This window comes from Pantoea sp. XAF26B01_ASV70 (genome assembly GCF_054512635.1).
Genome location: NZ_CM137251.1, coordinates 1 through 57337, shown reverse-complemented (window position 1 = coordinate 57337; position 57337 = coordinate 1). Strand labels below are relative to the sequence as shown.

The 57337-nt window shown below is 56.4% G+C and carries 54 protein-coding genes (1 of these 54 cut by a window edge); 38 read left to right on the top strand and 16 right to left on the bottom strand.

Annotated features, from left to right (window positions below; genetic code table 11):
* The 18 genes from rsmG to ACX8ZY_RS00185 form a co-directional block, all read left to right on the top strand.
* A protein-coding gene (gene rsmG / locus ACX8ZY_RS00270; RefSeq protein WP_010258859.1) for a 16S rRNA (guanine(527)-N(7))-methyltransferase RsmG crosses the window boundary here: on the top strand, nucleotides 1–403 show its 3' portion. 215 nt of this gene lie to the left of the window's left edge; the window shows 403 of its 618 coding nt (coding positions 216–618); the start codon falls outside the window, past its left edge; it ends in the stop codon at nucleotides 401–403.
* A 711-nt stretch (nucleotides 404–1114) separates the two neighbouring features.
* Nucleotides 1115–1495, top strand: coding sequence for a F0F1 ATP synthase subunit I (gene atpI / locus ACX8ZY_RS00265; RefSeq protein ID WP_010258861.1), 381 nt, complete (start codon nucleotides 1115–1117; stop codon nucleotides 1493–1495).
* Between the two features lie 8 nt (nucleotides 1496–1503).
* Nucleotides 1504–2322 (top strand): F0F1 ATP synthase subunit A, encoded by an 819-nt coding sequence (gene atpB, locus ACX8ZY_RS00260; protein ID WP_010258863.1) that lies wholly within the window; start codon nucleotides 1504–1506, stop codon nucleotides 2320–2322.
* Nucleotides 2323–2427: 105 nt separating this feature from the next.
* A complete protein-coding gene (atpE, locus tag ACX8ZY_RS00255) occupies nucleotides 2428–2667 on the top strand; it encodes a F0F1 ATP synthase subunit C (protein WP_003849523.1) in 240 nt (79 codons plus the stop codon).
* Nucleotides 2668–2772: 105 nt separating this feature from the next.
* A complete protein-coding gene (gene atpF / locus ACX8ZY_RS00250; RefSeq protein ID WP_003849528.1) occupies nucleotides 2773–3243 on the top strand; it encodes a F0F1 ATP synthase subunit B in 471 nt (156 codons plus the stop codon).
* A gap of 14 nt (nucleotides 3244–3257) precedes the next feature.
* On the top strand, nucleotides 3258–3791 hold the full coding sequence (gene atpH / locus ACX8ZY_RS00245) for a F0F1 ATP synthase subunit delta (RefSeq protein WP_003849530.1): 534 nt from the start codon (nucleotides 3258–3260) through the stop codon (nucleotides 3789–3791).
* Nucleotides 3792–3805: 14 nt separating this feature from the next.
* Nucleotides 3806–5347 (top strand): F0F1 ATP synthase subunit alpha, encoded by a 1542-nt coding sequence (gene atpA, locus ACX8ZY_RS00240; RefSeq protein ID WP_010258868.1) that lies wholly within the window; start codon nucleotides 3806–3808, stop codon nucleotides 5345–5347.
* A gap of 52 nt (nucleotides 5348–5399) precedes the next feature.
* The gene (gene atpG, locus ACX8ZY_RS00235; RefSeq protein ID WP_010258869.1) at nucleotides 5400–6266 is read left to right on the top strand and encodes a F0F1 ATP synthase subunit gamma; all 867 of its coding nucleotides are present in this window, start codon (nucleotides 5400–5402) and stop codon (nucleotides 6264–6266) included.
* A gap of 30 nt (nucleotides 6267–6296) precedes the next feature.
* A complete protein-coding gene (atpD, locus tag ACX8ZY_RS00230) occupies nucleotides 6297–7694 on the top strand; it encodes a F0F1 ATP synthase subunit beta (RefSeq protein ID WP_010258870.1) in 1398 nt (465 codons plus the stop codon).
* A gap of 24 nt (nucleotides 7695–7718) precedes the next feature.
* The gene (locus ACX8ZY_RS00225; protein WP_010258871.1) at nucleotides 7719–8138 is read left to right on the top strand and encodes a F0F1 ATP synthase subunit epsilon; all 420 of its coding nucleotides are present in this window, start codon (nucleotides 7719–7721) and stop codon (nucleotides 8136–8138) included.
* A gap of 160 nt (nucleotides 8139–8298) precedes the next feature.
* Nucleotides 8299–9669: a bifunctional UDP-N-acetylglucosamine diphosphorylase/glucosamine-1-phosphate N-acetyltransferase GlmU gene (gene glmU, locus ACX8ZY_RS00220; RefSeq protein ID WP_010258872.1), complete on the top strand. Its 1371-nt coding sequence runs from the start codon at nucleotides 8299–8301 to the stop codon at nucleotides 9667–9669.
* Between the two features lie 153 nt (nucleotides 9670–9822).
* Nucleotides 9823–11652 (top strand): glutamine--fructose-6-phosphate transaminase (isomerizing), encoded by a 1830-nt coding sequence (glmS, locus tag ACX8ZY_RS00215; RefSeq protein ID WP_010672188.1) that lies wholly within the window; start codon nucleotides 9823–9825, stop codon nucleotides 11650–11652.
* A 165-nt stretch (nucleotides 11653–11817) separates the two neighbouring features.
* Nucleotides 11818–12861 carry a phosphate ABC transporter substrate-binding protein PstS gene (pstS, locus tag ACX8ZY_RS00210; RefSeq protein ID WP_010258875.1) on the top strand — a complete coding sequence of 348 codons (1044 nt, stop codon included), beginning with the start codon at nucleotides 11818–11820 and terminating at the stop codon, nucleotides 12859–12861.
* An 87-nt stretch (nucleotides 12862–12948) separates the two neighbouring features.
* Nucleotides 12949–13911 carry a phosphate ABC transporter permease PstC gene (gene pstC, locus ACX8ZY_RS00205; protein WP_010258877.1) on the top strand — a complete coding sequence of 321 codons (963 nt, stop codon included), beginning with the start codon at nucleotides 12949–12951 and terminating at the stop codon, nucleotides 13909–13911.
* Entirely contained in the window at nucleotides 13908–14798 is an 891-nt protein-coding gene (gene pstA, locus ACX8ZY_RS00200; protein WP_010258878.1) for a phosphate ABC transporter permease PstA, read from the top strand. Before pstC ends, pstA begins: the two co-directional genes overlap by 4 nt.
* A 44-nt stretch (nucleotides 14799–14842) precedes the next feature.
* On the top strand, nucleotides 14843–15616 hold the full coding sequence (pstB, locus tag ACX8ZY_RS00195) for a phosphate ABC transporter ATP-binding protein PstB (RefSeq protein ID WP_010258879.1): 774 nt from the start codon (nucleotides 14843–14845) through the stop codon (nucleotides 15614–15616).
* Between the two features lie 17 nt (nucleotides 15617–15633).
* Nucleotides 15634–16368 carry a phosphate signaling complex protein PhoU gene (gene phoU, locus ACX8ZY_RS00190; protein ID WP_010258881.1) on the top strand — a complete coding sequence of 245 codons (735 nt, stop codon included), beginning with the start codon at nucleotides 15634–15636 and terminating at the stop codon, nucleotides 16366–16368.
* 107 nt (nucleotides 16369–16475) lie between these two features.
* A complete protein-coding gene (locus ACX8ZY_RS00185; RefSeq protein WP_421665164.1) occupies nucleotides 16476–17714 on the top strand; it encodes an MFS transporter in 1239 nt (412 codons plus the stop codon).
* Between the two features lie 166 nt (nucleotides 17715–17880).
* Here ACX8ZY_RS00185 and xylB read toward each other — a convergent pair whose 3' ends face one another.
* Both xylB and xylA read right to left on the bottom strand, forming a co-directional pair.
* Nucleotides 17881–19323 (bottom strand): xylulokinase, encoded by a 1443-nt coding sequence (xylB, locus tag ACX8ZY_RS00180; protein ID WP_459260596.1) that lies wholly within the window; start codon nucleotides 19321–19323, stop codon nucleotides 17881–17883.
* 17 nt (nucleotides 19324–19340) lie between these two features.
* Complete coding sequence (gene xylA, locus ACX8ZY_RS00175) at nucleotides 19341–20663, bottom strand: xylose isomerase (protein ID WP_010258886.1); 1323 nt, start codon at nucleotides 20661–20663, stop codon at nucleotides 19341–19343.
* Between the two features lie 344 nt (nucleotides 20664–21007).
* Between xylA and xylF the strand changes: the two genes are divergently transcribed.
* The 4 genes from xylF to xylR all read left to right on the top strand — a co-directional run bounded on the left by xylF (nucleotide 21008) and on the right by xylR (nucleotide 25998).
* Entirely contained in the window at nucleotides 21008–22000 is a 993-nt protein-coding gene (gene xylF / locus ACX8ZY_RS00170; protein WP_010258888.1) for a D-xylose ABC transporter substrate-binding protein, read from the top strand.
* A gap of 28 nt (nucleotides 22001–22028) precedes the next feature.
* Nucleotides 22029–23549: a xylose ABC transporter ATP-binding protein gene (locus tag ACX8ZY_RS00165; protein WP_010258889.1), complete on the top strand. Its 1521-nt coding sequence runs from the start codon at nucleotides 22029–22031 to the stop codon at nucleotides 23547–23549.
* Nucleotides 23542–24726: a xylose ABC transporter permease XylH gene (gene xylH, locus ACX8ZY_RS00160; protein WP_033768410.1), complete on the top strand. Its 1185-nt coding sequence runs from the start codon at nucleotides 23542–23544 to the stop codon at nucleotides 24724–24726. Before ACX8ZY_RS00165 ends, xylH begins: the two co-directional genes overlap by 8 nt.
* A 93-nt stretch (nucleotides 24727–24819) precedes the next feature.
* A complete protein-coding gene (gene xylR / locus ACX8ZY_RS00155) occupies nucleotides 24820–25998 on the top strand; it encodes a D-xylose utilization transcriptional activator XylR (RefSeq protein ID WP_010672192.1) in 1179 nt (392 codons plus the stop codon).
* A gap of 58 nt (nucleotides 25999–26056) precedes the next feature.
* On the opposite strand, the gene ACX8ZY_RS00150 is transcribed toward xylR, so the two are convergent.
* The 5 genes from ACX8ZY_RS00150 to ACX8ZY_RS00130 all read right to left on the bottom strand — a co-directional run bounded on the left by ACX8ZY_RS00150 (nucleotide 26057) and on the right by ACX8ZY_RS00130 (nucleotide 30326).
* The gene (locus ACX8ZY_RS00150) at nucleotides 26057–27190 is read right to left on the bottom strand and encodes an ROK family transcriptional regulator (protein WP_132499545.1); all 1134 of its coding nucleotides are present in this window, start codon (nucleotides 27188–27190) and stop codon (nucleotides 26057–26059) included.
* Nucleotides 27191–27495: 305 nt separating this feature from the next.
* Entirely contained in the window at nucleotides 27496–28236 is a 741-nt protein-coding gene (gene dnaC, locus ACX8ZY_RS00145; protein ID WP_010258898.1) for a DNA replication protein DnaC, read from the bottom strand.
* Nucleotides 28236–28772 (bottom strand): primosomal protein DnaT, encoded by a 537-nt coding sequence (dnaT, locus tag ACX8ZY_RS00140; RefSeq protein ID WP_033780812.1) that lies wholly within the window; start codon nucleotides 28770–28772, stop codon nucleotides 28236–28238. The genes dnaC and dnaT overlap by 1 nt, the downstream gene beginning before the upstream one ends.
* Nucleotides 28773–28883: 111 nt before the next feature.
* Nucleotides 28884–29564 (bottom strand): hypothetical protein, encoded by a 681-nt coding sequence (locus ACX8ZY_RS00135; RefSeq protein ID WP_010671597.1) that lies wholly within the window; start codon nucleotides 29562–29564, stop codon nucleotides 28884–28886.
* A gap of 75 nt (nucleotides 29565–29639) precedes the next feature.
* Nucleotides 29640–30326: an autotransporter gene (locus ACX8ZY_RS00130; RefSeq protein ID WP_010258902.1), complete on the bottom strand. Its 687-nt coding sequence runs from the start codon at nucleotides 30324–30326 to the stop codon at nucleotides 29640–29642.
* 153 nt (nucleotides 30327–30479) lie between these two features.
* Here ACX8ZY_RS00130 and ACX8ZY_RS00125 point away from each other — a divergent pair, with 153 nt between their 5' ends.
* The 9 genes from ACX8ZY_RS00125 to ACX8ZY_RS00085 all read left to right on the top strand — a co-directional run bounded on the left by ACX8ZY_RS00125 (nucleotide 30480) and on the right by ACX8ZY_RS00085 (nucleotide 39584).
* Entirely contained in the window at nucleotides 30480–31046 is a 567-nt protein-coding gene (locus ACX8ZY_RS00125; RefSeq protein ID WP_228312352.1) for a DNA-3-methyladenine glycosylase I, read from the top strand.
* 110 nt (nucleotides 31047–31156) lie between these two features.
* Nucleotides 31157–31819, top strand: coding sequence for an OmpA family lipoprotein (locus tag ACX8ZY_RS00120; RefSeq protein WP_010258904.1), 663 nt, complete (start codon nucleotides 31157–31159; stop codon nucleotides 31817–31819).
* 135 nt (nucleotides 31820–31954) lie between these two features.
* Entirely contained in the window at nucleotides 31955–32935 is a 981-nt protein-coding gene (locus tag ACX8ZY_RS00115; protein ID WP_061703506.1) for a LacI family DNA-binding transcriptional regulator, read from the top strand.
* A gap of 65 nt (nucleotides 32936–33000) precedes the next feature.
* Nucleotides 33001–34026, top strand: a complete 1026-nt coding sequence (locus ACX8ZY_RS00110; protein ID WP_061703507.1) for a LacI family DNA-binding transcriptional regulator — start codon at nucleotides 33001–33003, stop codon at nucleotides 34024–34026.
* A gap of 139 nt (nucleotides 34027–34165) precedes the next feature.
* On the top strand, nucleotides 34166–34915 hold the full coding sequence (locus ACX8ZY_RS00105; protein WP_033773196.1) for a hypothetical protein: 750 nt from the start codon (nucleotides 34166–34168) through the stop codon (nucleotides 34913–34915).
* A gap of 9 nt (nucleotides 34916–34924) precedes the next feature.
* The gene (locus ACX8ZY_RS00100; RefSeq protein ID WP_223566244.1) at nucleotides 34925–35890 is read left to right on the top strand and encodes a sugar kinase; all 966 of its coding nucleotides are present in this window, start codon (nucleotides 34925–34927) and stop codon (nucleotides 35888–35890) included.
* Nucleotides 35891–35922: 32 nt separating this feature from the next.
* Nucleotides 35923–37203: an MFS transporter gene (locus ACX8ZY_RS00095; protein WP_010258909.1), complete on the top strand. Its 1281-nt coding sequence runs from the start codon at nucleotides 35923–35925 to the stop codon at nucleotides 37201–37203.
* 74 nt (nucleotides 37204–37277) lie between these two features.
* Entirely contained in the window at nucleotides 37278–38252 is a 975-nt protein-coding gene (gene ghrB / locus ACX8ZY_RS00090) for a glyoxylate/hydroxypyruvate reductase GhrB (RefSeq protein WP_010258910.1), read from the top strand.
* Between the two features lie 81 nt (nucleotides 38253–38333).
* Nucleotides 38334–39584 carry a valine--pyruvate transaminase gene (locus tag ACX8ZY_RS00085; protein ID WP_010258911.1) on the top strand — a complete coding sequence of 417 codons (1251 nt, stop codon included), beginning with the start codon at nucleotides 38334–38336 and terminating at the stop codon, nucleotides 39582–39584.
* Here ACX8ZY_RS00085 and ACX8ZY_RS00080 read toward each other — a convergent pair.
* On the bottom strand, nucleotides 39581–41032 hold the full coding sequence (locus ACX8ZY_RS00080) for an aminotransferase-like domain-containing protein (protein WP_010258912.1): 1452 nt from the start codon (nucleotides 41030–41032) through the stop codon (nucleotides 39581–39583). The two genes, ACX8ZY_RS00085 and ACX8ZY_RS00080, sit on opposite strands and share 4 nt — an antisense overlap.
* A gap of 167 nt (nucleotides 41033–41199) precedes the next feature.
* Between ACX8ZY_RS00080 and ACX8ZY_RS00075 the strand changes: the two genes are divergently transcribed.
* From ACX8ZY_RS00075 to ACX8ZY_RS00050, 6 genes are read left to right on the top strand one after another with little or no spacing between them, the layout of a single operon-like run.
* On the top strand, nucleotides 41200–42666 hold the full coding sequence (locus ACX8ZY_RS00075) for a hypothetical protein (protein ID WP_421665163.1): 1467 nt from the start codon (nucleotides 41200–41202) through the stop codon (nucleotides 42664–42666).
* 17 nt (nucleotides 42667–42683) lie between these two features.
* On the top strand, nucleotides 42684–43958 hold the full coding sequence (locus tag ACX8ZY_RS00070) for an ATP-grasp domain-containing protein (RefSeq protein WP_167430507.1): 1275 nt from the start codon (nucleotides 42684–42686) through the stop codon (nucleotides 43956–43958).
* The gene (locus ACX8ZY_RS00065) at nucleotides 43946–44653 is read left to right on the top strand and encodes a class II glutamine amidotransferase (RefSeq protein ID WP_022624802.1); all 708 of its coding nucleotides are present in this window, start codon (nucleotides 43946–43948) and stop codon (nucleotides 44651–44653) included. The genes ACX8ZY_RS00070 and ACX8ZY_RS00065 overlap by 13 nt, the downstream gene beginning before the upstream one ends.
* A gap of 5 nt (nucleotides 44654–44658) precedes the next feature.
* The gene (locus ACX8ZY_RS00060) at nucleotides 44659–45459 is read left to right on the top strand and encodes a 2OG-Fe(II)-dependent halogenase WelO5 family protein (protein WP_421665162.1); all 801 of its coding nucleotides are present in this window, start codon (nucleotides 44659–44661) and stop codon (nucleotides 45457–45459) included.
* Between the two features lie 29 nt (nucleotides 45460–45488).
* Nucleotides 45489–45989, top strand: a complete 501-nt coding sequence (locus ACX8ZY_RS00055) for a YbaK/EbsC family protein (RefSeq protein WP_010258916.1) — start codon at nucleotides 45489–45491, stop codon at nucleotides 45987–45989.
* Between the two features lie 21 nt (nucleotides 45990–46010).
* Nucleotides 46011–46922: an EamA family transporter gene (locus tag ACX8ZY_RS00050; protein WP_033773205.1), complete on the top strand. Its 912-nt coding sequence runs from the start codon at nucleotides 46011–46013 to the stop codon at nucleotides 46920–46922.
* A gap of 61 nt (nucleotides 46923–46983) precedes the next feature.
* On the opposite strand, the gene ibpA is transcribed toward ACX8ZY_RS00050, so the two are convergent.
* The gene (gene ibpA, locus ACX8ZY_RS00045; RefSeq protein WP_010258920.1) at nucleotides 46984–47400 is read right to left on the bottom strand and encodes a small heat shock chaperone IbpA; all 417 of its coding nucleotides are present in this window, start codon (nucleotides 47398–47400) and stop codon (nucleotides 46984–46986) included.
* 290 nt (nucleotides 47401–47690) lie between these two features.
* Between ibpA and ACX8ZY_RS00040 the strand changes: the two genes are divergently transcribed.
* The gene (locus tag ACX8ZY_RS00040; RefSeq protein ID WP_223564587.1) at nucleotides 47691–48059 is read left to right on the top strand and encodes a YceK/YidQ family lipoprotein; all 369 of its coding nucleotides are present in this window, start codon (nucleotides 47691–47693) and stop codon (nucleotides 48057–48059) included.
* Here ACX8ZY_RS00040 and ACX8ZY_RS00035 read toward each other — a convergent pair.
* From ACX8ZY_RS00035 to dnaA, 7 genes are all read right to left on the bottom strand, one after another.
* Entirely contained in the window at nucleotides 48034–49293 is a 1260-nt protein-coding gene (locus tag ACX8ZY_RS00035; RefSeq protein WP_158148899.1) for a DUF3748 domain-containing protein, read from the bottom strand. The genes ACX8ZY_RS00040 and ACX8ZY_RS00035 overlap by 26 nt on opposite strands.
* A 115-nt stretch (nucleotides 49294–49408) precedes the next feature.
* Entirely contained in the window at nucleotides 49409–50218 is an 810-nt protein-coding gene (yidA, locus tag ACX8ZY_RS00030; RefSeq protein WP_010258924.1) for a sugar-phosphatase, read from the bottom strand.
* Between the two features lie 99 nt (nucleotides 50219–50317).
* Nucleotides 50318–50797, bottom strand: a complete 480-nt coding sequence (locus tag ACX8ZY_RS00025; RefSeq protein WP_421665161.1) for a YhcH/YjgK/YiaL family protein — start codon at nucleotides 50795–50797, stop codon at nucleotides 50318–50320.
* A 192-nt stretch (nucleotides 50798–50989) separates the two neighbouring features.
* A complete protein-coding gene (gene gyrB, locus ACX8ZY_RS00020; RefSeq protein ID WP_158148897.1) occupies nucleotides 50990–53398 on the bottom strand; it encodes a DNA topoisomerase (ATP-hydrolyzing) subunit B in 2409 nt (802 codons plus the stop codon).
* Between the two features lie 18 nt (nucleotides 53399–53416).
* A complete protein-coding gene (recF, locus tag ACX8ZY_RS00015; RefSeq protein ID WP_010258927.1) occupies nucleotides 53417–54502 on the bottom strand; it encodes a DNA replication/repair protein RecF in 1086 nt (361 codons plus the stop codon).
* Nucleotides 54503–54816: 314 nt separating this feature from the next.
* Nucleotides 54817–55917: a DNA polymerase III subunit beta gene (dnaN, locus tag ACX8ZY_RS00010; RefSeq protein ID WP_010258930.1), complete on the bottom strand. Its 1101-nt coding sequence runs from the start codon at nucleotides 55915–55917 to the stop codon at nucleotides 54817–54819.
* Nucleotides 55918–55921: 4 nt separating this feature from the next.
* Entirely contained in the window at nucleotides 55922–57337 is a 1416-nt protein-coding gene (dnaA, locus tag ACX8ZY_RS00005) for a chromosomal replication initiator protein DnaA (protein WP_010671615.1), read from the bottom strand.

The following is a 57337-nucleotide window of genomic DNA, read 5'->3' as shown; positions in this document are numbered from 1 at the left end:
TGGAACCGGACCAGGACTGCCTGGCATTCCGCTGGCTATCGTGATGCCTGATGCGCACTTTACGTTGCTCGACAGCCTGGGCAAGCGGGTGCGTTTCCTGCGTCAGGTTCAGCATGAGTTAGGACTCACTAACATTACTCCGGTGCAGAGCCGGGTTGAGGCGTTCCCGGCTGAGCCGCCCTTTGATGGCGTGATCAGTCGTGCATTTGCCTCGCTGACCGACATGGTGAACTGGTGTCATCATCTGCCGGGAAGAGAAGGGCGCTTCTTCGCGCTGAAAGGCGTGCGTCCGGACGATGAAATTGCGGAGTTACCGGCAGGCTACGTCTCTGATGCTGTGATTAAGTTGCAGGTACCGCAGCTGGAAGGTGATCGCCACCTGGTCATTCTTCGTCACCAATAGGCTTTCGACTGGCAGAGATTTAGCGTTTATCTGCCAGTGATTTTCGTCAGTTCCGGGATGAAAAAAGTGCAGATGATGCGCTATCAATAAAAGATTTTGATTAAGCCTTGGCTGACCGAAGGTTAAAACGCTGACGGAAATTATCCGAAAAGCTCTGTTACATTTAACGTTTAATTCACATTCAGTTATCAGAAATATCACTTGTATAGGCGGGTCGCTGAATGAAAGTAGTCACGGCAGAAAATATATCGCGGTAATAACTTTGCGTGCGTAATATCAATTACACGATTCTTAAGCACAGTTCGATGTCAATAGCGTGTTTTCTGTGAAAATAGTCTTGCAGATGCATTTTTATAATTTCAATGCTTTGATTTTATTGAGTTAATTTGTAATACAGATTGTTCTTAAATAGCGCGAAGATAAAACTCAGTGTAGTGAAAGTGCTTATTATGTGATCTAAAGCACGCTTTAAAAGCAAGTTGCGAGGGAATTTTCAGTCAGATTAGGGTGAATCTCTGCAGGGTAATCTTTGGAAAAATAGCCCTCCGGAAAGAAATTTAAATAATTGTTCACCTTTTCGCTACTTACCGATTGAAATCGCAGGTGCGGCCCGTATAATTTGCACGGCTTTTGCTGCTTGACTCAACTGCGCAAAGGCAGTCTTATACGACACGCGACATACCCCTAACGGGGCAGGAGAGTATCAGCGTCATGTCAGTGTCTCTTTACAGTGTAAAATACGCCCGAACGGTGCTGATGATTCAGCTGGTGACGATAGTCATCATCGGTGCACTCTTTGCTCTTAAAGATGTCATCTGGGGTCTCTCTGCTCTTGCTGGCGGTGCGGCAGCCTGGCTGCCAAACGTATTGTTTTTGTTTTTAGCCTGGCGCCTGCAGGGGCAAACCCCAGCTTCGGGGCGAGTCGCGTGGAGCTTCGCTTTGGGTGAAATAGCCAAAGTGTTTGCGACCATCATTTTGCTCATTGTGGCGTTGGGTCTATTCGGAGCGGTTTTCTGGCCGGTCGGAATAACCTGGTTATCGGTGCTGGTGGTACAAATGCTGGCACCGGCGGTAATTAACAACAAAGGGTAAGAGGCATCATGGCTGCAGGAGAAATCTCTACTCCGCAAGAGTACATTGGTCACCACCTGACTCATCTTCAGTTGGACCTGCGTACCTTCGAGATAGTGAATCCGCACGACGCTCCCGCGACGTTCTGGGTATTAAATATCGATTCCATGTTTTTCTCTATGGTGCTGGGAATCATCTTCCTGGTGTTGTTCCGTAGCGTGGCGAAATCTGCCACCAGCGGTGTGCCAGGGAAAATGCAGGCGGCTATCGAACTGGTTGTCGGTTTCGTCGATAGTAACGTGCGCGACATGTATCACGGTAAGAGCAAACTTATCGCCCCGCTGGCTCTGACAATCTTTGTCTGGGTCTTCCTGATGAACTTCATGGATCTGCTGCCAATCGACTTGCTGCCATATATTGGCGAGCACGTATTGGGGTTACCGGCGCTGCGCGTCGTACCGTCTGCAGACGTGAACATCACGCTATCTATGGCGTTGGGCGTATTTATTTTGATTCTGTTCTACAGCATCAAAATGAAAGGCATTGGCGGCTTCACTAAAGAGCTGACGCTGCAGCCTTTTAACCACCCGATCTTCATCCCGATCAACCTGATTCTGGAAGGTGTGAGCCTGCTGTCTAAGCCTGTATCACTGGGTTTACGACTGTTCGGTAACATGTATGCGGGTGAACTGATCTTTATCCTTATTGCCGGTCTGTTGCCGTGGTGGTCGCAGTGGGTGCTGAATGTGCCGTGGGCCATTTTCCACATCCTGATCATTTCGCTACAGGCTTTCATTTTCATGGTCCTCACGATTGTCTATCTGTCGATGGCATCTGAAGAACATTGATTTTTTTCTCAACACTACTTTCCCTCTTGATTTCGGGTTGCAGCGCACACCGCTGAAGCCCGGAAGATGAAGGGAGCATTTAACTGAAACAAACTGGAGACTGTCATGGAAAACCTGAATATGGATCTGCTGTACATGGCTGCCGCTGTGATGATGGGCCTGGCGGCAATCGGTGCTGCGATCGGTATCGGCATCCTCGGAGGAAAATTCCTGGAAGGCGCTGCTCGTCAGCCTGACCTGATTCCTCTGCTGCGTACGCAGTTCTTTGTTGTAATGGGTCTGGTGGATGCAATCCCGATGATCGCTGTTGGTCTGGGTCTGTACGTGATGTTTGCTGTCGCCTAAAGCCCTGTGTTCACTCAGCGCACAATGTGCAAGGGTGAACGGATTCTGCCGCTTATCGTTGATAACGGCAGAAAAGTTAAATACTCAATCTAGAGGCATTGTGCTGTGAACATTAATGCAACAATCCTCGGCCAGGCTATCGCGTTCATCCTGTTTGTCGCGTTCTGCATGAAGTACGTATGGCCGCCGCTCATGGCTGCTATCGAAAAGCGCCAGAAAGAAATTGCTGAAGGCCTTGCTTCTGCTGAACGTGCAAAGAAAGATTTGGATCTCGCGCAGGCTAATGCGACCGACCAGCTGAAAAAAGCCAAAGAAGACGCTCAGGTCATTATCGAGCAAGCGAACAAGCGTCGCGCGCAGATTCTGGACGAAGCCAAAACCGAAGCTGAAAACGAACGTAATCGCATCGTGACACAAGCGCAGGCTGAAATTGACGCTGAACGCAAACGTGCGCGTGAAGAACTGCGTAAGCAGGTCGCGTTGCTGGCTATGGCTGGCGCCGAGAAGATCATCGAACGCTCCGTGGATGAAGCTGCTAACAGCGACATCGTTGATAAACTGGTCGCTGAACTGTAAGGAGGGAGGGGCTGATGTCTGATCTGATTACTGTAGCTCGCCCCTACGCCAAAGCAGCTTTTGACTTTGCTGTTGAGCATCAAAGTATTGAACGCTGGCAACAGATGCTGGCGTTTGCCGCAGAAGTGGCTCGCAATGAACAGATGGCTGATCTTCTCTCAGGTGCATTAGCACCCGAAGCGCTGGCAGCGTCGTTTAACGCAGTCTGTGGTGATCAACTGGATGAACCCGCGCAGAACCTGATTAAGGTGATGGCGGAAAACGGACGTTTGACAGCGCTTCCGGCTGTACTGGCCCAATACATCGAACTGCGTGACGCTCATGAAGCCACCGCTGAAGTTGATGTTATCTCCGCCAGTACGCTGAGTGACGACCAGCTGAATAAAATCAGCGCCGCGATGGAAAAACGTCTGTCACGCAAAGTTAAGCTGAATTGCAAAATTGATAAGTCTGTGATGGCAGGCGTGATCATCCGTTCGGGTGATCTGGTTATTGATGGCAGCGTACGCGGCCGTCTTGACCGTCTGGCTGACGTCTTGCAGTCTTAAGGGGACTGGAGCATATGCAACTGAATTCCACCGAAATCAGCGAACTGATCAAGCAGCGCATTGCTCAGTTCAATGTCGTGAGTGAAGCTCACAACGAAGGTACGATTGTTTCTGTAAGTGACGGTATCATCCGCGTACACGGCCTGGCCGATGTCATGCAGGGTGAGATGATTGCCCTGCCGGGCAACCGTTACGCTATCGCCCTGAACCTCGAGCGTGACTCGGTTGGTGCAGTGGTGATGGGCCCTTACGCTGACCTCGCCGAAGGCATGAAGGTTAAGTGTACTGGCCGTATTCTTGAAGTACCGGTAGGCCGTGGCCTGCTGGGCCGCGTAGTGAACACCCTGGGTGCTCCTATCGACGGTAAAGGCGCAATCGACAACGACGGTTTCTCACCGGTTGAAGTCATTGCACCTGGCGTTATCGACCGTCAGTCAGTCGACCAGCCGGTTCAGACCGGTTATAAGTCGGTCGATGCGATGATTCCAATCGGCCGTGGCCAGCGTGAGCTGATCATCGGTGACCGTCAGACCGGTAAAACCGCAATGGCGATCGATGCGATCATCAACCAGCGCGACTCAGGCATCAAGTGTGTCTACGTTGCGATTGGTCAGAAAGCCTCAACCATCTCTAACGTGGTTCGTAAGCTGGAAGAGCATGGCGCACTGCAGAACACCATCGTTGTTGTGGCGTCTGCTTCTGAATCTGCTGCACTGCAGTATCTCTCTCCGTACGCAGGCTGTGCGATGGGCGAATACTTCCGTGACCGTGGTGAAGACGCGCTGATCGTTTACGATGACCTTTCTAAGCAGGCTGTCGCGTACCGTCAGATTTCTCTGCTGCTGCGCCGTCCACCAGGTCGTGAAGCATTCCCTGGCGACGTGTTCTATCTCCACTCCCGTCTGCTGGAACGTGCATCACGCGTAAGCGCTGATTATGTAGAGCGTTTCACCAATGGCGCAGTGACAGGTAAAACCGGTTCACTGACCGCGCTGCCGATCATCGAAACCCAGGCGGGCGACGTTTCTGCGTTCGTTCCGACCAACGTAATCTCGATTACTGATGGTCAGATCTTCCTGGAATCGAACCTGTTCAACTCCGGTATTCGTCCGGCCGTTAACCCAGGTATTTCGGTATCCCGCGTAGGTGGTGCTGCACAGACCAAGATCATCAAGAAACTGTCCGGTGGTATCCGTACCGCGCTGGCACAGTATCGTGAACTGGCGGCATTCTCGCAGTTCGCCTCTGATCTGGATGATGCAACCCGCAAACAGCTGAGCCACGGTCAGAAAGTGACCGAGCTGCTGAAGCAGAAACAGTATGCGCCGATGTCTGTCGCACAGCAGGGTCTGGTTCTGTTCGCTGCAGAGCGTGGCTATCTGAACGACGTTGAACTGGCAAAAATTGGCAGCTTCGAAGCTGCACTGCTGGCCTTCGCCGATCGCGACCACGCTGAGCTGATGGCTGAAATCAACCAGTCGGGTAACTTTAATAACGATATCGAAGCCAAGCTGAAAGGCCTGGTCGAGACGTTTAAAGCAACCCAGTCCTGGTAATGTCTGGCGGCTTGTCTGAAAAGGCAGGCCGCAAGGCTTTGAGGAGAAGCTAATGGCCGGCGCAAAAGAGATACGAAGCAAGATTGGAAGCGTGAAAAACACGCAGAAGATCACCAAAGCGATGGAAATGGTCGCCGCCTCCAAGATGCGTAAAACGCAGGAACGCATGGCGGCCAGCCGTCCGTATGCAGAAACCATGCGCAAAGTGATTGGTCACCTTGCGTTGGGTAATCTGGAATACAAGCACCCTTACCTGGAAGAGCGCGACGTGAAGCGCGTCGGCTACCTGGTCGTTTCAACTGACCGCGGGCTTTGTGGTGGTTTGAACATTAACCTGTTCAAAAAGTTACTGGCGGATATGAAGTCCTGGTCCGATAAAGGCGTGCAGAGCGATCTGTCGATTATCGGTTCAAAAGGGGCGTCATTCTTTAATGCTGTGGGTGGCAACATTGTGGCGCAAGTCAGTGGCATGGGCGATAAACCTACCCTGTCTGACCTGATTGGCCCGGTAAAAGTGATGTTGCAGGCTTATGATGAAGGCCGCATCGACAAGCTGATGATCGTCAATAACAAATTCAATAACACCATGTCTCAGACTCCGACCATCACCCAACTGCTGCCGTTACCGCCAGCGGAAGGTGAAGAAGAGATGAAGGCGAAGACCTGGGATTACCTGTATGAACCCGATCCGAAAGCGCTGCTGGATACCCTGCTGCGTCGTTATGTCGAATCGCAGGTTTATCAGGGTGTGGTGGAAAATCTGGCCAGTGAGCAGGCCGCACGTATGGTAGCGATGAAAGCCGCAACCGATAACGGCGGAAATCTGATCAAAGAGCTGCAGTTGGTGTACAACAAAGCTCGTCAGGCCAGCATCACCCAGGAACTTACCGAGATTGTCGGTGGAGCCTCCGCGGTTTAACCAGGTTTGGAATTAGGTAGAGGATTCAAGATGGCAACTGGAAAGATTGTCCAGATTATCGGCGCCGTTGTTGACGTCGAATTCCCTCAGGACGCGGTACCGCAAGTGTACAGCGCCCTCGAGGTTATGAATGGTGATGCGCGTCTGGTGCTGGAAGTTCAGCAGCAGCTCGGCGGCGGCGTAGTACGTACCATCGCAATGGGTACGTCTGACGGCCTGAAGCGTGGTCTGAGCGTCAACGACCTGCAGAAACCGATTCAGGTACCCGTCGGTAAAGCGACCCTGGGCCGTATCATGAACGTTCTCGGCGAGCCAATCGATATGAAAGGCGAGCTGAAAGAAGAAGATGGCAGCGCAGTAGAGATCGCCTCTATTCACCGCGCAGCCCCTTCTTATGAAGATCAGTCTAACTCGCAGGAACTGCTGGAAACCGGCATCAAGGTTATCGACCTGATGTGTCCGTTTGCTAAAGGCGGTAAAGTCGGTCTGTTCGGTGGTGCGGGTGTAGGTAAAACCGTCAACATGATGGAACTGATCCGTAACATCGCGGCTGAACACTCAGGTTACTCAGTGTTTGCCGGTGTGGGTGAGCGTACTCGTGAGGGTAACGACTTCTACCACGAAATGACTGACTCTAACGTTATCGATAAAGTTGCACTGGTTTATGGCCAGATGAACGAGCCGCCGGGTAACCGTCTGCGCGTAGCACTGACCGGTCTGACCATGGCGGAAAAATTCCGTGATGAAGGCCGCGACGTTCTGCTGTTCATCGATAACATCTACCGTTATACCCTGGCCGGTACAGAAGTTTCTGCACTGCTGGGTCGTATGCCATCTGCGGTAGGTTACCAGCCAACGCTGGCAGAAGAGATGGGTGTGTTGCAGGAGCGTATTACCTCCACCAAGACCGGTTCAATCACCTCCGTACAGGCCGTTTACGTCCCTGCGGATGACCTGACTGACCCATCACCAGCAACCACCTTTGCGCACTTAGACTCAACGGTAACGCTGAGCCGTCAGATCGCCTCTCTGGGTATCTACCCGGCCGTTGACCCGCTGGACTCTACCAGCCGTCAGCTGGATCCGCTGGTTGTCGGTCAGGAGCACTATGATGTTGCACGTGGCGTTCAGTCACTGCTGCAGCGTTATCAGGAACTGAAAGACATCATCGCCATCCTCGGTATGGATGAGCTGTCTGAAGAAGACAAACTGCTGGTGGCACGTGCGCGTAAGATTCAGCGCTTCCTGTCTCAGCCGTTCTTCGTTGCAGAAGTATTCACCGGTTCACCGGGCAAATACGTGACGCTGAAAGACACTATCCGTGGCTTTAAAGGCATCATGGAAGGTGAGTTTGACCACCTGCCAGAGCAGGCCTTCTACATGGTTGGCGCCATCGAAGAAGCCGTGGAAAAAGCGAAGAAACTGTAATAACGGTTTCCCGGGAGGAAGATTATGGCTATGACTTATCACCTGGATGTGGTCAGCGCAGAGGAGCAGTTGTTCTCTGGTCTGGTACAGAAAATTCAGGTGTCAGGTAGCGAAGGTGAACTGGGGATTTTCCCTGGCCATGCGCCGCTGCTGACTGCCATTAAGCCTGGAATGATCCGTATCGTGAAACAGCACGGCGAAGAGGAGTTTATCTACCTCTCTGGCGGCGTGCTGGAAGTGCAACCGGGCAGCAGCACCGTTCTGGCCGATACCGCTATCCGCGGTACCGATCTGGACGAAGCGCGCGCTCTGGAAGCAAAACGCAAAGCAGAAGACCATATGAACAGCAGCCACGGCGACGTGGACTATGCTCAGGCCTCTGCCGAGCTGGCGAAAGCCATTGCTAAACTGCGCGTGATCGAACTGACCAAAAAAGCGATGTAATCCAGCTTTATGCGTCATGAAATGCCAGCCCTCGGGCTGGCATTTTTTTTGTCTGCTGCACCTGATCTGCCTGTCCGCCTAATTTCGGCCTGAGAAAAATGTAGTAATCTCAATCCCAAACCGTTTTACTTTCACCCGTAAAAATTCACTCAGGATAGTTATGTCTAACAGTGCGATGAGTGTGGTGATCCTTGCTGCTGGCAAGGGCACCCGTATGTATTCCGATCTGCCTAAAGTTCTGCATACGCTGGCAGGCAAACCCATGGTTCAGCATGTGATTGACGCGGCTAAAGGGCTGGGCGCACAGCAGGTCCATCTGGTTTATGGTCATGGCGGCGATCGCCTGAAGGCGACCCTCACTGACAGCTCGCTCAACTGGGTGCTGCAGGCCGAGCAGCTCGGCACTGGCCATGCGATGCAGCAGGCAGCGCCTGCATTCGCGGATGATGAAGATATCATGATGCTTTACGGTGACGTGCCGCTCATCTCTCAGGCGACACTACAGCGGCTGCGCGAAGCAAAACCGCAGGGCGGCATTGGCTTACTTACCGTGGTACTGGACGACCCAACCGGTTATGGCCGCATTGTGCGTGAGAACGACACCATCACCGGCATTATCGAACAGAAAGATGCCAGCCCGGCGCAGCTCACCATTAAAGAGATCAACACCGGCATTCTGATCGCCAACGGCGGCGATTTAAAACGCTGGCTGGCGCAGCTCACCAACAATAATGCGCAGGGTGAATATTACATCACCGATATTATCGCGCTGGCGCATCAGGAAGGTCGGGTGATCAACGCGGTTCATCCGGCACGCATCAGTGAAACCGATGGCGTCAATAACCGGCTGCAGCTGGCGACATTAGAGCGCACTTACCAGGCCGAACAGGCGGAAAAGCTGCTGCTGGCTGGCGTGATGCTGCGCGATCCGGCCCGTTTTGACCTGCGCGGGACGCTGACGCACGGGCGGGATGTTGAAATTGACACCAACGTCATTATTGAAGGCCAGGTCACGCTGGGCGCACGCGTCAGAATCGGCGCGGGCTGCATTATCAAAAACAGTGTGATTGGCGATGACTGTGAAATCAGCCCCTATTCGGTGATCGAGGATGCGAATCTCGCCACTGCCTGCACTGTCGGACCTTTTGCCCGTCTGCGTCCTGGCAGCGAACTGGCCGATGCCGCCCACGTGGGCAACTTCGTCGAAATGAAGAAAGCGCGTCTGGGCAGAGGATCGAAAGCGGGGCACCTCTCCTATCTCGGTGATGCGGAGATTGGCGACAACGTAAATATCGGTGCAGGCACCATTACCTGCAACTACGACGGTGCGAACAAATTCAAAACCGTAATTGGCGATGACGTATTTGTGGGCTCAGATACCCAGCTGGTGGCGCCGGTCAGCATCGCGGCAGGGACCACCATTGCGGCGGGCACGACCATCATGAAAGATGTGACCCAGGCCGGTCTGGTCTATAACCGTAAAGAGCAGAATCACAAAGCGGATTGGCAGCGTCCGGTGAAGAAAAAATAAATTTTAACGGCCCGCTTTAATGCGGGCCGATGCAGTGCAGTGCCAAAACTATAATCCCCACTCTCTACAAGGCTCGGGGAACCGGCAAAGCCGGATATCAGGTCGCATGACAACAGAAGTGGCGAAAAGCCATGTAGTCAGGAAAACATCATTATGTGTGGAATTGTTGGTGCAGTAGCGCAACGTGATATCGCAGAGATTCTGCTGGAAGGTCTGCGTCGTCTTGAATATCGCGGATATGATTCGGCCGGTCTGGCCGTGGTCGATCGTCAGGGGCACGTCACGCGCCTGCGGCGTTTAGGGAAAGTGCAGAAACTGGCGGAAGCCGCTGAGCAGCAACCGCTGATTGGTGGAACCGGCATCGCGCACACGCGCTGGGCAACCCATGGCGAGCCGTCGGAAGCGAACGCGCATCCGCACGTCTCAGAGCACATCATCATCGTGCACAACGGCATCATTGAAAATCATGAGCCATTGCGTGCTGAACTGATCGCGCGCGGTTATGTCTTTGCCTCTGAAACGGACACCGAAGTGGTGGCGCATCTGGTTCACTGGGAGCAGAAGCAGGGCGGTTCGCTGCGTGAAGTGGTGCTGCGTGTGATTCCGCAGCTGCGCGGTGCCTATGGCATGGTGATCATGGACAGCCGCGATCCGTCACTGCTGGTGGCGGCCCGTTCCGGCAGCCCGCTGGTGATTGGTCGTGGCATGGGCGAAAACTTTATCGCCTCAGATCAGCTGGCCCTGCTGCCGGTGACCCGTCGGTTCATCTATCTGGAAGAGGGTGATATCGCCGAGATCAGCCGTCGCGATGTCACGGTGATCGACCGTGAAGGCAACACCGTGACCCGTGCCGAGATCGAGTCGAACCTGCAATATGATGCCGGTGACAAAGGCATTTACCGTCACTACATGCAGAAAGAGATCTACGAACAGCCCATGGCGCTGAAAAGCACCCTGAGCGGTCGGTTCAGCCAGGGTCAGGTTGATCTCAGCGAACTGGGCGCGGGCGCAGAAGCGCTGCTGAGCCAGGTTGAGCATATCCAGATTATCGCCTGTGGCACCTCCTACAACTCCGGCATGGTGTCACGCTACTGGTTTGAGTCGCTGGCAAACCTGCCCTGTGATGTCGAGATTGCCTCGGAGTTCCGCTACCGCAAATCAGCTGTTCGCAAAAACAGCCTGCTGATCACCCTGTCGCAGTCGGGTGAAACGGCAGATACTCTGGCGGCGCTGCGTCTCTCTAAAGAGCTGGGCTACCTGGGATCGCTGGCGGTCTGCAACGTGGCCGGTTCGTCACTGGTGCGGGAATCTGACCTGGCACTGATGACCAAAGCGGGCACCGAAATTGGCGTCGCCTCTACCAAAGCGTTCACCACCCAGTTAGCGGTGCTGCTGATGCTGGTAGCGAAACTGGGCCGTCTGAAAGGGATGTCAGCCGAGACTGAGCATGAGATCGTTCATGCACTGCAGGCGTTGCCGAACCGGATTGAGCAGATGCTGGCGCAGGATAAGCTGATTGAGAATCTGGCGGAAGGCTTCTCTGACAAGCATCACGCGCTGTTCCTGGGGCGTGGCGATCAATATCCGATTGCCATGGAAGGGGCGCTGAAGCTCAAGGAGATCTCCTACATTCATGCGGAAGCCTACGCCGCAGGCGAGCTGAAACATGGCCCGCTGGCGCTGATTGATGCGGATATGCCGGTGATCGTGGTGGCACCTAACAACGAACTGCTGGAGAAGCTCAAATCCAACATCGAAGAGGTACGCGCACGCGGTGGCCTGCTCTATGTCTTTGCCGATCAGGATGCGGGCTTCAGCGACAGTGACGGCATGAAGATCATCCCGTTGCCGCATGTCGAAGAGGTCATTGCGCCCATCTTCTACACGGTGCCGCTACAGTTACTCTCCTATCACGTCGCCCTGATCAAAGGGACCGACGTCGATCAGCCACGTAACCTGGCAAAATCGGTTACTGTGGAATAACCGGGTGGGCCCCGTCGCGGGCCCACTTTGCTCTGGCCCTCTGTCATATAACTGTCATATTTCGTACATTTCACTGTCATCAAACTGTCCTATTTTCCCTCCTGCAGCAATCACAGATTCTTACTAAAACGGCCCCAAGCCTGACTTTTCTCCCCTGGAGGGAATATGACACTGATGCGTAGCACCGTAGCCCGAATCCTCGCCACCACCTTCGCCGTAAGCGCGGTATCTGCTTTTGCGGCAACCGATCTCACTGGCGCAGGCGGGACGTTCCCGGCGCCGGTTTATGCCAAGTGGGCAGCAGAATATCAAAAAGCCACCGGTAGCAAAGTTAACTACCAGGGTATCGGTTCATCTGGCGGCGTGAAACAGATCATCGCCAAAACCGTCGATTTCGGTGCGTCCGATGCGCCAATGAAAGATGAAGATCTGCAGAAAAATGGCCTGTTCCAGTTCCCTACCGTGATCGGTGGCGTGGTACTGGCGGTTAACCTGCCGGGTATCAAGTCAGGTCAGCTGACGCTGGATGGCAAAACCGTCGGTGATATCTACCTCGGCACCATCAAAAAGTGGAACGACCCGGCGATTGCCAAACTTAACCCAGGCGTGAAACTGCCAGAGACCAACATCAACGTGGTACGTCGCGCTGACGGTTCAGGCACCTCGTTCGTCTTCACCAGCTATCTGGCGAAAGTGAACCCGGACTGGAACAGCAAAATTGGTAAAGGTAACACCGTTAACTGGCCGGTCGGTCTGGGTGGTAAAGGCAACGACGGCGTCGCCGCGTTTGTTCAGCGTCTGCCGGGTTCAATCGGCTACGTGGAGTACGCCTACGCCAAACAGAACAACCTGACCTACACCAAATTGATCGATGCCGATGGCAAAGCGGTCGCCCCAAGCGAAACCAGCTTCAGTAATGCCGCGAAAGGCGCTGACTGGAGCAAATCATTCGCGCAGGATCTTACCTTCCAGAAGGGCGCTGATGCCTGGCCAATCTCGTCAACCACCTTTATTCTGATCTACAAGGATCAGGCTAATGCGGCCAAAGGCGCTGAAGTACTGAAATTCTTCGACTGGGCTTACAAAAGCGGCAGCAAAACCGCCACAGCGCTGGATTATGCTGCGCTGCCAGAGAGCGTGACTGAACAGATTCGCGCCGCCTGGAAAGCCAACATCAAAGACAGTTCTGGTAAAGCGCTTTATCAGTAATTGACCGACCCTGACCGGACAGCAGTCCGGTCAGACTCAACGGGCGGCGTCATGCCGTCCTGATAACTTCTGAAGACTGAGACTTCTATGGCTGCAACGAAGCCGGCATTCAAAGCCCCAGGCAAACAAGGTGACAGAATTTTTGGCGCGCTGGTCAGGCTGGCTGCGCTGATTGTCCTGTTACTGATGGGCGGCATTATTGTCTCCCTGATCATCTCCTCGTGGCCCAGCATCCAGAAGTTTGGTTTCGCCTTTTTGTGGACCAAAACCTGGGATGCGCCCAACGAACAATTTGGTGCACTGGTACCGATCTACGGCACCCTTGTGACCTCCATTATTGCCCTGATTATCGCAGTACCGGTGAGTTTTGGTATCGCGCTGTTCCTGACTGAACTCGCGCCAGGCTGGCTGCGTCGCCCGCTGGGCACCGCCATTGAGCTGCTGGCAGCCATTCCCAGTATTGTTTATGGCATGTGGGGTCTGTTTGTTTTCGCGCCGCTGTTTGCCGAATACTTCCAGACACCGGTCAATGACGTGATATCGGGCATTCCGATTGTCGGCGAGCTTTTCTCCGGCCCCGCTTTCGGTATCGGCATCCTCGCGGCGGGTGTGATTCTGGCGATCATGATCATCCCTTATATCGCCTCGGTGATGCGCGACGTTTTTGAGCAGACCCCGGTGATGATGAAAGAGTCAGCCTACGGCATCGGCTGCACCACCTGGGAAGTGATCTGGCGCATCGTACTGCCCTTTACCAAAAATGGCGTGATTGGCGGTGTGATGCTCGGACTGGGTCGTGCGCTGGGTGAAACCATGGCGGTGACTTTTATTATCGGCAACACCTACCAGCTCGACAGCCCGTCGCTGTTTATGCCGGGTAACAGCATCACCTCGGCGCTGGCCAACGAGTTCGCTGAAGCGGAATCGGGCGTGCACGTCGCCGCGCTGATGGAGCTGGGACTGATCCTGTTTGTGATTACCTTTATCGTGCTGGCGATTTCAAAGCTGATGATTATGCGGCTGGCGAAAAGTGAAGGAGCGCGCTCATGACCACAATTGAAATTCAGGCGCGCGCCGAACTGGACGCATCACGCCGTAAAATGCAGTCCTGGCGCAGCACTAAAAATAAAATTGCGCTGACGCTGTCGCTGCTGACCATGGCTTTTGGCCTGTTCTGGCTGGTGTGGATCCTGTTCACCACCGTATCGCGCGGCGTGGATGGGCTCTCCTGGTCCCTGTTCACCGAATCAACGCCACCACCCAATACCGCGGGCGGCGGGCTGGCTAACGCCCTGGCGGGCAGCGGATTACTGATTTTCTGGTCTACCTTCTTCGGCACACCGCTGGGCATCATGGCGGGTATCTATCTGGCGGAATATGGGCGCAAGTCGCCACTGGCAGAAGTGATCCGCTTTATTAACGACATTCTGCTTTCGGCACCCTCGATTGTGGTCGGCCTGTTCGTCTACACCCTTGTGGTATCGCAGATGCAGCACTTCTCCGGCTGGGCCGGGGTGATTGCGCTGGCGCTGCTGCAGGTGCCGATTGTGATTCGTACCACCGAAAACATGATGCGACTGGTGCCAGACAGCATGCGTGAAGCGGCTTACGCGCTGGGTACGCCCAAGTGGAAGATGATCGCGTCTATCACCCTGAAAGCGTCGGTCTCCGGCATCATCACGGGTGTGCTGCTGGCGATTGCGCGCATTGCAGGTGAAACGGCACCGCTGCTGTTCACGGCGCTCTCGAACCAGTTCTGGAGCACCGACATGATGCAGCCGCTGGCGAACCTGCCGGTCACCATCTTTAAGTTCGCCATGAGCCCGTTCGCCGAATGGCAGAGCCTGGCCTGGGCAGGTGTGCTGATTATTACCCTGTGCGTGCTGGTGCTGAACATCGTGGCGCGGGTGATTTTCGCCAAAGGTAAACACGGTTAATTTCCGGCGCGGCCCTGTGCGGCGCCGTATAAGAGAGATGAATTATGAGTATCGCGACAGCATCAGCCGATAAAATTCAGGTCCGTAATCTGAACTTCTATTACGGCAAATATCATGCGCTGAAGAACATCAATCTGGATATCGCTAAGAATCAGGTGACTGCGTTTATCGGGCCATCGGGCTGTGGTAAGTCGACCCTGCTGCGGACCTTCAACAAAATGTACTCGCTCTATCCGGATCAGCGGGCTGAAGGGGACATTCTGCTGGATGGCGAAAACATTCTGGCGACTCAGCAGGATATCGCGCTGCTGCGCGCCCGGGTCGGCATGGTGTTTCAGAAGCCTACGCCGTTCCCGATGTCGATCTATGACAACATCGCCTTTGGCGTTCGCCTGTTTGAAAAGCTGTCGCGTGCCGATATGGATGCGCGCGTACAGTGGGCGCTGACCAAAGCCGCGCTGTGGAATGAAACCAAAGACAAGCTGCATCAGAGCGGTTACAGTCTCTCCGGCGGCCAGCAGCAGCGTCTGTGCATTGCCCGCGGTATCGCGATTCGCCCGGAAGTCTTACTGCTGGATGAGCCCTGCTCCGCGCTTGATCCTATCTCTACTGGGCGTATTGAGGAGCTGATCACCGAGCTGAAACAGGATTACACCGTGGTGATCGTGACGCACAACATGCAACAGGCTGCACGCTGCTCTGACCATACGGCTTTCATGTATCTGGGCGAACTGATTGAGTTCAGCGATACCGACACGCTGTTCACTAAACCCGCCCAGAAGCAAACCGAAGATTATATAACTGGCCGCTACGGCTGATCTGACAGGAGATCGACATGGATAATCTTAATCTGAATAAGCACATCTCCGGTCAGTTCAATGCCGAGCTGGAGCATATCCGTACCCAGGTGATGATCATGGGCGGTATGGTCGAGCAGCAGCTGACCGATGCAATTACCGCTATGCATAATCTGGATGGCGAACTGGCGCAGCGGGTGATCGACGGTGACCAGAAGGTCAATATGATGGAAGTGGAGATTGATGAAGCCTGCGTGCGCATCATCGCCAAACGTCAGCCAACCGCGATCGATTTGCGACTGGTGATGGCGATCATCAAAGCCATTTCTGAGCTGGAACGGATTGGCGACGTGGCGGAGAAGATCAGCCGCACGGCGCTGGAGAAGTTTGGTCAGCAGCATTTGCCGCTGCTGGTCAGCCTTGAGTCGCTGGGTCGTCACACTGTACAGATGCTGCATGATGTGCTGGACGCTTTTGCACGCATGGATCTCAACGAAGCGATCACTATCTACCGTGAAGATAAAAAGGTGGATAAAGAGTACGAAGGCATTGTGCGTCAGCTGATGACCTACATGATGGAAGATCCGCGCACCATTCCCAGTGTGCTGACGGCGCTATTCTGTGCCCGCGCCATTGAGCGTATCGGCGATCGTTGCCAGAACATCTGCGAAATTATCTTCTATTTCGTCAAAGGTCAGGATTTCCGTCACGTTGGCGGCGACCGGCTCGATGAATTACTGTCGGGCGATGACGGCAGCAACAGACCTTCCTGATAAATCTTCTTCCTGCGCCTGATCGGCGCAGGGATAAGCCTTTTCAATTGGTCACATCCTGAACTCTCTCTATAATTGCGGCACTTTTCTTTATGAGGTTCGCAACGATGTCCCCTTCTCCCCAATCTAAGCCGGGCGTAACGCCGGGCAAAGCGATGCTGGCTGCGGTCAGCGGTTATGCCATGGATGGATTTGACCTGCTGATACTCGGCTTTATGCTGCCGGCTATCAGTGTTTCGCTGGCGCTCAATCCATCACAGGCGGGATCGCTGGTGACCTGGACGCTGATTGGCGCGGTTATCGGTGGCATCGTATTTGGTCATCTCAGCGACCGCTATGGTCGCATCCGCATGCTCACCGTCACGATTCTGGTCTTATCGGTCTTTACCGGCCTGTGCGCGGTGGCGCAGGGCTACTGGGATCTGCTCGCCTGGCGAACGCTGGCGGGTGTCGGTCTGGGTGGCGAATTTGGTATCGGCATGGCGCTGATTGCCGAAGCCTGGCCGGCGGAGAAGCGCAATCGCGCATCAGCGTGGGTCGGTATAGGCTGGCAACTCGGGGTGCTGATGGCGGCCTTTATCACACCGCCGCTGCTGACTATCATCGGCTGGCGCGGCATGTTTCTGGTCGGCTTGTTGCCTGCGCTGGTCTCGTTTGCCATTCGTCGCGGCATGGGTGAACCGGAGGCGTATCAACGGCAGGTTAAACATGTGCCGTCACTCTCTTTTCCGGCGCGCCTGAAACTGCTGGTACGCGATCGCGCCACCGCCAAAGCCAGCCTGGGCATTTTTATCCTCTGTTCAGTACAGAACTTTGGTTACTACGGGCTGATGATCTGGATGCCGAGTTACCTCTCCTCCAGCTTTGGCTTCAGCCTGACGAAGTCGGGCCTCTGGACCGCGGTGACCGTGGTCGGGATGACCTTTGGCATCTGGCTGTTTGGCGTACTGGCCGACCGCTTCGCACGCTGGAAAATCTTCCTGCTCTATCAGTTTGGCGCAGTAGTGATGGTGGTGGTGTATGCTCAGCTGCGCGACCCGAACATCATGCTATTTACCGGCGCGATCATGGGGATGTTTGTTAACGGCATGATTGGCGGTTATGGCGCGCTGATTTCCGATACCTTTCCGCCGCAGGTGCGTGCCACCGCGCAAAACGTCCTGTTCAACCTTGGTCGCGGTGTGGGCGGCTTCGGCCCGGTGGTGATTGGTCTGCTGGCGAGCCAGTTCTCGTTTACGGCGGCGATTACCCTGCTGGCGCTGATTTATCTGCTGGATATTGCGGCGACGCTGTTCCTGCTGCCGAAGAAACAGGGTCAGGAAGATACGCTGGGCGCGATTGGCTGATGCTACCGTGATGGTATGGCTGGGTAAGTGTCATCCCGGCCATTCCGGGTCAGTAATATGGCTCACGATCACCTGTTCTGCCTTCATTACCCCCCTGGCATTACATGGCAGGGGGATCCGTTAACAGGCGATTTAAATCCATAACAGGCAGAGCGTTCTCGCAGGTTTACTTCATCAGCGGCAGGAGCTGTTGATACAGCGTCGCAAAGGTCTCACGACGTGGCTGGTAGTGCGCTACCCGGGCCGGATCCGGCTGGTATCGCTGCACCAGAACCGGGGTCGGCACGGTGATCTCTGCATCCAGCGCCTGCTGTGCCAGCCTGGCGGCTCCCAGCGCCGGGCCAACCTCACCGCCATGACAGTAATCCAGTGTCTGACCACTGATGTCTGCCAGCATCTGACGCCACAGTGCACTGCGTGCGCCGCCGCCGATCAACATAATGCTCTTTGGCTGAACGCCGCAGTCGTGCAGCGCGTCCATGCCCTCCGCCAGCGCAAACCCTACGCCTTCCAGCACCGCTCTCGCCAGCTCGGGACGGCTATGCTGATGGGTAAAGCCAAAGAAAGCACCCCGGGCATTCGGGTTATTGTGCGGCGTGCGCTCACCGGAAAGATAGGGCAGAAACCACAGGCCGGGCAGGTCATCGCGTGCGCGTTCAGCTTCAGCCAGCAGCTCAGGAACATCTCTGCAACCGGTCAGCGTCGCTGCCCAGTCCAGACAGGAGGCTGCGCTGAGCATCACCGACATCAGATGCCAGCGCTGGGGTAACGCATGACAGAAGCTGTGTACCGCACGCTGCGGATTGCTGAGATAGCCGTCGCTCACCACGAAGTAGACGCCCGACGTACCCAGCGACAGCATGCCCTGGCCCGGTTCGGTCATGCCGACACCAATCGCACCCGCAGCATTGTCGCCACCGCCCGCCGCCAGCGGCACGGCGTTCATCTTCCAGCGTGTGGCCAGTTCGGCATGTAAGGTGCCGGTCAGGGCATTGCCCTCATAGAGTTGCGGCATCTGATCGCGGCTGAGGTCGCAGGCGCGCAGCATCACATCGCTCCAGTCACGCCGTGCCACATCCAGCCACATTGTGCCTGCTGCATCTGACATATCAGTGGCGAAGTCGCCACTCAATCGCCAGCGCAGGTAATCTTTGGGCAACAGCACGTGAGCGATCTGACTGAATATTGCCGGTTCATATTGCTGAACCCACAGCAGCTTAGGAGCCGTGAAGCCGGGCATCATCAGGTTGCCGGTGATCGCCCGCGAATCCGGCACCTTCTGTTCCAGCTCACGGCACTGCGCCTCGCTGCGCCCATCATTCCAGAGCATGGCCGGTCGTAATACCTGATTTGCACTGTCGAGCAGCGTTGCACCATGCATCTGTCCGCTCAGCCCGATGGCCTGCACCGCGCGCAGATCCTGCTGCGCGCTCAGCGCCTGCATGGACAAATCCAGCGCCTGCCACCAGCTTTCGGGATCCTGCTCGCTCCACAATGGCTGCGGACGCGAAACCTGCAGCGGCGCTGTTTCCGTCGCCACCACGTTGCCTTGTGCATCCATCAGCACCACTTTGACGCCAGAGGTGCCTAAATCGATCCCGATAAACATGCTCTGCTCCTGAAGGGTTAGAAATCAAACAGGTAGTGATTCACCAGATTTTCCAGCTGCTCCTGACGTCCGCTCTGATGCTGCGGATTGAGCTGCTGCTGCTGAGCATGCGCCGCCAGTGCCTCCAGTGAAAACTCACCTTTCAAAATTTGCTGGCCGAACTCACCATTCCAGCCGCTGTAGCGCTGTGCCACACGCTTATCGAGTTCACCATCGCTGATCATGCGAGCGGCGACCTTCAGCGCCAGCGCCATGGTATCCATCGCGCCAATATGACCGTAGAACAGATCGTATTTATCAGTGCTCTGACGACGCACTTTGGCATCAAAGTTTAAGCCGCCAGTGGTAAAGCCGCCCGCTTTGAGAATTTCGTACATCACCAGCGCATTCTCTTCCACGCTGACCGGGAACTGATCGGTATCCCAGCCGCACTGCGGATCGCCGCGGTTGGCATCCACTGAACCAAAAATGCCCAGCGCAATGGCCGTCGCAATTTCATGATGGAAAGAGTGACCCGCCAGCGTGGCGTGGTTCGCCTCAACGTTAACCTTGATCTCTTTCTCCAGTCCGAACTGTTTCAGGAAGCCATAAACCGTCGCGACATCATAGTCATACTGATGTTTGGTCGGCTCCTGCGGTTTCGGTTCAATTAGCAGCGTTCCCTGAAAGCCAATTTTGTGTTTGTGCTCGACCACCATCTGCATAAAGCGGCCAATCTGCTCGCGCTCCTGGCGCAGATCGGTATTCAGCAGAGTTTCGTACCCTTCGCGTCCGCCCCACAACACATAGTTTTCGCCGCCCAGGGTTTTGGTCGCCTGCATGGCGCTGCAGACCTGCGTCGCTGCCCAGGCAAAAACTTCAGGATCGGGATTGGTGGCAGCCCCGGCTCCGTAGCGTGGATGGGTAAAGCAGTTGGCTGTGCCCCACAGCAGTTTCACGCCGGTCTCCTGCTGTTTCTCCAGCAGTTTATCGGTCATGGCGGCAAAATTCTCTTTGTAGCTGTGCAGCGAATCGCCTTCTGGTGAGACATCAACGTCATGGAAGCAGTACCACGGCACATTCAGCTTGTGGAAAAACTCAAAGGCCACATCCGCTTTCAGTTTTGCCAGCTGCAGCGCATCTCCGCTTTTCTGCCACGGACGATCAAAAGCGCCGACACCAAACATATCCGCGCCATTCCAGCAGAAGGTGTGCCAGTAACAGGCGGCAAAGCGCAGATGCTCCGCCATGGTCTTGCCGAGGATCACCTCATCGGGATTGTAGTGGCGGAAAGCGAGAGGATGAGTCGACTGGGTGCCTTCATAACGAACCCGATCGATCTGATCGAAATAAGCGTGCATGGTTTGCTCCTTAGCATCAGTACCCGAATGGCCTGCGTTGAAGCAATATTTGATATTGGCTGCTGTCTCAGCTCAATTACGATATTTCACTACGGGTGTCAGATAATTATTATTTGTGCGCTGGCTCGCAAAATAATGTTATTTACGGGGTGGTTTATCATTATCGCTCTCTTGTCCGAAAAAGATGAAACCTCGATCGCGCTCATAAAAAATGAAATAAACCAAAAAACGTAATAGCCGGATAAAAATCAGTAATTGCTGTAACAGGAAAATAAGGGCAACAATTCATCCGCCTGGTTTATAGGCCTGAAACGACAATAGCCTCAACCTACAGGATGATCACAATGAAGATGAAACATGCACTGCTCGCCGCCTGTGCGGCGCTGGCGCTGTTCAGCCAGACCAGCGTGGCAAAAGAAGTGAAGATCGGCATGGCGATTGACGATTTGCGACTCGAGCGCTGGCAGAAAGACCGCGACATTTTCGTAAAACAGGCTGAGACGCTGGGCGCGAAGGTGTTTGTTCAGTCAGCCAACGGCAACGAAGAGACACAGATGTCGCAGATTGAAAATATGATCAATCGCGGTGTCGATGTGCTGGTGATTATTCCCTACAACGGTCAGGTATTGAGTAATGTTGTCGCTGAAGCGAAACGGGAAGGCATTAAAGTGCTGGCGTATGACCGAATGATAAATAATGCCGATATCGACTTTTATATCTCTTTCGATAATGAAAAAGTGGGCGAGCTTCAGGCCGAGAGCATTGTGAAACAGGTGCCTAAGGGCAACTATTTTTTAATGGGCGGATCGCCTGTGGATAATAACGCACGCCTGTTTCGTGCCGGACAGATGAAGGTGTTAAAACCCTATATTGATAACGGCAGCATTAAAATTGTTGGCGACCAGTGGGTCGATGCCTGGCTGCCGGAAAATGCCCTGAAAATTATGGAAAATGCCCTGACCGCCAACGGCAACCATATCGATGCGGTGGTGGCCTCTAACGATGCCACCGCAGGCGGCGCGATTCAGGCGCTGAGCGCGCAGGGGCTGGCAGGAAAAGTGGCGATCTCCGGTCAGGATGCCGATCTGGCAGCCATTAAGCGTATCAAAGCGGGCACCCAGACCATGACGGTTTACAAACCGATCACTGAGCTCGCCACCGAAGCGGCGAAAATTGCTGTAGAGCTGGGCGAGGGCAAAACACCTGCCAGCAACAGCACGCTGAACAATGGTCTGAAAGAGGTTCCGTCACGGCTGCTGAAGCCGATTCCGGTCAACAAAGACAATATTGAAAGCACCGTGGTGAAAGACGGTTTCCACAAACAGAGCGAACTCTGACTGCGCATAGCGTGAGGGAGAACAGTCGATGCTGCTGGAAATGAAAAATATCACCAAGCGTTTCGGTGCCGTGAAGGCGCTGAATGATGTCAGCCTGCAACTTGAGGCGGGCGAAGTGATGTCGCTGTGTGGTGAGAATGGCTCGGGCAAATCGACGCTGATGAAAATCCTGTGCGGACTCTATCCGCACGGCGATTTTGAAGGGCAGATTCACTTCTCTGGCGACGACATTCAGGCGCAGACCATTCGCGATACCGAGCGTAAAGGCATTGTGATTATTCATCAGGAGCTGGCGCTGGTGCGGCAACTGACGGTGATGGAGAACATTTTCCTCGGTGCCGAACTGAGCCGTTTCGGCATGGTGGATGATGAAACCATGACCCTGCGCTGCCAGCAACTGCTGGCGCGGGTCGGGCTGAACGTTTCTCCCGCCACCCGGGTCGGTGAGTTAGGCCTTGGGCAGCAGCAACTGGTGGAGATTGCCCGCGCCCTTAACAAACAGGTCCGGCTGCTGATTCTGGATGAGCCGACCTCTTCCCTGACGGAGCAGGAAACGGACGTGCTGCTCGGCATCATCCGCAATCTGCGTGAACACGGCATTGCCTGCATCTACATCTCGCACAAGCTGAATGAGGTTAAGGCGATCTCCGATACCATCTGCGTGATTCGTGACGGCCAGCATATTGCTACCCGTCCGGCAGCGGGCCTGAGCGAAGATGACATCATCACCATGATGGTGGGACGCGAGCTGACCGCGCTCTATCCCCACGCGCCGCATCAGATTGGCGACGTGATACTGAAAGTTGAAAACCTCACCGCCTGGCATCCGGTTAACCGCCACATCCGCCGCGTTAACAATGTCTCGTTCTCGCTCAGACGCGGTGAAATCCTCGGCATCGCCGGGCTGGTGGGCGCGGGCAGGACTGAGACAGTCCAATGTCTGTTTGGCGTCTGGCCGGGGCGCTGGCAGGGCGATATCTGGATCAATGGCAAACAGGTCAACATCACCGATTGCCGCGCCGCCATTGCGCACGGCATCGCGATGGTGCCGGAAGATCGTAAAAAAGATGGCATCGTGCCGCTGATGGCGGTGGGCAAAAATATTACCCTGGCGGCGCTGGACCAGTTCAGCCACCGGCTCTCAACGCTGGATGAAGCGCAGGAGCAGCAGGCGATCAACGACGCGATCGGTCGGCTGCGGGTGAAAACCTCCTCATCAGAACTGCCGATTGGCCGTTTAAGCGGCGGCAACCAGCAGAAAGCGATTCTGGCGAAATGTCTGCTGCTCAATCCAAAAATCCTGATCCTCGATGAACCGACGCGCGGCATTGATGTGGGCGCACGTCAGGAGATCTACCTGCTGATCAATGCACTGGTTCAGCAGGGTATCGCGGTGATTGTGATTTCCTCTGAGCTGCCGGAAGTGCTGGGCCTGAGCGATCGGGTGCTGGTGATGCATGAAGGGCAGATCAAAGCCGATTTGATTAACGATAACCTGACTCAGGAGCAGGTGATGGAAGCTGCCCTGCGGAGTGAACATTATGCTTAAAAGTGAAAGTACCCAAAGCCGCCTCTCCGGCACGCCGGGCAAACCGTCACCGGGCAGGTTCACACTGCCTAATCTGCAGGTTCTGGTGATGCTGGGCGCAATTGTGCTGATTGCCCTGTTCTTTACCTGGACCACAGACGGCTCGTGGCTCAGTGCGCGTAACGTCTCCAACCTGCTGCGTCAGACCGCCATTACCGGCATTCTGGCCGTGGGTATGGTGTTCGTAATTATCTCGGCGGAGATCGACCTGTCAGTAGGTTCCATGATGGGCCTGCTGGGTGGCGCGGCGGCGATATTCGACGTCTGGCTCGGCTGGCCGTTGCCGCTGACCATCGTGGTGACGCTGGTGATGGGATTACTGCTTGGCACGTGGAATGGCTGGTGGGTGGCCTACCGTAAAGTGCCTTCGTTTATTGTGACGCTGGCGGGGATGCTGGCTTTCCGCGGTGTTCTGGTCGGGATTACCGATGGCACTACGGTTGCGCCGATCACGCCGGGCATGTCGCAGATTGGTCAGAGTTATCTGCCGGGCGGCGTCGGTTTCGGCTTTGGCGTTGCCGGTCTGGCGTTGTTTATGTTGTGGCAGTGGCGGCTGCGGCTGCGTCGTCAGCAGCTCGGACTGGCGCAGGGCGCAGCCAGCGGCACCATCGGACGTCAGGCGATCACCGCCATCTTAGTGCTGGGTGCCATCTGGTTGCTCAACGACTATCGCGGCGTGCCGACCCCGGTGTTACTGCTGGCCGTGCTGTTGCTGGCGGGCATGTTTATGGCAACCCGCACCGCGTTTGGCCGTCGTATCTACGCCATCGGCGGCAACATTGATGCTGCGCGCCTGTCTGGCATTAACGTGGCGCGTACCAAGCTGGCGGTGTTTGCCATCAACGGTGTGATGGTGGCGATTGCCGGGCTGATCCTCAGTTCACGGCTGGGCGCAGGTTCGCCGTCGGCGGGTAATATTGCGGAACTCGACGCTATCGCCGCCTGTGTGATCGGCGGCACCAGCCTGGCGGGTGGCGTGGGTTCGGTTGCGGGCGCGGTAATGGGAGCCTTTATTATGGCCTCGCTGGATAACGGCATGAGCATGATGGATGTGCCGACTTTCTGGCAGTACATCGTCAAAGGCGCGATTCTGCTGCTGGCGGTGTGGATGGATACGGCAACGCGGCGTCGGGTGTAATCGCGCGGGCGATCACATTGTGGCGCAAACAATTTTTTTGCCCCTTTCAGCCGTGTTATGCAATGCGCTGAGGATTTAAGGGAACGCGCCATCATGCATGAGAAACGCTATCGCATTACCCTGCTGTTTAACGCCAACAAAGTGTATGACCGTCAGGTTGTGGAGGGCGTCGGTGAGTATCTGCAGGCGTCGCAGACTGACTGGGATATCTTCATCGAAGAAGATTTCCGCTGCCGCATCGACAACATCCGGGAGTGGCTGGGCGATGGGGTGATCGCCGATTACGACGATCGCTCTATCGAAACCCTGCTGTCAAATGTCTCCGTGCCGATTGTCGGCGTTGGCGGCTCTTACCACCGGCAGGAGGATTATCCGCCGGTGCACTACATTGCCACTGACAACGCCGCGCTGGTGGAGAAAGCCTTTCTGCATCTGAAAGAGAAGGGCATTAACCGCTTTGCCTTTTATGGTTTACCGGTCTCCAGCGGCAAGCGCTGGGCACAGGAGCGTGAACAGGCGTTTCGCCAGCTGGTGGGACGTGAACGCTATCAGGGCGTGGTCTATCAGGGCATGGAAACCGCGCCGGAAAACTGGCAGCACGCCCAGAACCGTCTCGCCGACTGGTTGCAGACGCTGCCGCCGCAAACCGGCATTATCGCCGTCACGGATTCACGGGCGCGACACCTGCTGCAGGCGTGCGAACACCTGAAAATACCGGTGCCGGAGAAGCTTACGGTGATCGGGATTGATAATGAGGAGCTGACCCGCTATCTGTCACGCGTGGCGCTCTCGTCCGTGGCGCAGGGCTCACGGCAGATGGGCTATCAGGCGGCCAAACTGCTGCATCGGCTGCTGGATAAGCAACCCTTACCGCTTCAGCGCATCCTGGTGCCGCCGGTGAAAGTCATCGCCAGGCGCTCTACCGACTTCCGCTCGCTGCGCGATCCGGCGGTGATTCAGGCGATGCACTACATCCGCTTCAACGCCTGTAAGGGGATTAAAGTGGAGCAGGTGCTGGATGCCGTCGGGCTATCGCGCTCTAATCTGGAAAAACGCTTTCGGGATGAGACCGGCGACACCCTCCATGCGATGATCCACCGTGAAAAACTGGAAAAAGCGCGCGAGCTGCTGGCTTCATCATCGCTCAACATCAATGAGATCTCACAGATGTGCGGCTATCCTTCGCTGCAATACTTCTATTCGGTCTTCCGCAAAAGCTACGACACCACGCCGAAAGAGTACCGGCAGCATTTTGGGGAGAATGTGTTGTAGCAGGAAGCGTTCAGTCTGAGGTGGATGGAAACCGGATGAATCAGGGCGGCTTGAGCCACTAGATTATCCGCTGCTCACTCTGCTCCAGCACCGCCAGCGCCAGCCCGTTGGCCGGATCGATCCGTTGCTCAGGAAAGTGCAGCAGGGTATGTGCGGCGGTAAAGGCCAGCGCGTTGCCGTGGGCGGTAGTGCGCACCGCCTTGCAGAAGACCTCACTGGCGTTCCACGGACAATCAATGATGATGGTGGCGGGATTGAGCAGCAGCATAATCTGACTCAGCGCTGCACCCAGATAGCCACCCGCCTGCGCCATCACCTCATCCACCACGCGCGGCGCACTGTCGCGGTTCTGCCAGCTCAGGCCAGGCTGACGCTGCGCCAGCTGCTGTTTAACCGCTGGCTGGCTGACCAGCGCTTCCAGGCAACCGCGGCGGCCACAGCTGCAACGCGGGCCGTCGGGCTGGACAACCAGATGTCCCGCCTCGCCCGCCGTCCAGCTGTGCCCGGTAAATACTTCGCCATGCTGTACCAGTGCGCCGCCAATTCCCTCGGAAATACGCAGATAAAAGTGACCGCTCTCCACAGATAATCCACGCAGCTGTACCGCCAGCAGCGCAGCGGCTTTGACATTATTCATAATGCGGATGGGGAGACTGACGTGCTTACTCAGCGCGCCCAGCAGGTCAACATCCTGCCATTCGAGGGGCAATGAAATATGCATCCAGCCGCGCCGGGGATCGACGATACCGGGAAAACCCAGGCCAATGCCGAGCAAATCAGGATAGCTTTTCATCAGTTCCCGGCACAGCATCGCCAGCTCAGCCAGCAGTCGGGTCGGGTTACTGGTATCGGTGCGCAGCGTCTTTTCAGCCAGCACCTGTGAAAAATAGTCGCAGACCCGCCAGTGGATAACGTTGCGTTCCACCATGATGCCTGCGCTCTTGAGCTTTTCCGGCCGCAGGGTAATCCCGATTTTAGGCCGTCCGGCGGACGCGACGCTGACCGGTCCCAGCTCCTCTATCAGACCCTGCTCCAGCAGGTCATCAATGATTAATGAGACGGTATTTTTGCTGAGTGTCAGCGCCTCCGCCAGATCCTGACGCGACGTCACGCGCAGCTTACGCAGCTGAGTCATCACCCGTTTCTGGTTATTCAGTCGCAGTAGTGCCGGGCCTTTGCCGTTCGTTTTCATTACGGGTTCACTCAACAGAGGAGTAAGAATTGAGTGTATCAGCCCATACGTATTCCACATCCCACACTTTTGCGGGCGGTTTCACACAACCCGATCGCCTGTGGCTAAGATCGTGACCGCGATCAGATCGTGGGATTAATGCCGGGTTTTCTGCTGCACCAGTGGCCGGACGTCGGAATGATCCTGACTCAGCGCGTCCGGCTGCGCCGGGCATGGGCGGAAGGGCAAAGGCCGTATAGCGCGTCGTTATGAAGAGGGGCTTCAGGCCCGATGAGCGCAGTGACCCGGCGCTGCCGGGTCACTGTTTAATATTCGTCGCCGCGTACCCGACTGCGATAGCTTTCCCAGTCGAAGCGCACCCACAGGCTGTTGCCGAGGCGCATACGGTCCATGACACGTTCGCCCAGCAGCGTATTCATGCCCGCATGGTCGAGGTTGGATAACATGCCGGTCGGGCGTTTCGAGGAGGATCGGCGATCGACAATCTGGTTGATAATCACTTTTTCGTAGCGCGATTCGCTCTGCATACCGATCTCATCAATCACCAGCAGATCAACACTGCTGAGATCCTGAATCAGCCGCTCTTCGGTAATGCCGCTGCTGCCGCTGAAGGTGCCCTTCATGCTCGACATCAAATCAGCAACCGTCACGATCAGCACGCTTTTACCGCGCAGGATCAGGTCGTTGCCAATCGCGGCGGCCAGATGGTTTTTACCGGTGCCGGGACGGCCTGAAAAGACAAAACTGGCGATGCTGCCATCAAATTCAGCGGCATACTGACGCGCCAGTTCCAGCGCCTTGCGCTGTCCCTCATTCTCTACCCGGTAATTATCAAATGAGCAGTTCATATGCAGCTCGCGAATGCCGGAACGGCCCATTACGCGCTGCATTTTCATTGCGCGATTCTCACGCACAATCGCCTCTGATCGCAGGCGACCCTGCTCCTGATTCCACGCCAGTAGCTCTTCGCCATTGGCAAATTTAGGACGTGTGCCTGCGGGCATCATTTTTTTCAGACGGTTAAAGAGATCGTTTGGCGTTTTCATCATTCACCTCGGAAACCATCGGGAATGGTACGGTCAGGATCGGGCAACTGCGTGATATCACGCTTCGGTTGCCCGCCGTTTGCGGCACGGTTCATCTGAATGCTGCGTGCCAGTTTCTGTTGCCACTGCACATGATGGAACATCCGGCCTTCCGCCTGCCAGTAGGCCACAAAGGCCGCCAGCTCACTGGGGGTCACCGGTTCGCCCAGCGCCACACCCCAGATCGCGGCCTGGCGCGTAAAGTCGGCATCCGGCTGCCAGCCCTGATACATGGCGAACTTACCAGCCGGCGTATGGATCGCGGCGGGGGAATCGTCATACAGGCTGTCATCCAGCGCCACATCATTCGGCTGCCGGGCGGCGGCTTCCAGCGCCAGCAGCTCAGCCAGACGCTTAGGTGTGATGGCGTACATCACCGGCGCATAATTATCTAACACCGCCAGCGTGCCCTTTTCCGCCTGCTGCAGGGCAGTCAGCGGATCCTGTCGGAAGGCATCCAGGCCAATGAGCGTTGAAGTTAAGATTTTAGCTGACATGAAAAGACCTGAGGTTAACGAACACCTTGCGCCGGGAACCCGTCGCCGACGCAGAAGTGTTTATTGTACCTTTTTTAATGATGCGGATCGCTTAAAAAGCAAGAGTGCGGATCAGTGCGAGGTGACCGGAGAAGTGGCGTGACGGGCCGGTGCAGATTCGGTGGCGTGCACGCTGACGGCCGCGGCGGCCGGACGGGTCTGCCATAAATAGCGAACCGAAGCCAGCCAGCACAGGCCGTAACCCAGCAGCTCTGTGCCCTCTTCGGCCATGTTTTTCACCACGCGGTTGTAATCTCCCAGCATCAGGTGCTGCCACAACGCATGAATACCAAACAGTCGTGAGAAGACCAGCACCACTAAAAAGCCGGAGGCCATCACCGGCCAGCTGCGGTGCTGCAGCAGCCTGGCCAGCGCGTGCAGGGTTTTTTTCGGCGTCCGCAGCGCGACGGCCAGACAACCGGCCGTCACCGCCAGGGCGAACCAGATCCAGCTGCCATGCTGGATGGCATCAAACACAAAGTCGAGCTCACGGATCAGCATACAGCTATAGAAGCCCGCCACTAAGGTCAGCGCGCCGCGCTGAGCCGGACGGCGCTGGGCCGCAATAAAGAACAGGGCGGCAATCACCGCCAGCATGATTTCCTGGGTGGTTTCAGTAAAAGAAGTTTCGTGCAGCGCATCATTCATCCAGGCCACATCAATATAGATGGGCAATATCATCAGAGCGAGAAAGAGTGCTGCCAGTATGAAGACCGTCATTTCACGGCCAATAATTGTCAAATCGTTGCGCATAGTGTTACCAGTATAATGATTAGCGGACTCATTATATTTTAAACGCCCGATTCCCTTTCTCTTTTCATGCCCCGGTCAGAAGCTGGCGCTGAAGCCAAAGGTATAAAGTTGCTGCTCCTGGTTATTCAGCGCTTCGCTTTGTGAAAACGCGGCGAAAGCCGCCAGATTATCGTTCAGAGGCACTTGTGCACCGATGCTCAGATCGATGCCTTCGGACTGATCGGTGCCGTTCGTCGCCTCACGCCGGGGATTCTGCGGCGTGTCTGCCAGCAGATAGTGATAACTCAGCTGCGCCCAGGGCGATATCCATCCCTGCTGTGAATCGATGCGCCAGCCGACGCTGGCGCTCTGCTCACGACTCTGCTGATCGCTGTAGTCACATTGCAGACAGTTCATCTGCTGCGGATCAACGGCATACTGCGCCACCGGCCCGGTGGTAAATGACGGGGCAATGGGCAGGTCAACCCCAGCCCGATAGCGTTTTCCCAGCGGGGTGGTGCCTACGCTGCCGGTTTCACTGTGGACGGCGATGGGTGACGCGGTGGGAGAGTTGATGGCGGCTTCAAACAGGGCGCGGCTCTCATCGCTGAAGGCGAGTGGCGTCAGGGCGATCTTCTCCGCCAGAATCGTATCGTAGTCGGGCAGAAAGTCGGGATGCTGAGGCGCAGAGATGCCGCCGCGCGCAAAAGTCGGTTGCGTTAAGATTAACAGCCATACAGCACAGCAGATCCGCAGACCTTTCCAACCGCTTCTCGGCAACATCGCTTCTCCAGGCAAGGCTGAAGTTATTATCCGGCGTTTAAATTAAATTTCGGCCCGTCTCTGTTATTTAACCGGTGATCGTTTAACTATCAACCGATTAATTCTAAGATCAAGCGGACCGCTAAAATATTCTCGTTATAAAGGAACAAAGCGATGCAACGATGTGGTTGGGTAACGCAGGATCCCCTCTATCTGGCTTATCACGACAGGGAGTGGGGTGTGGCACAGAGAGACAAGCGTGCGCTGTTTGAGATGCTCTGTCTGGAAGGACAGCAGGCGGGGTTATCCTGGATTACCGTGCTGAAAAAGCGGGAAAACTATCGGGCGGCGTTTTACCAGTTTGATCCGCAGGCCATAGCGTTGATGGATGCGGCAGAGATCGACACGCTGATGCTCAACAGCGGTATTATCCGCCACGCCGGTAAAATCGCGGCGATTATCGCCAACGCTCGTGCTTATCTCCAGATGGAAGCGCAAGGCGAGGATTTCAGCCACTTCGTCTGGCAATTTGTCGATAACGCGCAAATCGTCCACCATTATCCTGACTATAGTCAGGCTCCCACCACCTCAGAGCAGGCCATTGCGCTCTCGAAGGCGCTAAAGCAGCGTGGTTTCAAATTCATCGGCCCCACAATCTGCTACTCCTTTATGCAGGCCTGCGGGCTAATAAACGATCATCAGAGCAACTGTTTTTGCCATCCTGACAACCAAAAGGCGTAATTCCCGCTAAATCAGGATTTTTCCTCACTACATTCCCGGCCACCAGGCGGCATAATCGTGCCACTTATGGGAAAGGTTTTCCCCTGTGTGTCGAATGTAAGGGAACAAAAATGCAGAAGAAATTAATCGCCATCACCTTGTTATTAAGCGGCAGTCTGGCCCTGCCAGGTTGTACCACCAATCCTTACACCGGCGAATCTCAGGCGGGTAAGTCAGGTGTGGGCGCAGGCCTGGGTGCGTTAGTGGGTGCCGGTGTCGGTGTACTCTCCTCGTCGAAGAAAGATCGCCGTAAAGGTGCGCTGATTGGTGCTGCTGGCGGAGCCGCACTGGGCGGTGGCGTGGGCTACTACATGGATGTGCAGGAAGCGAAACTGCGCGACAAGATGCGCGGAACGGGCGTCAGCGTGACCCGTAATGGCGATAACATCGTCCTGAATATGCCAAACAATGTCACCTTCGACTCCAGCAGCAGCAATCTTAAACCTGCCGGCGCGAACACCCTGACAGGTGTTTCAATGGTGCTGAAAGAGTATCCGAAAACCGCGGTAAACGTAGTGGGTTATACCGACAGCACCGGCACCCGCGCGCTGAACATGCGTCTGTCACAGCAGCGTGCTGAAAGCGTCGCCAGCGCGTTGATCGTGCAGGGTGTTGCCAGCGATCGCCTGCGCACCCAAGGTGCAGGCCCGGATAACCCGGTTGCCAGCAACAGCACCGAAGCAGGCAAAGCACAAAACCGTCGTGTTGAGATCACGCTCAGCCCGCTGGGATAAACGCGGTCGCCCCCGCCCGGGGGCGCCTTTTTTCTGTAAAGCATCGCGTTAAAAGTATCTGTAATGTTTCTGCGAATAGAGCCAACAGAGGCTTTATGGTAGCCTGATCAAAAATTGATCAATGGACGCCTTCCTATGTCTCTTAAAGCCATCGCTGCGGTTTTAGGTCTTTCCGTAACGACCGTCAGCCGCGCCCTCAACGGTTATCAGGATGTCGCTCAGGAGACGCGTAAACGCATCGAAGAGGAAGCGCAGCGGCGTGGCTACCGGCCTAATGCGGCGGCCCGGCGTCTGAAAACCGGCCGTGCTAACGCGGTGGGGTTCGTCTACCCGATCGGTGCCTCTCCCCTGAATGGCAGCGACTTCAGCGACATGCTGCTGGCGCTGGAGCATCACCTTGCCCGTTATGACATTAACCTGCTGTTGCTGGCGGATAAGCAGCAAAGTCAGGCGACGCTGACACGCCTGCTGCGCAGTGGCGCCGTTGATGCCCTGATCGTCGGCCACACTACGCCAGAAGACAGTCGGCTTCATGCTCTGCTCCAGACCAATTTTCGTTTTCTGGCGCTGGGCCGCAGCGATCTGCCATCGACCTATGCGTGGTTTGATGTTGATCACCTTGCCGGTTCACAGCTGGCGGTGGGCTGGTCGCTGGCGCAGGGACGGCAGCGGATAGCCTGGCTTGGCAGCAATGAAAACAGTACGCGGGTGCGTGACCGGCGTCAGGGTTATCTGACGGCGCTGGGGGAAGTTACGCCTTATGCGATGGCGGCGGTGGCGCCGTCGCGTCGCGCCGGCTATCAGCAAACCCGGGAGTGGCTGGCAGAGGGGCCAGTACCGGAAGTGATCATCACCGACTGCGCTGCGCTGGCTGAAGGGGCGGCTCTGGCGCTGCAACTGGCCGGGCGTGCAGCGGGCGAGGGTGCCATTCTGCTGGCGGGCTGGGAAGGATTGCCGCGAGATGCGATTCTCGATCATCCCATTGTCGCCATTCGTCAGGCGACGCCGCATCAGGCCGGTGAACAGGTGGCTGAAATGGTCATCCGGCTGATTGATGGCGCACCGCCGGAGACGTTACAGACTCTGTGGCAACCCTGGCTGCAATTACCGGCGTAGCGCTTTTTGCGCCGGGCTTTGCTTGTGCTAGTCTCTGCCGGGTTTCTTATTACGCAGGATATCTCATGAAAATCAGGCCGCCTCGCGCCACCATCAGCGATGTTGCTCACGCGGCACGAACCGGTAAAACCAGCGTTTCACGCTATCTCAATGGTGAACTGCATCTGCTCTCTGCCGGTCTGAAAGCGCGGATCGAACAGGCTATTGCTGATCTCAGCTATCGCCCGAGTCAGATGGCGCGTGGCCTGAAGCGCGGACGTACCCGCCTGATCGGGCTGATTATCGCCGATATTACCAATCCCTATTCTGTTGATGTCATGAGCGGTATTGAAGCCGCCTGCCGCGAGCAGGGCTTCACGCTGCTGATGTGTAATACCAATAACGAAGTGGATCTGGAGCAGCACTATCTGCAATTGCTGAGCAGCTATCAGGTTGAGGGCATTGTGGTTAACGCCGTCGGGATGCGCGAAGAGGTGCTGAACCATCTGCAACAATCCCTGCTGCCGATGGTGCTGATTGACCGTAAAATCCCCGATTTTCCCTGCGATGTGGTGGGCCTGAATAACGCCGAGGCAGCTGAAACGGCAACGCGGCATCTGGTCGACAATGGCTATGATGCGCTGCTGTTTCTTAGCGAGCCGCTGGGCAGCGTCAACACGCGCCGTGAGCGCCTGCAGGCCTTCCGCCAGCTACTGGCAGAGCATCCGCAGGTTGAGCATGAGAATACCGAGGTGGCGCTGCATCAGCCCGCCGCGCTGGATCAGGCGCTGCTGGCCTTTCATCAGCGTCACACCGGCAAACGTTGCGCAGTGATGGTCGCCAACGGGGCGCTGACCCTGCAGGTAGCGCGATCGCTACAGCGACTCAATCTGCACTGGGGCCGCGATATCGGCCTGCTCGGTTTTGACGAACTGGAGTGGGCGGCGCTGGCCGGTGTCGGTATCACCACGCTGAAACAGCCCACCTGGCAGATTGGCTACAGTGCGCTGGAACGCCTGATTGCGCGCATCGAAGGCAGCGGATTGCCGGTTGCCGAGCAGGTCTTCTCTGGCGAACTTATCGTTCGCGGCTCCAGCCAGCCTCTTAACTGAATTTCAGATTTAACCTTCCGTTTACGTGCTCGCTTCGTGAGCACGATCATAATTTCACAGTTTGCTGCTTTGCTTTGGAACCGGTTCCATTTAGGGTTTTTGTATTCGTTATGGGCAGAACCCTGCCATGGAGTAGAACATGAAACCTGACATCATCGTGGTGACCGCCGCATATGGCCACGCACAGATCGCCGCTCTCGGCGGTCAGCGTGCGCTGCTGCCGATTATCCAGCAGGCGGGCGCAGACGGGGTCGAAATCCGCCGCGAACTGCTTGATGACGCGGCACTGGCCGATCTGCCGGCACTGGCCCGGGCGGTGGCGCAGCATCAGCTGCACAGCAGCTATTCGGTGCCCGATACGCTGTTTTGTGACGGCGGCGAAATCAATCCCCGTATAACCCACTACGTTGAAGAAGCACGCCAGTTAAACGCTCAGCGGCTGAAAGTGGCGCTGGGAGAGTTCACCGGTGCGCTGCCTCGCGAAGCGTTGCAGGCGCTGCTGGCGGATCTGCCGTTTCAGCTGACGGTAGAAAACGACCAGACTGAGCATGGCCGACTGGCTCCGTCAGTCGCCTTTTTCACGGCGGTCAGGGAAGCGGATCTGCCGATCAGCATGACCTTTGATATGGGTAACTGGTGCTGGACCGGTGAGGATGCCGATCAGGCGGCGCAGCAGCTGGCTGCGCAGGTGGGCTATGTGCATGTCAAAGCCGCCGTGGCGCACCAGGATAGCTACCGCGCGATTGCGCTGGATGAGGCTGATGACCACTGGCGCACACTGCTGCAACAGTTGCCCGCACAGGCAGCGCGCGGTATTGAATTTCCGCTGGAAGGCGACGATCTGACTGCGGTGACACGCCACTACGTGTCGCTGCTGCGTAACGTGTAAGGAGTGAAGATGACCACGCATCACACTATGCATCAAAACGGTCCGCTTGATGTTGTCACTATCGGTGAAGCGATGGCGATGTTCATCGCCCGTGAAACCGGCGACCTGGCCGCAGCAGAGACCTTTGTTAAACGCGCGGCGGGCGCTGAACTCAATGTGGCGACCGGCCTGGCTCGTCTTGGCCTGAAAGTGGGCTGGGTCAGTCGTATTGGCGATGACGCTTTTGGCCGGTTTATCTGCCAGCAGCTGGAAAAAGAGGGTATCGACCACGCCCGGGTGACGGTCGATAAGCGCTATCCCACCGGTTTTCAGCTCAAGTCCAAAGTCGATGACGGCTCTGATCCGCTGGTGGAATATTTTCGTAAAGGCTCGGCGGCCAGCCATCTGTCGGTCGACGATTTTGACGCGGACTATTTTGGTTCGGCGCGTCATCTGCACCTGAGCGGTGTGGCGGCGGCGCTGTCAGAGAGTTCGCTGGAGCTGCTGAAGCACACCGCCAAAGAGATGCGTGCGCGCGGTAAAACTATCTCGTTTGATCCTAACCTGCGGCCGGTGCTGTGGCGCAGCGAAGAGGAGATGCGTAAGCAGCTCAATCTGCTGGCGGAGTATGCCGACTGGGTACTGCCGGGCGAAAAAGAGGGGCTGATTCTGACCGGCTATCGTCAGCCAGAAGCGATCGCGGATTTCTATCTCGATAAGGGTGTGAAAGCGGTCGTGATTAAAACCGGTTGTGACGGTGCCTGGTATAAAACGGCGCAGGGCGAGCAGGGCCAGGTTGAGGCGATAAAAGTCGACAACGTGGTGGATACGGTAGGCGCCGGAGACGGCTTTGCCGTTGGCGTCATCAGCGCCCTGCTGGAAGGTCAGTCGTTGCCGCAGGCGATTCGTCGCGGCAACAAAATTGGTTCGATGGCGATTCAGGTCATTGGTGACAGCGAAGGTCTGCCGACGCGTCAGCAACTGGGCGACGTGTAGTTCGCGCCCCTCTACAGTCACAGGAGTTCCCGATGAAAAAGCAGACAATCGCGCCAAAACGCTGGTGGTTCATCATGCCCATCGTGTTTATCACCTACAGCCTGGCGTATCTCGATCGTGCAAATTTTAGCTTCGCTTCTGCTGCCGGGATTAATGACGATCTCGGCATCACCAAAGGCATGTCCTCGCTGCTGGGTGCGCTGTTCTTCCTGGGTTACTTCTTTTTCCAGATCCCGGGTGCAATTTACGCCGAACGCCGCAGCGTCAAGAAACTGATCTTCTGGTGTCTGATCCTGTGGGGCGGCTGTGCCTCACTGACCGGCGTGGTCAGCAACATTCCGATGCTGGCGGCCATTCGCTTTATTCTGGGCGTGGTGGAAGCCGCGGTGATGCCCGCGATGCTGATCTACATCAGCAACTGGTTTACCAAGTCGGAACGTTCACGCGCCAACACCTTCCTGATCCTGGGTAATCCGGTCACGGTGTTGTGGATGTCGGTCGTGTCAGGCTATCTGATTGAATCGTTTGGCTGGCGTGAGATGTTTATCTTCGAAGGGATTCCGGCGGTGGTCTGGGCGATCGCCTGGTGGTTCCTGGTGCAGGATAAGCCGGCGCAGGCGCGCTGGATGAGCGATGCCGAGAAAGCGGCATTGCAGGCTGAACTGCAGAAAGAGCAGGAAAATATTAAAGCGGTGCGCAACTACAGCGAAGCGTTCCGCAACCGCAACGTGATCATTCTCTGCCTGCAATATTTTGCCTGGAGCATCGGCGTCTATGGCTTTGTGCTGTGGCTGCCGTCGATTCTGCGTAATGGCACGCAGATGGGCATGGTAGAGGCGGGCTGGCTCTCCGCAGTGCCTTATCTGGCGGCGACCATTGCGATGGTGGTGGTCTCCTGGGCGTCGGATAAAACCCAGAACCGTAAGCTGTTCGTCTGGCCGCTGCTGCTGGTGGGCGCGCTGGCGTTCCTGGGCTCTTATCTGGTGGGATCGAACAATTTCTGGATGTCCTACACCCTGTTAGTGATTGCCGGTGCCGCGATGTATGCGCCTTATGGGCCGTTCTTCGCCATTATTCCTGAGATGCTGCCACGCAATGTCGCCGGTGGCGCAATGGCGCTGATCAACAGTATGGGTGCGCTGGGGTCGTTTATCGGTTCATGGATTGTCGGCTATCTTAATGGAGCCACCGGCAGCCCGTCCGCGTCCTACATCTTTATGGGATCGGCCCTGCTGGTTTCGGTGTGGCTGACGCTGATTGTGAAACCGGCGCAGAACAAAGCGCCGCCGCTGCAGGGTGCAAAACCCGCCTGAAAGCGTAAACGTTAGCCTCTATTTCTCCGGGCGGCCTGCAAGCCGCCCGCTACTTATTGACCGGGAGCCACCGAATGAAACCCGCTGTAATTCTCTATAAAAAACTGCCCGACGATCTTTATGCTCGCCTGGCTGAACAGTGTGACGTGACGGAAATCAGCGATCTCTCGCCGGAAAGCCAGCAGGAACATGCTGCGGCGTTCCAGCAGGCAGAAGGTCTGCTGGGATCGGGCGGTAAAGTGAATGGTGAGCTGCTGGCGAAGATGCCCAATCTGCGCGTCTGCTCCAGCGTCTCTGTAGGCTATGACAATTTTGATGTGGATGCGCTGAATCAGCGTCACGTGGTGCTGATGCACACGCCGACCGTGCTGACCGAAACCGTGGCGGACACCATGATGGCGCTGGTACTGAGTACCGCGCGTCGGGTGCCGGAACTGGATGCCTGGGTCAAAGCGGGCAACTGGCAGAAGAGCATCGGTCCGGCACAGTTCGGCATCGACGTGCACCATAAAACGCTGGGTATTCTCGGCATGGGACGTATCGGGATGGCGCTGGCGCAGCGCGCCCACTTTGGCTTCGGTATGAAAATCCTCTACAACGCCCGCCGCGAGCATGAAGAGGCGCAGTCGCGCTTTGGCGCACAGCGCTGTGAGCTGGAAGCGCTGCTGAAGCAGAGTGATTTCGTCTGCATCAGTTTGCCGCTGACTGAAGAGACGCACCATCTGATCGGTGCCGCCGAGCTTGAACTGATGAAGCCGGATGCGGTGCTGATCAACGCCGGTCGCGGGCCGGTGGTGGATGAAAATGCGCTGATCGCCGCGTTGCAGGCGGGTAAACTGCATGCCGCCGGGCTGGATGTGTTTGAGCAGGAGCCGGTCTCTGCCGACTCTCCGCTGCTGTCGCTACCCAATGTGGTGACGCTGCCGCATATCGGTTCTGCCACCCACGAAACCCGCTACGGCATGATGCAGGATGCGGTAGAGAATCTCCTCGCTGCACTCGGCGGAAGCGTCGAGAAAAACTGCGTGAACCCGCAGGCGCTGAAGTAATCCCCTCGCCTTTCCATTGCGCCCGCCCATGGCGGGCGTTATGGTGGACCCCCGATTCGCTATCACAAATATTTAACCGCTATGTCTTTTTCTCAGTTCGGCGACAAATTTACCCAACATTCCGGCATCTCACGTCTGATGGAAGATATGGGCGCGGGCCTGCGAACGCCCGGCACCATCATGCTGGGCGGCGGTAATCCGGCGCAGATCCCGGCCATGAACGACTACTTTCAGCAACTGCTGCAGCAGATGCATGAGGAAGGCAAACTCAGCGAGGCGCTGTGCAATTACGACGGCCCGCGCGGAAAAGCGACGCTGCTGGCGTCGCTGGCCGGGCTGCTGAGCGATCAGCTTGGCTGGCCCATCACCGCACAGAACATTGCGCTGACTAACGGCAGCCAGAGTGCCTTCTTCTATCTGTTTAACCTGTATGCGGGGCGCCGGGCCGATGGCAGCAAAAAGCGGGTGCTGTTCCCGCTGGCGCCTGAGTATCTGGGCTATGCGGATGCCGGCCTGGAAGAGGGGCTGTTTGTGTCGGCGAAGCCGAACATTGAGCTGCTGCCGGAAGGTCAGTTTAAATATCATGTCGATTTTGAGCATCTGCCGATGAATGAAGAGGTCGGGCTGATCTGCGTATCGCGCCCGACCAACCCCACCGGCAACGTAATCACCGATGATGAGCTGATGCAGCTCGATGCGCTGGCGCAGCAGCATGACGTGCCGCTGCTGATCGACAATGCCTATGGCGTGCCGTTCCCCGGCATCATCTTCAGCGAGGTGCGCCCGCTGTGGAACCCCAACATCATTCTCTGCATGAGTCTGTCGAAGCTCGGCCTGCCGGGTGCGCGTTGCGGCATCATTATCGCTGACGAGAAGACCATCACCGCGCTGAGCAATATGAACGGCATCATCAGTCTGGCGCCCGGCAGTATCGGTCCGGCCATTGCCAATGAGATGATCCGTCGCGGCGATCTGTTGCGGCTCTCCGAAGAGGTGATTAAGCCGTTCTATCAGCAGAAGGTGCAGCAGACCATTGCGATCCTGCGGCGCTATCTGCCGGAAGACCGCTGCCTGATCCACAAGCCGGAAGGGGCGATTTTCCTCTGGCTCTGGTTCCGCGATCTGCCGATCACCACCGAATTGCTTTATCAGCGGCTGAAAGCGCGCGGCGTGCTGATGGTGCCGGGCCACTTCTTCTTCCCGGGACTGGAACAGGCGTGGCCGCACACCCATCAATGTATGCGGATGAATTACGTGCCGGATGCAGAGAATATTGAGCGGGCGGTGCAGATTCTGGCGGAAGAGGTTGAGAACGCCTGGCGCGACAGCTAATCCTGCGTATCGGTTAACGACAGCTGGCACCACTGTGCCAGCTGCTGAATCGCCTGTTCCACCTCTGCATTCCAGCCAAAACCGGCATTCAGCCGGAAACAGTGATCGTAGCGCTGGTCGGTGGCAAAAATGTGGCCCGGCGCAATGCCGATGCCCGCGTTGCGCGCTTTCAGAAACAGCTCGCGCACGTTCAGCGCCTGTCGGGGCATCTCAACCCACAGCACATAGCCTCCTTCCGGATCGGACACCCGGGTTCCCGCCGGAAATTCCCGTAACACCGACTGACGCATTTCACGGATTTGTCGTGCCAGCTCACGCCGCAGCTTACGCAGGTGAGCATCATAGCCGCCACTGCGCAGCAGTTCCGCCACCGCCGCCTGCGACAGCACCGAGGTGCCCATGGTTGAGGTATATTTCAGTGAGGCGATTTTGCGCATGTAGTTGACGCTGTGAACCCAGCCGATACGAATGCCTGGCGCCACGGTTTTAGAGAAGCCGCTGCAGAGAATGGCGTTGGGGCTGAAGGCGCGCATCGGGAAAGGGCGGCGTTCACCGAAGGCGGTATCGCCGAAAATATCATCCTCGATGATCACCACATCGTTTTCATCCGCCTGCCGCGCAATATAGGCCTTATGCTCGTTGGGAATGCTTTTTCCCAGCGGATTGTTGACGTTGCACAGGGTGAGAAAAACCCGCACCGCCTTGCGCTGAAACAGCCCGGTGAGCTTCGCGACATCGACATACCCTTCCGGCCCGGCTTCCACTTCAATCACCCGTAAATTGAGGTTATGCAGCATCTGCAGCAGCACGAAATAGCAGGGTGACTCCACGGCGACCACATCGCCTGGCTGGGTCGTGGCGCGCAGCGACAGCGAGATCGCCTCAATGCAGCCGTTGGTGATCAGAATATCGTCAGCGCTGATATTGCAGCCGTAACCCACTGCCCGGCGGGCAATCTCTGTTTTCAGCGGCGCATAGCCGGTGCCCTTCACCGTATTCCCGAGCAGGGCCGGTTTGCTGTAGCCCATCTGACGCATCAGCAGGCCGATGCGCTTGACCGGATAGAGTGCGCTGTCACCGTTGGCCAGATCGAGACGCACCCGGCAGTCTGAGCCAAGCATCGCCAGATGAAGTTCTGTCTGCTCATCAAGCGGCGCGATGGCGCGCGGCTGTTCGCTGACGGCGGGCAGCTGACGGGAAGAGGGCCGCTGCGGCGCAACAAAAAAGCCCGATTTGGGGCGGGCAACGGCGTAGCGCTCATCTTCCAGCGTGCGCAGTGTCTTCAGGGCGGTGGTAAGGCTGACATTGTACTGCGTCGCCAGCGTGCGCACTGACGGCAGACGGCTGTCAGGTGCCAGCGAACCGGCATGAATGGCCTGCTTGATCTGTTCTGCGATCTGGCGGTAACGACTGCTCTGACTCTCCTGTTCCCCGATAATATCGGCCATCTGTTCCACCCCATATCGCGCTGATCTGTGCATATTCAACAGAGTACATTCAAAGTACTTTAGGCTGCATCTCTTAATTATTCATAACGCTAAACGGCCCGGCGACCCCGTCAGCCCCGGGCTTCAGACCATAAAGTGATTCTGTTCACCTGAGGAAAACGTGAGAAATGAATAATCTGCCCGCCATGATGAAGGAGATGGAAGCGTATCTGTCACCCGCCATCATTGAGTCTGCTCAGCGCTGCTCTTTTCGCCTGCTGGCAGCGTTGCCGGATCAGCAGCAGCTGGAGAATAACCGTGTGCTGCTCGCCTATGGCGGGGGAAAAGACAGCAGCTACATGGTGGCTTACGTGCGTTACATTCAGGGACTGATCTGGCAGCAGCAGGGCAGCACCTTTCATCTGCGGATCAGCACCAATCGCCATGCGGCGATGAATCAGAGCGTAATGGAGAATATCCACCGCGTTTATCAGTCGCTGGGGATGCATGACGATGAACGGGTGGAGTGCCTGGTGGTGGATGGCCTGCTGATCCGGCCGTTTGACCGCGACCTGCCGATGCCGGAGAGCGTGCGGCAGCAGAACCGCAATGACGTGCTGATGAATGGCCACCGGTTTCGCGCCGACGCGCGCTCGACCTTCTGCAACGCCTGTAATCTCAGCATGGTGAACTCCTTTGGCCTGGCGGCAGACTACAACGGTGGCGTGGATCTGATTGTTACCGGCGACTCGCCACAGGAGCAGGCCGCCTATGTCGCCTGGGCGCGGCACCTCTCACGGCTGTTTGATGCGCCGGTGGCGGACAAAACCCGGGGCTTCAGCGGGTTTCTGCAGACGCTGGATGGCGTGGCAGAGCGCTACTTCAGCGATGTTTATGGCGCCGATCAGCTGACGCCTGCGCACCGCATCACCCACCAGCTGGCGCGCAATCCACTGTTCTTCAACATCTATCAGGACACCGCCTATGAAGCGGGCGCGCACTGGGCACTGCTCAGCGAATTTATGCGCTTCCGTTTTGATGCGCTGATGTTCAGTTTTTCCGAATCCGACTGCGGTAATCCGACGCTGATGGCGCACCTGCGCGGATTGCGGGCAGAAACGCTGCTGCAGCGCCACTATGCCGAAGGGATCCGCGAATATGTGCGCTTTGCGCTGGGACTGATGGTGAAGAAAGATTTTCCGCCCGCGCTAATCGATGAGATGGCAGCACGCTATCAGGATGACGCCGCGATCCAGCGGCAGCGGCAGCGCGCGGCGGACTTCGCCATACAGGCGTTTGACCTCAGCGAAGATCAGCTGATCTGCATGATCTACTCCCCGTTCCTGGCGCAGGGAGAGCAGCTCGGACACTGGCTGATGCAGCAGCAGATTACGCTGGATGAGGCGGCCATCCGCGACCTGCTTGAGCAACGCAGTGAGGATGGCGCGCTGGCACAGCAGTTAACCCGGCTCTCTGGCATGACGCTGACGCAGATGCGGCACTGCTGGCAGAGCAAGCCGGTCAGTTCGCTGCTGGAGGGCAAAAGTGCCGATCCGCTGTCGCGCGTGCTGCGTTTTGATCCCCACAAAGCGGTGATTCAGGTCAATAACGGTGTACTGAATGACATCGTGACAGAAATCATTTCCGGGCGATAACCCGGTAAGGCGAGGCGATGAAAAAGATTTTTCTGCAAATTGGCGCCACCCGCGACGGGCAAAATCCTTACTGCGCGGTGGCGAAGCGCGACGGCTATTTTACCGTGCTGGCTGAAATGGGTGATTTCGTCGATTACCAGTCGTTAAGCCTGGCTCTGCCATTTGATCTGATCATTCGCCTCGATCGACCCGAGAATCCCTGGGAGGTGATGCAGGCCTATCTGCACGCCGGTTTACTGGCGCATCCGCTGGTGGTGCTGGCGGGCTTTGAAGCCTACAACGCCAGCGCCGGACGACTGCGCGAGATGCTGGCCGGGCCGGATGCGCCCGCCGCCTTTATTCCGCTGGATAAATATGCGCAGCGCATGGCGCTAAAAAAAGCCTGGCCGCGCTTCCCGCAGCCGGAGTTCCGCTTTTTCGCCTCGCCGCTCAGCATTCTGGATGCCGGACAGGCGCTGATCTATCCCTGCGTCGTGAAGCCGGTGGATGGCGGCGGCGGCCTGGGCATCTGGCTGATTGAGCATGCCGATCAGCTGCATAGCGTAGTGAAACAGCTGGTGCAGACCATGAATTACGGCGGACGCGGTTTCAGCGGCTTTATTGTGGAAAGCGCACTGATCGGCGATGAGTTTTCATTACAGGGCGTGGTGCATCAGGGACATCCCCAGGCGCTGACCTGCTGCCAGAAGGTGATTGAGCAGCACCGGGATGCTGAGGGCTGCGTCAGCTTTTATGAGTCGGGGCATGTGGCGATGGCGGCAGCGGCCCTGCCAGCCTCGTTCAGCAGCCTGATGACCTTCTGTTGTGAAACCTTTGGCTATTGTCAGGGTGCATTTCATATCGATTTTATTGTGGTCAACGGCGTGCCGCATTTCCTGGAGATGGGGTTCCGGCTCTCCGGCATGGGTGTGGCGACGCTGGTGCAGGAGGCGACCGGCATCAACTGGGCAGAAGTCACCTTCCGGCTGGAGGCGGGTGGCGCATTGCCCGCGTTTGCCTTCACCACACCCGGTGCGGTCGGCCAGCTGCGGTTACGGCAACCGGCGCAGCTGCAGGCTGCCGAACGCTGGATCGATCAGCATCAGCAGGGCGCGCTGTTACCGCCACTCAGATTGCCTGCGTTACAGGTTTCGTCACGCTCATCGCTCTATGCCGACCTGACGCGTCACGCGGGCATTCTGGCCACTTTCAGCCTGACGGCCACAGCGCGTGAGCCGATTATGACCACTTTTCAGCAGGTGATTGCCGCGCAGCCGGTGGCGGCCGGGAGAGATAAAGTATGTGCAGGATGATTCTGGCGCATGGCCGGTTCGACAGCGCAGAAATTCTGGAGGCGGCGCGCGCCATGAGCTGCGGTGAAAGCGCCGAACACGATGGCCCGATCAAATCACACCCTAACGGCTGGGGCTGTCTGTGGCTCGAAGAGGGTGAGATTCGTACCCTGCACGGCACCGGCGCGTTCGCAGAAGCGCTGCCCGGTATCGATGTAGATCGCCTGCGCAGCCGGTTTCTGGCGGTGCATGTGCGGCACGCCACGCTGAGTAAAAATCAGGGACTGGCGTTTTCTCATCCGCTGTGGCGCAACAGCGCCGGACATCAGTGGTACATGATGCATAACGGCTTTCTGCCGACGATTTACCGCCAGCTCGGTCTGGCCGAATCGCGCTTCGATTCAGAAGAGTATCTGCGTTATCTGGTGGATCAGACCACGCCTGCCGATTTCACCCGCGACTATCTGCGCGCAAAGATGGCGCAGGTAGAGCCGGGCGGCAGCGCAGGGAATGCCATTTTCGTTACCCGTGACAAAGCCTGGGCGTGGCAGTGGTATCCGCACGACACGCCCTGGCCCGACTATTTTACGATGCATTTTCAGCAACAGGATGGTTGCACGCTGATCGCCTCTGAACCCGTGGCAATACCAGGCAGCGCTGGCAACTGGCGGCGAATGAACAATCATGAACTCTATGAAATACCGTTTAGGGAGTGATAAACATGGCAATTTTCAATCAGTTCCGCGTGATTAATCCCAACATGTTTGTGGAATCGACCTGGCTGGATGACATCGTTACCGCACGGGTGCCGCTGCTGGTGCTGCGTAATTTCCTGACGCCAGAGGTGCGGGAAGCGGTGGTGACTGACCTGCAGAGCTGCCGGGAAAAGATCCGTGTCTCCCACTATCCCAATGGCGCGCTGACCACGCTCGGCCCCTATCTGGCGCGTCATACTGCGGCTCCCGATAACTACTTTACCGAGCTGCGCGATATCCAGCCGGCGTTGCCGCCCTCACTGAATACGCTGCGCGAACAGATTTACCGCTGGGTTCAGCATGCGCTGCGGCTGGAAAGTTTACGCATCGCCCACGAACCGGGTTGTGGAGACTATGCCGGTTCTATCGTGCGCTTTCATGCCAATGGCGTCGCGAACCCGCTGCATAACGACAATATCGTGCGCGACGCCGCAGAGACTTCGCTAGTGGTGACGCAAATCCTGCATCAGCTCAGCTGCGTGGTCTGCCTGCAGGAGTGCAACGCGGGCGGAGCACTGCGTATCTACAACAAAAAGTGGTCGCCGGAGGATGAGCAGTTCAAAACCGTCGGGGAGCTGGGTTATCGCAGTGGGGTGATCGAAAACAGCGAGATCTGCGAATTTTCACCACGCAGTGGCGATATCTATCTGTTTAATCCTGCGTTTTATCATGAGATCGATCGGGTCGAAGGCGATACCCGTATCACCATAGGTTTCTTTTTCGGGCTGACCGATAAAAAAATGAAGCACGCTATCGCCTGGAGTTAAGCCGGGTCGTGCCAGAACAGGAGAAGGGAATGACGACGTTTGAAAAAATCACTGCGCTGCTGGATCAGCAGCAGGCCAGCTATCGCGTGGTGGAACATGAGGCGATAGGGCAGACCGAACAGATCAGCCAGATACGCGGTAACCTGCTGGGTCAGGCGGCCAAAGCGATGGTGCTGGAGGTCAGCATGCCGGACGGTGCGCCATCGCGTCAGCTGCTGGCGATAGTGCCGGGCGACTGCCGGATCAATTTCAAAAGTGCGGCGCGCGCCATCGGCGGCAAAAAATCCTCTTTCGCCGCTCCGGAGCTGGCGCAGGCGCTGACGGGCTGTGTGATGGGCGCGGTACCGCCGTTTAGTTTTGATGACCGGCTGGCGCTGCGGGTGGATACCCGACTGCAACAGGTCGGAACGTTATGGTTTAACGCGGGCGAACTGGATAAGTCGATCGCGCTGGCTGTAGATGATTATTTTCGCATCGTGGGTGAAGGCTGCTGTGCCGATATCGCGACCCCCATTGCGGTCACCGCCTGACGGCAGGACAAGGAGTTTCTGATGTCGGTAAAAGATATGCTGTTAGCGCTGTGCGTGGTGGTGGCGTGGGGCGTCAATTTTGTGGTGATCAAGCTGGGGCTGCAGGGTATGCCGCCTTTTTTGCTCGCCGGGCTGCGTTTTACCCTGGTCGCCTTTCCCGCCATTTTCTTTGTGCGTCGCCCGCCGATTCCGCTGCGCTGGCTGGTGGTTTATGGCATGACCATCAGTTTTGGTCAGTTCGCCTTTCTGTTCCTGGCGATCAAGCTCGGCATGCCTGCCGGTCTGGCCTCGCTGGTGCTGCAGGCGCAGGCATTCTTTACCCTGTTGCTGGGTGCGTTGTTGCTGGCGGAGAAGCTGCGCTGGAATCATATCGTCGGGATTATCATCGCTACGCTGGGGATGTTTTTGCTGGCAACGGCAGGCATGGAAGGGCAGACCAGCGCCGGTATTACGCTGACCACCATGATGCTGACGCTGTCGGCGGCGCTCTCATGGGGGCTGGGTAATATCACCAATAAGATTATTATGCGGAACCGCAGCGTGCCGATCATGTCACTGGTGGTCTGGAGTGCGCTGGTGCCGATCGTTCCTTTCTTTGCCTGTTCGCTGCTGTTTGATGGTCAGGCCGCCATCGTTTACAGCCTGCTGCATATCGGCCTGCAGACCGTGCTGGCGCTGTTCTATCTGGCATTTGTCGCCACCATTGTGGGTTACGCCATCTGGGGGAATCTGCTGAGTCGCTACGAAACCTGGCGCGTCGCGCCGCTGTCGCTGCTGGTGCCAGTGGTGGGGATTATTACCGCCGCGCTGGTGCTGGATGAGCATCTCTCCGGGCAGCAGATGCTGGGTGCGGTGGTGATTATACTGGGACTGCTGGTCAATGTGTTTGGTGGCGTGCTGGGTCAGCGTTTAGCGATGCGAACGCAGCCGTAAGGACAAGTCTGCCTTCAGATATAAGGGCAAAAAAACGCCGCTAACGCGGCGTTTGTCATGGTTACTTCAGAATCTCAATACGGCGTGGTTTCGCCTCTTCCGGCACCAGTCGTTCAAGATCGATGCTCAGCAGACCATTTTCGAGACGGGCATCGCGCACCACAATGTGGTCGGCGAGCTGGAATTTACGCTCGAAGTTACGCTCGGCGATACCCTGATACAGGTATTTACGCTCGGTCTGCTCTTCAGGATGGGCACCCCGCACGATCAGCACGTTATCGTGCGCCGTGATATCCAGTTCACTCTGAGCAAAACCGGCCACCGCAATAGTAATGCGATAGTGATTTTCATCGACCAGTTCAACGTTATAGGGAGGATAGCCGCCATTGCTCTGATTCTGATTAGATTCGAGCAGGTTAAACAGGCGATCAAAACCGATAGCAGAGCGATAAAGTGGGGTGAGATCAAAATTACGCATATTAAGACTCCTGAATTTCAGCAAGTTTTGGCAACCTTCCACTACTGGACAGGCTGGATACGGCACCCCACTGTCCCTTGCGGCAACGGTGAGTGCGTCCGTAAACTAAAAATGGGTGCCACAAGACCATTTTCAAGAGGGTGAAATGCAATTTTTTTCGCCAAATTGTGGAAATGGCATACACTCAGGACTACTTTTGCCAGACCCAGACGGACTTCGCCCCAGAGTGTTGACGTTGTCTGGCAAGCAAACTCAGCCAGGCTTATGCCATGACTGAAGGGATGATGATGATGAAATTGATGAAGACCTTACCTCTGGCTGGAGTGGTGTGCTGCGCAATGGCAACAACCGGCTGTTCCAGCGTGATGTCTCACACAGGTGCGAGTCAGGGCTACTATCCAGGCACCCGTGCCAGCGCTGATATGCTGTCCGATGGTGATACCAGCTGGGCGCTGAAGCCGCTGGCGTTAATCGATCTTCCTTTCTCTGCCGTGCTGGATACGCTGCTGCTGCCGTGGGACTACTACCGCAGCGACAAAGATAAATCTCTCGACTCTCCACGTGAACGCATCCTGCAGAGCGAAAGGCTGGCGCATACGCAGGAAAGCCTGGCGCAGGCGCAGCCTATGCCCCCTATGCGGTCACTGCCGCAACCGTAAAGAGTTGCCGCCAGCCATTCACCTCACGCATATAAGCAATCTGTGTACCATCCGGTGACCAGACCACCGCGTCACCTGATGGCGCCTCTTCTGTTCTGCGGGTCAGACGCTGACACACGCCGCTCTCAACGTCACATCGCATCACGCTGTTATCGCAGATAAAAGCGATCGCCTGGCCGTCAGGATGCCAGCTAAAGGCGGACTGAATGCTGTGGCTGAGTCGGGTGATCTGACGCGGTTCGCCGCCGTTGGGGGAGACCGTCCAGAGCTGGATCACCTCTGCGGCATCCGCCATCAGAAACGCTATCTGGCTGCCATCCGGTGCGGCGCGCAGCCAGTGGCGAGGTTGCAGAGCCACACCACGGCTGTGCGTCAGGCGACGCTGCTGCACGCCAGCCGGTGGCGCAGGTAACTGCTGGCTGCTGCCCTCCAGCGGCGTCTCTCCGGCGCGGGCGTAATCCTCCAGTGCATCAGGCAGATCAACAATAAAAACTTCAGGCCTTTTTTCGCCCTGCGCCGTCAGCGTGTCGCCAATAAAGGCGATCGCCCAGCGCTGCCAGCTGCCGTCCGGCTTCTGGTAGCCACGCTCACCGACCCAGCACTCCTCACAGGCACGATTAATCTGGTCACTGCCTGGCAGCGGTTCCGCATGCGTCTGGCTCACCAGCAGGCAAAAAAAGGTGCCGTCATATTCGCGCGGATGCTGCTTTTCGGGCGTTACAGCGCAAAGGGGCACCGCGATGCCGACGTTGCGCAGATCGAGCCGGCTATCCAGTTCGTGCATTACGTGGTCATTGTAGGTAAAGCTCAGGCGAGAACCGTCAGGACTGAAGACATGTACATGCGAGCCGCCACGCAGCGCGCCAGGAGTAAACGGTGGCGTGATATCGCAGGCATCCAGATTCACCGCCGCACCGTTCTGAACGATTACCCCGCGCCGGTGGTGGAAGTCATACTGCCAGCTGGCATCGGGATGTTCCGGGCCATGAATGCAGACGTAGCGCGGTGGCAGGACGGGACTGACCGTGACGACGCCGACATGGGCACCATGTCGGGCCTGATAGAGCACCTCCACCTCACCGGTCATCACATTGACCCGCTCAATGGTCTGACTGGTAAACGACGCGCCCGATGGACGAACGTCAAACGCCAGCCACTGGCTGTCGGCAGTCCAGACATTAATATTGGTGAGCTGATGCTGACGGGCAGCAAAGGTGATCTGTTTTTCTGACATGATGAAACCCACGGAGAAAGAGTTGCCCGACAAATTACGCGATTCTGTTTTGCGGTGCAGCATTTTTGCCGGGTTAGGGGATCCGGGCCGAAGCGGCCCGGCAGAGAACAGGCCGTTACAGCACTAACTCTTCGATGGCATGCGCGACGCCATCTTCCATATTGGTTTTGGTGATGAACTGAGCAATTTTCTTAACAGAGTCAATGGCATTCCCCATTGCGACACCCGTTCCTGCGTATTCGATCATCGCCAGGTCATTCTCCTGATCGCCAATCGCCATTACTTCTTCCTGCTTCAGGCCGAGCTTCTCAGCCAGCATTTTGACGCCCTGGCCTTTATTCACCCGACGATCGAGGATTTCGAGGTAATAAGGCGCGCTCTTCAGGATGGTGTAAGTCTGCTGAGCATGCCCGGGCAGGCGGGCAATCGCTGCGTCGAGCAGAGCGGGCCGGTCGATCATCATCAGTTTCGGGAAGCGCATGGCACGATCCATCTCCTCCACCGCGCGGTAGCGCACCGGAATGCCGGTCAGGCTCGCTTCATGGATGGTGTATTCGCTGATGTCTTTGTTAGGGGTATAGAGATGGGTTTTGTCGAATGCCTGGAAATGTACGCCAAGCTCACGCGCCAGGTTCTCAATGTAGAGGTAGTCGTCAAAGGTCAGCGTCACTTCCGCCACGCACTCACCATCTTCGGCCTGATGAACCAGCGCACCGTTGTTGCTGATCGCGTACTGGCCGGGCGTCTGCATATCCAGTTCCATGAGATAGCGCTGGATACCCACAAACGGCCGGCCGGTGGTCAGAACAATCGACACCCCTTGCTGACGGGCGCGATCCAGGGCGGATTTCACCGCCGGTGTGATCTCATGTTGCGGGTTGAGCAGGGTGCCATCCATGTCGATAGCGATCAATTTAATAGCCATAGAGTCCTCGTAGCGTCTGGGTTTTGTTCAATGCTAGCGCGATTCAGCGCACATTGACCAGTTTCATGGCAGGCGAGAACGGCCAGCTGACCGCCAGCTTCAGGCGGTAAAGAGATCGCGGTGGATTTTAATCACGGCTTTTCGGATTGTTTCGGGTTCGCCAGGGGCGCAGCAGGGGCGATGGATATCGTGCGGGAAAAAGAGCGCGAACATGCCGGGCATCAGCGTAATCACAGACTCATTCAATATCTTCTGATAAAAAACGACGTCTCGCTGCTGGGCAAAATCTTCGGTGATGTGCTGGTCGGGATGGGCGCGGGCCACGCCAATATTTTCGGTGCCTGCCAACAGATACTGAATATCGATGTAGTTGAAGTGGGACTCCGCTTTGCGTGCGCTGGCCGGTTCGGTCATCATCTCCTGCACCAGACAGAACATTTTATTGTCGGGCAGGATCTCATATTTGCCGGTTTCCAGCTGGCTGAAATCTGTGCTGGCAATCCAGCTTATCGCCTGATCGATTACCGGATGAAAGGCGTGACGTTCTCTGTCCCAGTCGTGACGATCGCAAACAATCATGGTGTAACTCCCTGTGTGGAATAGTGCGCGGTAAATGCGCAAAGAGGGGCAAGAGTAAGGGAGCAGACCGTGTTAAAACGTGATCGGGATCGCAGCCTGCGGGCAGGAAGGCACCTCCTGGCGGGTTTTCCGCCCGGACGGCACAAAAAAAAGGCCATCACCTGGGTGATGGCCTTTCATCGCTGATGCCAGTTAAATATCGATATTGGCGGCTTTCAGCGCATTTTCTTCGATGAAGGCGCGGCGCGGTTCAACCGCATCGCCCATCAGGGTAGTGAACAGCTGATCAGCGCCAATCGCATCTTTAATGGTAACGCGCAGCATACGACGGCTGTCTGGATCCATGGTGGTTTCCCACAGCTGCTCCGGGTTCATCTCGCCCAGACCTTTGTAGCGCTGGACCGAGAGGCCGCGACGCGACTCTTTAATCAGCCACTCAATCGCCTGTTCGAAGCTTGCCACTGGCTGACGACGCTCGCCACGTTCGATGTAAGCATCTTCTTCCAGCAGACCACGCAGTTTGCTGCCCAGGGCGCAGATTTTGCGATACTCAGGACCCTGAATGAAATCAGCATCCAGCGGATAGTCAGTATCTACACCGTGGGTACGGACGCGCAGTACCGGCTCGAACAGGTTTGATTCGCGGTTTTCACGCACCTGTGCCAGATAGGTGCTGCCATGCGCTTCGCGTTCAGTCAGATAGTTCACCAGACCATTCAGCCAGGTTGTAACCTCTGCTTCGCTGGTCAGGTCGCTCAGCGTGTCGTGATAAATCATCGCACGCAGCATGGCCATCGGATAACGGCGCTCCATACGCTTGATCATCTTCTGGGTGCTGTTGAAGTCAGTGACCAGCGTCTCCAGCGGCTCACCGCCCAGCGCCGGCGCGCTGGCATTGGTGTGCAGCGTCGCGCCATCAAGCGCGATAGCGATCTGGTATTGATCCATCGCCTCGTCATCTTTGATGTACTGCTCCTGCTTGCCTTTCTTCACTTTATAGAGTGGCGGCTGGGCGATATAAACGTGGCCGCGCTCAATGATTTCAGGCATCTGACGATAGAAGAAGGTCAGCAGCAGGGTACGGATGTGCGAACCATCGACGTCGGCATCGGTCATGATGATGATGCTGTGATAGCGCAGCTTGTCCGGGTTGTACTCGTCGCGACCAATACCGCAGCCCAGCGCGGTGATCAGCGTGGCCACTTCCTGGGAGGCGAGCATCTTGTCGAAACGCGCTTTCTCAACGTTAAGAATCTTACCTTTCAGCGGCAGAATCGCCTGGTTTTTACGGTTACGGCCCTGTTTGGCCGAGCCGCCTGCGGAGTCACCCTCCACCAGGTAGATTTCAGACAGCGCCGGGTCGCGCTCCTGGCAATCCGCCAGTTTGCCTGGCAGACCCGCCAGGTCCAGCGCGCCTTTACGGCGGGTCATTTCACGGGCGCGGCGTGCCGCTTCACGGGCACGGGCAGCGTCGATGATTTTGCCGACTACAATTTTGGCGTCTGAAGGATTTTCCAGCAGGTATTCAGCCAGCAGTTCATTCATCTGCTGCTCAACCGCTGTTTTCACCTCGGAGGAGACCAGTTTATCTTTGGTCTGCGAGGAGAATTTAGGATCCGGCACTTTCACCGAAACCACAGCGATCAGACCTTCACGGGCATCATCACCGGTGGCGCTGACTTTGGCCTTCTTGCTGTAACCCTCTTTTTCCATGTAGGCATTCAGGGTACGGGTCATCGCTGAACGGAAACCGGCGAGGTGTGTACCGCCGTCGCGCTGTGGGATGTTGTTGGTAAAGCAGTAGATATTTTCCTGGAAGCCGTCGTTCCACTGCAGCGCCACTTCCACACCAATGCCATCTTTCTCGGTAGAGAAATAGAACACGGTAGGGTGAATCGGGGTTTTGTTTTTGTTGAGGTACTCAACAAACGCCCGGATACCGCCTTCATAGTGGAAGTGATCGCTTTTGCCATCACGCTTATCATCCAGACGAATCGACACGCCGGAGTTCAGGAATGAGAGTTCACGCAGGCGTTTCGCCAGGATGTCATACTCAAAATCGCGCACGTTGGTAAAGGTTTCGTGGCTCGGCCAGAAACGCACACGGGTCCCGGTAATGTCGGTCTCACCTGTCACCGCCAGCGGTGCCTGCGGTACGCCATGGACGTAAATCTGCTGATGCACTTTGCCTTCGCGACGGATGGTCAGCTCCAGCTTCTGCGACAGGGCGTTAACCACGGAGACGCCCACGCCGTGCAGGCCGCCGGAGACTTTATAGGAGTTATCATCGAACTTACCGCCAGCATGCAGCACGGTCATGATCACTTCAGCGGCAGAGATGCCCTCTTCTTCGTGAATACCGGTAGGAATGCCGCGCCCATCATCCTGCACCGATACGGAGTTATCGGCATGGATGGTGACCACAATGTCACTACAGTGACCAGCGAGCGCTTCGTCGATTGCGTTATCCACGACCTCGAATACCATGTGATGCAGACCGGTACCGTCATCGGTATCGCCGATATACATGCCCGGGCGTTTGCGTACCGCATCAAGTCCTTTCAGGACTTTAATACTTGAGGAGTCATAAGAATTCGACATCAACGTTTCTCGCTCATTTTAATCTTCAGGTTGAACCGCTATTTTACCCTGTTCCACGCGGAACATCTTGCCCTTTTCGTCGGTCATGTCGATTACATGTCCGGCAGAAATTGCGCTGACAAATACCTGAGCCTGAGTGGCTTTTAACCGTTCCGCCAACAGGCGTCGGCGGCTCTCATCCAGCTCAGAAGCAAAGTCATCAATAAGGTAAATACAGCGGCGTCCGCTCTGGCTTGTCAGGAACTCGCCCTGTGCCAGACGCAATGCACACATCAGCAGTTTTAACTGCCCGCGTGAGAGTAAATCTTCTACCGGCGTCCCTTCAGCCCGAATACGAAAATCCGCTTTATGGGGACCGCTGGCGGTATAGGTCAGTGCACGATCGCGCTCGAAGTTACGTTCCAGCAGTTCGGCGTAGTCGCTCTCTTTGTCCCAGCCACGCTGGAATGAGAAGCGCAGCTCAAATTCCGGCAGAAACTGGCCACAGGTGGCGGTGATTTCCGCTGAAATCGCCGCGCTGTATTCCGCCCGCCACTGGCTGATCTGTTCAGCCAGCGGAACCAGCTCCTGATCCCAGGGACGAATCTGGCTGTAACGTGAGACCTGGCGCAGCGCCGCGTTCCGCTGTTTAAGCAGGCGGCGCATGTTGTTCCAGGCGTTAAAAAAGCCGGGGGTGTTATGAAAGCAGCCCCAGTCGACATAGGCTCTGCGATATTTGGGGCCGCCATTCAGCAAACTAAAGCCTTCAGGGGTGATTAACTGCATCGGCAACAGCTGCGCCAGCTCCGCGACCTTATGACCATCGCTGCCATCAATGCGCACTTTGCTGTCACCGGCACGGTTTTTGGTCAGCCCGACTGAGATTTCCCGCTCTTTGTTTTCCAGACGCCCATGCAGCACAAACGCCGCCTCATCGTGACGAATCACGCGTCCCGCCTGCAGGCTGCGAAACGAACGGCCATGCCCCAGAGTATGAATCGCTTCTAAAACGCTGGTTTTACCACTGCCGTTGGCGCCGACCAGGAAATTAAAGCCGGGTGCCAGCTGCAGGTCAGCCTGCTCAATATTACGAAAATCTTTGATAAGAAGGCGGGTTAAAGCCATGAATCAGTCCAGCGTGAAGGGCAATAAAATTTTGGGCCTGGCCATCCAGGGCGTCAACGGCAAAGCAGGTTTGCCCGATACCTCAGTCACAAGGCCGTCGGCGTCGCAGCTACGTTGCGCCCCGCCAGCGCACAGCCACCGGAGCGTACTGAAGTACGTGAGGATGGCGAGCACTGCCGGGGCACAACGTAGCAAGTAAGCCAGGCCGATATATTCTACAAGAAGCGCGCAGGCCCTGGGAGCATACTGAAGTATGTGACCAGGGGCGAGCACTGCCCGGAATCAGAATGGCAAGTAAGCCAGGCCGATATCTTCTACAAGCGCATGGGCATGACGACATAGGCCGCTGCCGGGCTCGCCACATCCTCAATCTGCACGCTCGACACTGAATCGGTCAGCAGCAGACGGACGTTTTCGCACTTCAGCGCGTTCAGCACATCCAGCACGTAACTGACGTTGAAGCCAATCTCCAGTTCCGTGCCGTTGTAGCTGACATCCAGCATCTCTTCCGCTTCTTCCTGTTCAGGGTTATTGGCGGTGATCTTCAGCTGATTTTCGGTGATATAGAGGCGAACACCGCGGAACTTCTCGTTAGAGAGGATAGCGGCGCGGGCAAAGGCCTGTTTGAGCAGATCGCAGCCCGCTTCCAGCGCTTTGTCGGGATTCTTCGGCAATACGCGACGATAATCGGGGAAACGGCCATCAACCAGCTTAGAGGTAAAGATGTAGTCGCCGACATGCGCACGGATATTGCTGCCGCCAATCTGAACCTGCAGCGGGGTATCGCCGCCATCCAGCAGACGCAGCAGTTCAATCACGCCTTTACGCGGCACAATCACCGAATGACTCGGCAGCGCCTGACCAATCGGCATGGAGCAGACGGCCAGACGGTGACCGTCAGTGGCCACGGTGCGCAGCTCTTCCCCTTCGGTTTCAAACATCATGCCGTTGAGGTAGTAACGCACATCCTGATGCGCCATCGAAAACTGGGTGGCTTCAATCAGCCGTTTCAGCGTTGCCTGTGGCAGGGTGAATTCAACCTCACTCTGCCAGTCGTCAAGATTCGGGAAGTCACTGGCGGGCAGGGTCGACAGCGAAAAACGGCTGCGGCCAGAGCGCACCAGCATGCGATCGCCTTCCAGTGCCAGAGTAATTTCTGCGCCATCCGGCAATCCGCGGCAGATATCGAGGAATTTGCGCGCCGGAACGGTGGTGGATCCAGGCTCATGTGCCTGAGTCAGCGCCACGCGTGCGACCATCTCCATTTCCAGATCGGTACCGGTCAGCAACAGCGAACCTTCAGTTACCTGCAGCAGCAGGTTTCCAAGGATCGGCAGCGTCGGACGACCACCCAGGGGACCACTTACTTGTTGCAGCGGCTTCAGCAGCTGCTCACGTTCAACAATAAATTTCATAGCGTCAGGAAGATAATGTTCTGATGAGATTAGAGAAATCTTCTTTGATATCGTGGCTCTCTTCACGCAGTTGCTCAATCTTGCGGCAGGCATGAAGCACCGTTGTATGGTCGCGACCCCCAAAAGCATCGCCAATTTCTGGCAGGCTATGGTTGGTTAACTCTTTCGCCATCGCCATCGCCATCTGGCGCGGACGTGCCACCGAGCGCGAACGGCGCTTGGAAAGCAGATCCGCTACCTTAATTTTGTAGTACTCAGCCACGGTCTTCTGAATATTATCGATGGTGACCAGCTTTTCCTGCAGCGCCAGCAGATCGCGCAGCGCTTCGCGCACGAAGTCGATGGTAATCGCCCGGCCAGTAAAGTTGGCATTGGCGATCACGCGATTCAGCGCGCCTTCCAGCTCACGCACGTTAGAGCGTAACCGCTTGGCAATAAAGAAGGCGACTTCACCAGGCAGACGGATGTCGTTCTCATCCGCTTTTTTCATCAGGATCGCCACACGCGTTTCCAGCTCAGGCGGCTCGATCGCCACCGTTAAACCCCAGCCGAAACGTGATTTAAGACGATCTTCCACCCCGTTGATCTCTTTTGGATAGCGATCCGAGGTGAGGATGATCTGCTGGTTGCCCTCTAATAAGGCATTAAAGGTGTGGAAGAACTCTTCCTGCGATCGCTCTTTATTAGCAAAGAACTGAATGTCATCGATCAGCAGCGCATCTACCGAACGGTAGTAGCGTTTGAACTCTTCAATCGCATTGTTCTGTAGTGCTTTAACCATGTCCTGCACGAAGCGCTCGGAGTGCATATAAACCACTTTTGCATTGGGTTTTCGGGCAATGATGCCGTTGCCCACCGCATGCAACAGGTGCGTTTTACCGAGACCGGTGCCGCCATACAGAAACAGCGGGTTGTAAGCGCCGCCTGGATTATCCGCCACCTGACGTGCCGCCGCGCGCGCCAGCTGGTTAGATTTACCCTCGACGAAGTTATCGAAGTTATGACGGTTGTTCACATTTGAGCGATAGGTGACGTCGGCCGGAGCCGGGACATTATCCCAGCTGGGACGCATGATCTGCGTCGGGGCCGGACGAATATGGCTCTGTACGGGCATCACGGGCGCGCTGACGCTGGCCATTACAGGCTGGCTGACCGCTGCCGCCTGCTGCTGAACCGGGCGCGTTCCCACTTCAAAACGCAGCGTGGGCACGTTTGGACCGCAGAATTCATTCAGCAGTGCATTGATACTATTAAGGTATTTGTCCCGAACCCAGTCGAGTACGAAGCGATTTGGAGCATACAAGGCAAGCGTATTGTCGTTTAACTCAGCCTGTAGTGGACGGATCCACATGCTGAATTCGGTGGCAGGAAGCTCATCCTGCAAACGGGCAAGACACTGTTGCCAAAGCGTAAGTGACAC

Bases quoted from the DNA above. Each gene is read 5' to 3' on its own strand.
- atpI (WP_010258861.1), top strand. From the start codon at position 1,115: ATGTCAGTGTCTCTTTACAGTGTAAAATACGCCCGAACGGTGCTGATG.
- atpB (WP_010258863.1), top strand. From the start codon at position 1,504: ATGGCTGCAGGAGAAATCTCTACTCCGCAAGAGTACATTGGTCACCAC.
- atpE (WP_003849523.1), top strand. From the start codon at position 2,428: ATGGAAAACCTGAATATGGATCTGCTGTACATGGCTGCCGCTGTGATG.
- atpH (WP_003849530.1), top strand. From the start codon at position 3,258: ATGTCTGATCTGATTACTGTAGCTCGCCCCTACGCCAAAGCAGCTTTT.
- atpA (WP_010258868.1), top strand. From the start codon at position 3,806: ATGCAACTGAATTCCACCGAAATCAGCGAACTGATCAAGCAGCGCATT.
- atpG (WP_010258869.1), top strand. From the start codon at position 5,400: ATGGCCGGCGCAAAAGAGATACGAAGCAAGATTGGAAGCGTGAAAAAC.
- atpD (WP_010258870.1), top strand. From the start codon at position 6,297: ATGGCAACTGGAAAGATTGTCCAGATTATCGGCGCCGTTGTTGACGTC.
- ACX8ZY_RS00225 (WP_010258871.1), top strand. From the start codon at position 7,719: ATGGCTATGACTTATCACCTGGATGTGGTCAGCGCAGAGGAGCAGTTG.
- glmU (WP_010258872.1), top strand. From the start codon at position 8,299: ATGTCTAACAGTGCGATGAGTGTGGTGATCCTTGCTGCTGGCAAGGGC.
- glmS (WP_010672188.1), top strand. From the start codon at position 9,823: ATGTGTGGAATTGTTGGTGCAGTAGCGCAACGTGATATCGCAGAGATT.
- pstS (WP_010258875.1), top strand. From the start codon at position 11,818: ATGACACTGATGCGTAGCACCGTAGCCCGAATCCTCGCCACCACCTTC.
- pstC (WP_010258877.1), top strand. From the start codon at position 12,949: ATGGCTGCAACGAAGCCGGCATTCAAAGCCCCAGGCAAACAAGGTGAC.
- pstA (WP_010258878.1), top strand. From the start codon at position 13,908: ATGACCACAATTGAAATTCAGGCGCGCGCCGAACTGGACGCATCACGC.
- pstB (WP_010258879.1), top strand. From the start codon at position 14,843: ATGAGTATCGCGACAGCATCAGCCGATAAAATTCAGGTCCGTAATCTG.
- phoU (WP_010258881.1), top strand. From the start codon at position 15,634: ATGGATAATCTTAATCTGAATAAGCACATCTCCGGTCAGTTCAATGCC.
- ACX8ZY_RS00185 (WP_421665164.1), top strand. From the start codon at position 16,476: ATGTCCCCTTCTCCCCAATCTAAGCCGGGCGTAACGCCGGGCAAAGCG.
- xylB (WP_459260596.1), bottom strand. From the start codon at position 19,323: ATGTTTATCGGGATCGATTTAGGCACCTCTGGCGTCAAAGTGGTGCTG.
- xylA (WP_010258886.1), bottom strand. From the start codon at position 20,663: ATGCACGCTTATTTCGATCAGATCGATCGGGTTCGTTATGAAGGCACC.
- xylF (WP_010258888.1), top strand. From the start codon at position 21,008: ATGAAGATGAAACATGCACTGCTCGCCGCCTGTGCGGCGCTGGCGCTG.
- ACX8ZY_RS00165 (WP_010258889.1), top strand. From the start codon at position 22,029: ATGCTGCTGGAAATGAAAAATATCACCAAGCGTTTCGGTGCCGTGAAG.
- xylH (WP_033768410.1), top strand. From the start codon at position 23,542: ATGCTTAAAAGTGAAAGTACCCAAAGCCGCCTCTCCGGCACGCCGGGC.
- xylR (WP_010672192.1), top strand. From the start codon at position 24,820: ATGCATGAGAAACGCTATCGCATTACCCTGCTGTTTAACGCCAACAAA.
- ACX8ZY_RS00150 (WP_132499545.1), bottom strand. From the start codon at position 27,190: ATGAAAACGAACGGCAAAGGCCCGGCACTACTGCGACTGAATAACCAG.
- dnaC (WP_010258898.1), bottom strand. From the start codon at position 28,236: ATGAAAACGCCAAACGATCTCTTTAACCGTCTGAAAAAAATGATGCCC.
- dnaT (WP_033780812.1), bottom strand. From the start codon at position 28,772: ATGTCAGCTAAAATCTTAACTTCAACGCTCATTGGCCTGGATGCCTTC.
- ACX8ZY_RS00135 (WP_010671597.1), bottom strand. From the start codon at position 29,564: ATGCGCAACGATTTGACAATTATTGGCCGTGAAATGACGGTCTTCATA.
- ACX8ZY_RS00130 (WP_010258902.1), bottom strand. From the start codon at position 30,326: ATGTTGCCGAGAAGCGGTTGGAAAGGTCTGCGGATCTGCTGTGCTGTA.
- ACX8ZY_RS00125 (WP_228312352.1), top strand. From the start codon at position 30,480: ATGCAACGATGTGGTTGGGTAACGCAGGATCCCCTCTATCTGGCTTAT.
- ACX8ZY_RS00120 (WP_010258904.1), top strand. From the start codon at position 31,157: ATGCAGAAGAAATTAATCGCCATCACCTTGTTATTAAGCGGCAGTCTG.
- ACX8ZY_RS00115 (WP_061703506.1), top strand. From the start codon at position 31,955: ATGTCTCTTAAAGCCATCGCTGCGGTTTTAGGTCTTTCCGTAACGACC.
- ACX8ZY_RS00110 (WP_061703507.1), top strand. From the start codon at position 33,001: ATGAAAATCAGGCCGCCTCGCGCCACCATCAGCGATGTTGCTCACGCG.
- ACX8ZY_RS00105 (WP_033773196.1), top strand. From the start codon at position 34,166: ATGAAACCTGACATCATCGTGGTGACCGCCGCATATGGCCACGCACAG.
- ACX8ZY_RS00100 (WP_223566244.1), top strand. From the start codon at position 34,925: ATGACCACGCATCACACTATGCATCAAAACGGTCCGCTTGATGTTGTC.
- ACX8ZY_RS00095 (WP_010258909.1), top strand. From the start codon at position 35,923: ATGAAAAAGCAGACAATCGCGCCAAAACGCTGGTGGTTCATCATGCCC.
- ghrB (WP_010258910.1), top strand. From the start codon at position 37,278: ATGAAACCCGCTGTAATTCTCTATAAAAAACTGCCCGACGATCTTTAT.
- ACX8ZY_RS00085 (WP_010258911.1), top strand. From the start codon at position 38,334: ATGTCTTTTTCTCAGTTCGGCGACAAATTTACCCAACATTCCGGCATC.
- ACX8ZY_RS00080 (WP_010258912.1), bottom strand. From the start codon at position 41,032: ATGGCCGATATTATCGGGGAACAGGAGAGTCAGAGCAGTCGTTACCGC.
- ACX8ZY_RS00075 (WP_421665163.1), top strand. From the start codon at position 41,200: ATGAATAATCTGCCCGCCATGATGAAGGAGATGGAAGCGTATCTGTCA.
- ACX8ZY_RS00070 (WP_167430507.1), top strand. From the start codon at position 42,684: ATGAAAAAGATTTTTCTGCAAATTGGCGCCACCCGCGACGGGCAAAAT.
- ACX8ZY_RS00065 (WP_022624802.1), top strand. From the start codon at position 43,946: ATGTGCAGGATGATTCTGGCGCATGGCCGGTTCGACAGCGCAGAAATT.
- ACX8ZY_RS00060 (WP_421665162.1), top strand. From the start codon at position 44,659: ATGGCAATTTTCAATCAGTTCCGCGTGATTAATCCCAACATGTTTGTG.
- ACX8ZY_RS00055 (WP_010258916.1), top strand. From the start codon at position 45,489: ATGACGACGTTTGAAAAAATCACTGCGCTGCTGGATCAGCAGCAGGCC.
- ACX8ZY_RS00050 (WP_033773205.1), top strand. From the start codon at position 46,011: ATGTCGGTAAAAGATATGCTGTTAGCGCTGTGCGTGGTGGTGGCGTGG.
- ibpA (WP_010258920.1), bottom strand. From the start codon at position 47,400: ATGCGTAATTTTGATCTCACCCCACTTTATCGCTCTGCTATCGGTTTT.
- ACX8ZY_RS00040 (WP_223564587.1), top strand. From the start codon at position 47,691: ATGAAATTGATGAAGACCTTACCTCTGGCTGGAGTGGTGTGCTGCGCA.
- ACX8ZY_RS00035 (WP_158148899.1), bottom strand. From the start codon at position 49,293: ATGTCAGAAAAACAGATCACCTTTGCTGCCCGTCAGCATCAGCTCACC.
- yidA (WP_010258924.1), bottom strand. From the start codon at position 50,218: ATGGCTATTAAATTGATCGCTATCGACATGGATGGCACCCTGCTCAAC.
- ACX8ZY_RS00025 (WP_421665161.1), bottom strand. From the start codon at position 50,797: ATGATTGTTTGCGATCGTCACGACTGGGACAGAGAACGTCACGCCTTT.
- gyrB (WP_158148897.1), bottom strand. From the start codon at position 53,398: ATGTCGAATTCTTATGACTCCTCAAGTATTAAAGTCCTGAAAGGACTT.
- recF (WP_010258927.1), bottom strand. From the start codon at position 54,502: ATGGCTTTAACCCGCCTTCTTATCAAAGATTTTCGTAATATTGAGCAG.
- dnaN (WP_010258930.1), bottom strand. From the start codon at position 55,917: ATGAAATTTATTGTTGAACGTGAGCAGCTGCTGAAGCCGCTGCAACAA.